Source organism: Bradyrhizobium sp. USDA 4516 (assembly GCF_054055915.1).
The window spans coordinates 8122614-8178758 of the sequence record NZ_JBSRXT010000001.1 but is presented as its reverse complement, the minus strand read 5'-3'; the positions used below and the strand labels follow the sequence as shown (position 1 = coordinate 8178758).

Annotated in this window: 51 protein-coding genes, 1 tRNA gene, 1 pseudogene and 1 riboswitch (2 of these 54 running past the window's edge); of the genes and pseudogenes, 32 read left to right on the top strand and 21 right to left on the bottom strand. The window is 65.0% G+C overall.

Annotation, left to right across the window (positions count from 1 at the left end; translation table 11 throughout):
• The 11 genes and pseudogenes from ACVI1L_RS37825 to ACVI1L_RS37775 all read left to right on the top strand — a co-directional run.
• A protein-coding gene (locus tag ACVI1L_RS37825; protein WP_253639649.1) for an indolepyruvate ferredoxin oxidoreductase family protein crosses the window boundary here: on the top strand, window positions 1-3056 show its 3' portion. It extends 436 nt beyond the left edge of the window; only the last 3056 of its 3492 coding nucleotides appear in the window; the start codon falls outside the window, past its left edge; its stop codon occupies window positions 3054-3056.
• A gap of 269 nt (window positions 3057-3325) precedes the next feature.
• A complete protein-coding gene (locus ACVI1L_RS37820) occupies window positions 3326-4483 on the top strand; it encodes a thiolase domain-containing protein (protein WP_076831315.1) in 1158 nt (385 codons plus the stop codon).
• Window positions 4483-4872: a Zn-ribbon domain-containing OB-fold protein gene (locus ACVI1L_RS37815; protein ID WP_076831312.1), complete on the top strand. Its 390-nt coding sequence runs from the start codon at window positions 4483-4485 to the stop codon at window positions 4870-4872. The genes ACVI1L_RS37820 and ACVI1L_RS37815 overlap by 1 nt, the downstream gene beginning before the upstream one ends.
• Before the next feature lie 209 nt (window positions 4873-5081).
• Window positions 5082-5942 (top strand): MaoC family dehydratase, encoded by an 861-nt coding sequence (locus tag ACVI1L_RS37810; protein ID WP_076831310.1) that lies wholly within the window; start codon window positions 5082-5084, stop codon window positions 5940-5942.
• Between the two features lie 186 nt (window positions 5943-6128).
• A complete protein-coding gene (locus tag ACVI1L_RS37805) occupies window positions 6129-7010 on the top strand; it encodes an SDR family oxidoreductase (protein ID WP_456785160.1) in 882 nt (293 codons plus the stop codon).
• Between the two features lie 94 nt (window positions 7011-7104).
• On the top strand, window positions 7105-8061 hold the full coding sequence (locus tag ACVI1L_RS37800; RefSeq protein ID WP_456785159.1) for a dihydrodipicolinate synthase family protein: 957 nt from the start codon (window positions 7105-7107) through the stop codon (window positions 8059-8061).
• 2 nt (window positions 8062-8063) lie between these two features.
• Window positions 8064-8864: an NUDIX hydrolase gene (locus tag ACVI1L_RS37795; protein WP_456785158.1), complete on the top strand. Its 801-nt coding sequence runs from the start codon at window positions 8064-8066 to the stop codon at window positions 8862-8864.
• A 199-nt stretch (window positions 8865-9063) separates the two neighbouring features.
• Window positions 9064-9972 (top strand): annotated as a pseudogene (locus ACVI1L_RS37790) (IS30 family transposase); the annotation flags it as partial.
• 201 nt (window positions 9973-10173) lie between these two features.
• Window positions 10174-11082: a DMT family transporter gene (locus tag ACVI1L_RS37785; protein ID WP_229158986.1), complete on the top strand. Its 909-nt coding sequence runs from the start codon at window positions 10174-10176 to the stop codon at window positions 11080-11082.
• 137 nt (window positions 11083-11219) lie between these two features.
• A complete protein-coding gene (locus ACVI1L_RS37780) occupies window positions 11220-12191 on the top strand; it encodes a Bug family tripartite tricarboxylate transporter substrate binding protein (RefSeq protein ID WP_456785157.1) in 972 nt (323 codons plus the stop codon).
• Window positions 12192-12339: 148 nt separating this feature from the next.
• Window positions 12340-15021, top strand: coding sequence for a PAS domain S-box protein (locus ACVI1L_RS37775; RefSeq protein WP_076831293.1), 2682 nt, complete (start codon window positions 12340-12342; stop codon window positions 15019-15021).
• 192 nt (window positions 15022-15213) lie between these two features.
• Here ACVI1L_RS37775 and ACVI1L_RS37770 read toward each other — a convergent pair whose 3' ends face one another.
• A complete protein-coding gene (locus ACVI1L_RS37770) occupies window positions 15214-15564 on the bottom strand; it encodes a GrlR family regulatory protein (protein WP_456785156.1) in 351 nt (116 codons plus the stop codon).
• Between the two features lie 316 nt (window positions 15565-15880).
• Between ACVI1L_RS37770 and ACVI1L_RS37765 the strand changes: the two genes are divergently transcribed.
• Entirely contained in the window at window positions 15881-16231 is a 351-nt protein-coding gene (locus ACVI1L_RS37765; RefSeq protein WP_141340965.1) for a hypothetical protein, read from the top strand.
• Window positions 16232-16246: 15 nt separating this feature from the next.
• Here the strand turns inward: ACVI1L_RS37765 and ACVI1L_RS37760 are convergent, their stop codons facing one another.
• Entirely contained in the window at window positions 16247-16630 is a 384-nt protein-coding gene (locus tag ACVI1L_RS37760; protein ID WP_456785155.1) for a VOC family protein, read from the bottom strand.
• A 261-nt stretch (window positions 16631-16891) separates the two neighbouring features.
• Between ACVI1L_RS37760 and ACVI1L_RS37755 the strand changes: the two genes are divergently transcribed.
• Both ACVI1L_RS37755 and ACVI1L_RS37750 read left to right on the top strand, forming a co-directional pair.
• On the top strand, window positions 16892-17527 hold the full coding sequence (locus ACVI1L_RS37755; protein ID WP_233475693.1) for a hypothetical protein: 636 nt from the start codon (window positions 16892-16894) through the stop codon (window positions 17525-17527).
• Between the two features lie 215 nt (window positions 17528-17742).
• Entirely contained in the window at window positions 17743-18273 is a 531-nt protein-coding gene (locus ACVI1L_RS37750) for a hypothetical protein (RefSeq protein ID WP_253639654.1), read from the top strand.
• Between the two features lie 120 nt (window positions 18274-18393).
• Here ACVI1L_RS37750 and ACVI1L_RS37745 read toward each other — a convergent pair whose 3' ends face one another.
• Window positions 18394-18804 (bottom strand): hypothetical protein, encoded by a 411-nt coding sequence (locus tag ACVI1L_RS37745; protein WP_028339251.1) that lies wholly within the window; start codon window positions 18802-18804, stop codon window positions 18394-18396.
• Between the two features lie 217 nt (window positions 18805-19021).
• Window positions 19022-19101, top strand: a riboswitch (ZMP/ZTP riboswitch).
• 15 nt (window positions 19102-19116) lie between these two features.
• Here ACVI1L_RS37745 and ACVI1L_RS37740 point away from each other — a divergent pair.
• The 6 genes from ACVI1L_RS37740 to ACVI1L_RS37715 all read left to right on the top strand — a co-directional run bounded on the left by ACVI1L_RS37740 (window position 19117) and on the right by ACVI1L_RS37715 (window position 23329).
• Window positions 19117-19980 (top strand): bifunctional 5,10-methylenetetrahydrofolate dehydrogenase/5,10-methenyltetrahydrofolate cyclohydrolase, encoded by an 864-nt coding sequence (locus ACVI1L_RS37740; protein ID WP_057015829.1) that lies wholly within the window; start codon window positions 19117-19119, stop codon window positions 19978-19980.
• 129 nt (window positions 19981-20109) lie between these two features.
• Window positions 20110-20562 carry a MaoC/PaaZ C-terminal domain-containing protein gene (locus ACVI1L_RS37735; RefSeq protein ID WP_076831284.1) on the top strand — a complete coding sequence of 151 codons (453 nt, stop codon included), beginning with the start codon at window positions 20110-20112 and terminating at the stop codon, window positions 20560-20562.
• Between the two features lie 58 nt (window positions 20563-20620).
• On the top strand, window positions 20621-21208 hold the full coding sequence (locus ACVI1L_RS37730) for a zinc-ribbon domain containing protein (protein ID WP_200844627.1): 588 nt from the start codon (window positions 20621-20623) through the stop codon (window positions 21206-21208).
• A gap of 224 nt (window positions 21209-21432) precedes the next feature.
• A complete protein-coding gene (locus ACVI1L_RS37725) occupies window positions 21433-21726 on the top strand; it encodes a hypothetical protein (protein WP_016846480.1) in 294 nt (97 codons plus the stop codon).
• Between the two features lie 243 nt (window positions 21727-21969).
• On the top strand, window positions 21970-22341 hold the full coding sequence (locus ACVI1L_RS37720) for an SANT/Myb-like DNA-binding domain-containing protein (RefSeq protein WP_016846479.1): 372 nt from the start codon (window positions 21970-21972) through the stop codon (window positions 22339-22341).
• Between the two features lie 190 nt (window positions 22342-22531).
• Entirely contained in the window at window positions 22532-23329 is a 798-nt protein-coding gene (locus ACVI1L_RS37715) for a hypothetical protein (RefSeq protein ID WP_456785154.1), read from the top strand.
• Window positions 23330-23356: 27 nt separating this feature from the next.
• Here the strand turns inward: ACVI1L_RS37715 and ACVI1L_RS37710 are convergent, their stop codons facing one another.
• The gene (locus ACVI1L_RS37710) at window positions 23357-24502 is read right to left on the bottom strand and encodes an alkane 1-monooxygenase (RefSeq protein WP_456785153.1); all 1146 of its coding nucleotides are present in this window, start codon (window positions 24500-24502) and stop codon (window positions 23357-23359) included.
• A gap of 161 nt (window positions 24503-24663) precedes the next feature.
• On the opposite strand from ACVI1L_RS37710, the gene ACVI1L_RS37705 reads away from it, so the two are divergent.
• Complete coding sequence (locus tag ACVI1L_RS37705) at window positions 24664-25674, top strand: helix-turn-helix domain-containing protein (RefSeq protein ID WP_456785152.1); 1011 nt, start codon at window positions 24664-24666, stop codon at window positions 25672-25674.
• An 898-nt stretch (window positions 25675-26572) separates the two neighbouring features.
• Here ACVI1L_RS37705 and ACVI1L_RS37700 read toward each other — a convergent pair.
• Both ACVI1L_RS37700 and ACVI1L_RS37695 read right to left on the bottom strand, forming a co-directional pair.
• A tRNA-Arg gene (locus tag ACVI1L_RS37700) sits at window positions 26573-26649 on the bottom strand.
• 102 nt (window positions 26650-26751) lie between these two features.
• Window positions 26752-27024, bottom strand: coding sequence for a hypothetical protein (locus ACVI1L_RS37695; RefSeq protein ID WP_076831273.1), 273 nt, complete (start codon window positions 27022-27024; stop codon window positions 26752-26754).
• Window positions 27025-27236: 212 nt separating this feature from the next.
• Between ACVI1L_RS37695 and ACVI1L_RS37690 the strand changes: the two genes are divergently transcribed.
• Entirely contained in the window at window positions 27237-27683 is a 447-nt protein-coding gene (locus ACVI1L_RS37690) for a hypothetical protein (RefSeq protein ID WP_018272072.1), read from the top strand.
• A gap of 64 nt (window positions 27684-27747) precedes the next feature.
• Here the strand turns inward: ACVI1L_RS37690 and ACVI1L_RS37685 are convergent, their stop codons facing one another.
• The 5 genes from ACVI1L_RS37685 to ACVI1L_RS37665 form a co-directional block, all read right to left on the bottom strand.
• Window positions 27748-29382, bottom strand: a complete 1635-nt coding sequence (locus tag ACVI1L_RS37685) for a universal stress protein (RefSeq protein WP_456785659.1) — start codon at window positions 29380-29382, stop codon at window positions 27748-27750.
• 784 nt (window positions 29383-30166) lie between these two features.
• Entirely contained in the window at window positions 30167-30469 is a 303-nt protein-coding gene (locus tag ACVI1L_RS37680; RefSeq protein WP_050385697.1) for a hypothetical protein, read from the bottom strand.
• Window positions 30470-30482: 13 nt separating this feature from the next.
• On the bottom strand, window positions 30483-30701 hold the full coding sequence (locus tag ACVI1L_RS37675; RefSeq protein ID WP_253589996.1) for a hypothetical protein: 219 nt from the start codon (window positions 30699-30701) through the stop codon (window positions 30483-30485).
• 85 nt (window positions 30702-30786) lie between these two features.
• Complete coding sequence (locus tag ACVI1L_RS37670; RefSeq protein WP_076831268.1) at window positions 30787-31014, bottom strand: hypothetical protein; 228 nt, start codon at window positions 31012-31014, stop codon at window positions 30787-30789.
• A gap of 88 nt (window positions 31015-31102) precedes the next feature.
• Window positions 31103-31921: an AraC family transcriptional regulator gene (locus ACVI1L_RS37665; RefSeq protein ID WP_456785151.1), complete on the bottom strand. Its 819-nt coding sequence runs from the start codon at window positions 31919-31921 to the stop codon at window positions 31103-31105.
• Window positions 31922-32036: 115 nt separating this feature from the next.
• On the opposite strand from ACVI1L_RS37665, the gene ACVI1L_RS37660 reads away from it, so the two are divergent.
• Together ACVI1L_RS37660 and ACVI1L_RS37655 are read left to right on the top strand one after the other, a co-directional pair.
• Window positions 32037-33221, top strand: coding sequence for an MFS transporter (locus ACVI1L_RS37660; RefSeq protein ID WP_456785150.1), 1185 nt, complete (start codon window positions 32037-32039; stop codon window positions 33219-33221).
• Window positions 33152-33736, top strand: a complete 585-nt coding sequence (locus tag ACVI1L_RS37655) for a hypothetical protein (protein ID WP_456785691.1) — start codon at window positions 33152-33154, stop codon at window positions 33734-33736. The genes ACVI1L_RS37660 and ACVI1L_RS37655 overlap by 70 nt, the downstream gene beginning before the upstream one ends.
• A 30-nt stretch (window positions 33737-33766) precedes the next feature.
• Here ACVI1L_RS37655 and ACVI1L_RS37650 read toward each other — a convergent pair whose 3' ends face one another.
• On the bottom strand, window positions 33767-34594 hold the full coding sequence (locus tag ACVI1L_RS37650; protein ID WP_456785149.1) for a YkgJ family cysteine cluster protein: 828 nt from the start codon (window positions 34592-34594) through the stop codon (window positions 33767-33769).
• Window positions 34595-35286: 692 nt separating this feature from the next.
• On the opposite strand from ACVI1L_RS37650, the gene ACVI1L_RS37645 reads away from it, so the two are divergent.
• On the top strand, window positions 35287-36159 hold the full coding sequence (locus tag ACVI1L_RS37645) for a DMT family transporter (protein ID WP_050385698.1): 873 nt from the start codon (window positions 35287-35289) through the stop codon (window positions 36157-36159).
• On the opposite strand, the gene ACVI1L_RS37640 is transcribed toward ACVI1L_RS37645, so the two are convergent.
• Together ACVI1L_RS37640 and ACVI1L_RS37635 are read right to left on the bottom strand one after the other, a co-directional pair.
• Entirely contained in the window at window positions 36156-37619 is a 1464-nt protein-coding gene (locus tag ACVI1L_RS37640) for a cryptochrome/photolyase family protein (protein ID WP_229191873.1), read from the bottom strand. The genes ACVI1L_RS37645 and ACVI1L_RS37640 overlap by 4 nt on opposite strands.
• A 21-nt stretch (window positions 37620-37640) precedes the next feature.
• Entirely contained in the window at window positions 37641-38300 is a 660-nt protein-coding gene (locus tag ACVI1L_RS37635; protein ID WP_028337644.1) for a peroxiredoxin, read from the bottom strand.
• Window positions 38301-38688: 388 nt separating this feature from the next.
• Between ACVI1L_RS37635 and ACVI1L_RS37630 the strand changes: the two genes are divergently transcribed.
• A complete protein-coding gene (locus tag ACVI1L_RS37630; RefSeq protein WP_057017042.1) occupies window positions 38689-39270 on the top strand; it encodes a hypothetical protein in 582 nt (193 codons plus the stop codon).
• A 43-nt stretch (window positions 39271-39313) separates the two neighbouring features.
• On the opposite strand, the gene ACVI1L_RS37625 is transcribed toward ACVI1L_RS37630, so the two are convergent.
• The 5 genes from ACVI1L_RS37625 to ACVI1L_RS37605 form a co-directional block, all read right to left on the bottom strand.
• Window positions 39314-41155 (bottom strand): alkaline phosphatase family protein, encoded by a 1842-nt coding sequence (locus ACVI1L_RS37625; RefSeq protein ID WP_456785148.1) that lies wholly within the window; start codon window positions 41153-41155, stop codon window positions 39314-39316.
• Window positions 41156-41294: 139 nt separating this feature from the next.
• On the bottom strand, window positions 41295-44519 hold the full coding sequence (locus ACVI1L_RS37620) for an efflux RND transporter permease subunit (RefSeq protein WP_456785147.1): 3225 nt from the start codon (window positions 44517-44519) through the stop codon (window positions 41295-41297).
• Entirely contained in the window at window positions 44512-45732 is a 1221-nt protein-coding gene (locus ACVI1L_RS37615) for an efflux RND transporter periplasmic adaptor subunit (protein WP_456785146.1), read from the bottom strand. Before ACVI1L_RS37615 ends, ACVI1L_RS37620 begins: the two co-directional genes overlap by 8 nt.
• Window positions 45733-45845: 113 nt before the next feature.
• A complete protein-coding gene (locus ACVI1L_RS37610; protein ID WP_456785145.1) occupies window positions 45846-46196 on the bottom strand; it encodes a hypothetical protein in 351 nt (116 codons plus the stop codon).
• A 92-nt stretch (window positions 46197-46288) separates the two neighbouring features.
• On the bottom strand, window positions 46289-46516 hold the full coding sequence (locus tag ACVI1L_RS37605; RefSeq protein ID WP_456785144.1) for a hypothetical protein: 228 nt from the start codon (window positions 46514-46516) through the stop codon (window positions 46289-46291).
• A gap of 99 nt (window positions 46517-46615) precedes the next feature.
• Here ACVI1L_RS37605 and ACVI1L_RS37600 point away from each other — a divergent pair, with 99 nt between their 5' ends.
• The 4 genes from ACVI1L_RS37600 to ACVI1L_RS37585 all read left to right on the top strand — a co-directional run bounded on the left by ACVI1L_RS37600 (window position 46616) and on the right by ACVI1L_RS37585 (window position 50871).
• Entirely contained in the window at window positions 46616-47110 is a 495-nt protein-coding gene (locus tag ACVI1L_RS37600; protein ID WP_057017045.1) for an ArsI/CadI family heavy metal resistance metalloenzyme, read from the top strand.
• A 124-nt stretch (window positions 47111-47234) separates the two neighbouring features.
• Complete coding sequence (locus ACVI1L_RS37595; RefSeq protein ID WP_456785143.1) at window positions 47235-49937, top strand: bifunctional diguanylate cyclase/phosphodiesterase; 2703 nt, start codon at window positions 47235-47237, stop codon at window positions 49935-49937.
• Between the two features lie 81 nt (window positions 49938-50018).
• Window positions 50019-50468 (top strand): PPC domain-containing DNA-binding protein, encoded by a 450-nt coding sequence (locus tag ACVI1L_RS37590; protein ID WP_456785142.1) that lies wholly within the window; start codon window positions 50019-50021, stop codon window positions 50466-50468.
• Window positions 50469-50574: 106 nt separating this feature from the next.
• Window positions 50575-50871, top strand: a complete 297-nt coding sequence (locus tag ACVI1L_RS37585) for a septal ring lytic transglycosylase RlpA family protein (RefSeq protein WP_016840471.1) — start codon at window positions 50575-50577, stop codon at window positions 50869-50871.
• Window positions 50872-50890: 19 nt separating this feature from the next.
• Here the strand turns inward: ACVI1L_RS37585 and ACVI1L_RS37580 are convergent, their stop codons facing one another.
• Window positions 50891-53359 carry a PAS domain-containing hybrid sensor histidine kinase/response regulator gene (locus ACVI1L_RS37580; RefSeq protein ID WP_076831241.1) on the bottom strand — a complete coding sequence of 823 codons (2469 nt, stop codon included), beginning with the start codon at window positions 53357-53359 and terminating at the stop codon, window positions 50891-50893.
• A gap of 174 nt (window positions 53360-53533) precedes the next feature.
• Complete coding sequence (locus ACVI1L_RS37575; RefSeq protein ID WP_076831238.1) at window positions 53534-54313, bottom strand: thermonuclease family protein; 780 nt, start codon at window positions 54311-54313, stop codon at window positions 53534-53536.
• A gap of 341 nt (window positions 54314-54654) precedes the next feature.
• Between ACVI1L_RS37575 and ACVI1L_RS37570 the strand changes: the two genes are divergently transcribed.
• Both ACVI1L_RS37570 and ACVI1L_RS37565 read left to right on the top strand, forming a co-directional pair.
• Window positions 54655-54861: a hypothetical protein gene (locus ACVI1L_RS37570; protein ID WP_016840474.1), complete on the top strand. Its 207-nt coding sequence runs from the start codon at window positions 54655-54657 to the stop codon at window positions 54859-54861.
• Window positions 54862-55058: 197 nt separating this feature from the next.
• Window positions 55059-56145: the 5' portion of an acetyl-CoA carboxylase biotin carboxylase subunit gene (locus ACVI1L_RS37565; protein ID WP_456785141.1), read on the top strand. The gene runs 929 nt beyond the window's last position; 1087 of the gene's 2016 nt are visible here — the first part of the coding sequence; the start codon lies at window positions 55059-55061; the stop codon falls past the right edge of the window.

Sequence of the window (56145 nt, the reverse complement as noted above, 5' to 3'; positions counted from 1 at the left end):
CCGGCGACGACCATGGCGCGAAATCCTCCACCGTCCCGCATCAGTCCGACCACGCCTTCATCTCCGCGCTGATGCCCTACCTCTACCCCTCCAGCATCCACGAAATGATCGAGATGGGCCTCCTGGGTATCGCGATGTCGCGCTACTCTGGCTGCTGGGTCGGCATGAAGGTGATCACCGAGACGGTCGAGACGACCGCCGAGATCGACCTCACCGACGAGATGACGCCGTTCGTGATCCCGACCGATTTCGAATTGCCGCCGGGCGGCCTCAACATCCGCTGGCCCGACGACCGCTTCGAGCAGGACCGCCGGTTGCAGGACTACAAGGGCTTTGCCGCGATCGCCTTCGCCCGCGCCAACAAGGTCAACCGCATCACGATGGATTCGCCGAACGCGCGCTACGGCATCATGGCCTCGGGCAAGAGCTACGAGGACATCCGCCAGGCGTTGCGCGAGCTCGGCATCACGCCCGAGATCGCCGCCAAGATCGGCATCCGCCTCTACAAGATCGGCATGCCCTGGCCGCTGGAGCCGGAAGGCGTGCGCAACTTCGCCGTCGGCCTCGAGGAGATCTTCATTGTCGAGGAGCGCCGCGAGATCGTCGAGAACCAGGTCAAGCAGGAGCTGTTCAACTGGCGCGACGACGTGCGCCCGCGCATCGTCGGCAAGATGGACGATCACGACAAGCGCTTCCTGACCTTCGCCGCCGAGCTCAGCGTGGCCTCGCTTGCGAGCTCGCTCACCGAACGGCTGCTTCGACTTAATCTCAATCCTGAAATCGCCGAGATGCTGCGCGCCAAGGCCGACTGGTTCAACGGCCGTCAGTCGACGCAGATGCAGGCGACCGCGCCTGTCAGCCGCACGCCGTATTTCTGCTCGGGCTGCCCGCACAACACCTCGACCAAGGTGCCGGAAGGCAGCCGCGCGCTGGCAGGCATCGGCTGCCACTTCATGGCACTGTGGATGAACCGGTCAACCGAGACCTTCACCCATATGGGCGGCGAGGGCGTGCCGTGGGTCGGCATCGCGCCGTTCACCAACGAGAACCACATCTTCGCCAATCTCGGCGACGGCACCTATTTCCACTCCGGCATTCTCGCGATCCGCCAGTCGATCGCTTCCAAGGCCAACATCACCTACAAGATCCTCTACAACGACGCGGTCGCCATGACCGGCGGCCAGCGCCACGACGGCGATCTCTCGCCGCAGCAGATCACCTTCCAGCTCCATGCCGAAGGCATCCGCGAGATCTATCTGGTCTCGGAGAATCCGGACGCCTATCCGGCCGACACCATCGCGCCCGGCGTCAAGCTGTATCACCGCGACGAGCTCGAGAACGTCCAGAAGATGTGCCGCGACACCAAGGGCACGTCGGCGATCGTGTTCGTGCAGACCTGCGCCGCCGAAAAGCGCCGTCGCCGCAAGCGCGGCCTGATGGAGGATCCGCAGCGCCGCGTGCTGATCAATCCCGCGGTCTGCGAAGGCTGCGGCGACTGCTCGGTGCAGTCGAACTGCATCTCGGTCGAGCCGCTGGAGACGGAGCTCGGGCGCAAGCGCACCATCAACCAGTCGACCTGCAACAAGGATTATTCCTGCGTGAAGGGCTTTTGCCCGTCCTTCGTCACGGTCGACGGCGGCAAGCTCAGGCGGCGCGCGCCGCCCGAGCTCGGCAGCATCGATAATCTGCCGGAGCCGGCCTCCAAGCCCGCGCTCGACCGGCCCTACAACATCGCGGTCGGCGGCGTCGGCGGCACCGGCGTGCTGACGATCGGCGCGCTGCTCGGCATGGCCGCCCATATCGAGGGCAAGGCCTCGATGATCCTCGACATGTCAGGTCTCGCGCAAAAGGGCGGCGCGGTGCTGAGCCACGTCCGGCTCTCCGAGCACACCGCCGACGTGACCTGCTCGCGCATCGTGACCGGAACGGCCGATCTGGTGCTTGCGGCCGACGAGGTCGTGGCGGCGTCGAAGGACACCATCACGCTGTGCGATGCGAGCCGCACCGTCGGCATCATCAACAGCCACGTGATCCCGACCGCGGACTTCATCCTGAACCGCGACTTCAACTTCCAGAGCCGCAAGGTCAACAGCGTGCTGGAGACCGAGCTGCGCAAGGACTCCGCGTTCTTCGACTTCACCAAGCCGGCCGAAGCGCTGCTCGGTGACTCCATCGCCACCAACATCATGATGATGGGCTTTGCCTATCAGCGCGGGTTGCTGCCGCTGTCGGCGGAGGCGATTCTGCAGGCGATCGAAGTCAACGGCGTCTCGATCAAGATGAACACCCAGGCGTTCCAGCTCGGGCGCCTGGCCGCCGCCGATCCGGCACGGCTGAGCGGCATGATGAAGGGCGACGACGAAATCGCGCCACCGAAATCGCTGGATGCGATGTCGCTGGACGAGATCATCACCCATCGCATGGCGTTCCTGACCGACTACCAGAATGCACGTCTGGCAAAGCGCTATCGCAAGCTGGTCGACCAGGTGCGCGACGCCGCCACCAAGGGCGGCTATGGCGAGGCGCTGCCGCGCGCGGTCGCGATCAACTACGCAAAGCTGCTCGCCTACAAGGACGAGTATGAGGTGGCGCGGCTGTTCACCGACGGCCGTTTCGAGAAGCAGCTGCGCGATCAGTTTGAGGGCGAGTTCAAGTTCAACTTCAATCTGGCGCCGCCGATCCTCGGCGGCGGGCTCGACGCGCAGGGCCGGCCGAAAAAGCGCGCCTTCGGTTCGTGGATGATGTCGGCCTTCAGGGTGCTTGCGAGATTCCGCTTTCTGCGCGGCACGCCGCTCGACATCTTCGGCTACAACGCCGACCGCAAGCTGGAGCGCGATCTGATCGCGGGCTACGAGAAGGATGTCGCGACCGTGCTCGGCCTGCTGTCGCCGCTCAATCACGACATCGCGGTCGAATTGCTGGCGCTGCCCGATCGCATCCGCGGCTACGGTCCGGTGAAGGACAAGGCGATCAAGGAGGCGAAGGTTCGCTACGCGCAACTCGCCGCCGACCTCGCCAACCCGCCGTCCGCGCCGCGGCAGATGGCGGCGGAGTAGTGTAGCCACACACGCGGTGTCGTCCCGGCGAAAGCCGGGACCCATAACCACCGCACTTTGTCGTAGCGCGACGCTGGGGCCACGGCTCACTCTCACCACACAATCCTGTGGTTATGGGTCCCGGCTTTCGCCGGGACGACACCTGGTGTTTTGGCAGCGCGTACCGTGCCTACCCGCAGTCTCGCCTGACGGAATATTTCCGCGCTTGCCAAGGTCGCGTCGTCGGTTCAGAAAAACGCTCGAGCGAAGAAACGCCAGCGGAGAGCGATTTGACCATCAAGGGCAAGGCCTACATTGCCGGGATCTACGAACATCCCACCCGGCACGCACCCGATAAATCAACAGCACAGCTGCACGCCGAGGTCGCCAAGGGCGCGATCGAGGACGCCGGGCTCACGAAGGACGACATCGACGGCTATTTCTGCGCCGGCGACGCGCCGGGCGGGCTGTGGCCGATGGTCGATTATCTCGGCCTCAACACCAAGAAGCTGCGTCATGTCGACTCCACCGAGACCGGTGGCTGTTCCTATCTGATCCATCTCGGCCACGCCGCCGAGGCGATCGCCGCGGGCAAATGCTCGGTCGGGCTGGTCACGCTGGCGGGCAAACCGCGCACCGGCCCGATGCCGCCGCGCGCCTCGGGCGCCGAGGCCGATTTCGAATCCGCCTACGGGGCTACCACGCACAATGCCTATGGCATGTGTGCCATGCGTCATATGCACGACTACGGCACCACCTCCGAGCAGCTCGCCTGGATCAAGGTCGCGGCCTCGCATCATGCGCAATACAATCCGCATGCGATGCTGAAAGAGGTCGTCACCGTCGAGGACGTGCTGAACTCGCCGATGATCTCCGATCCGCTGCATCGGATGGATTGCTGCGTCGTCACCGACGGCGGCGGCGCGATGATCGTCACGACGCCCGAGATCGCCAAGAGCCTGAAGAAGCCGCTGGTGCGCCTGATCGGCCATGGCGAGGCGATGAAGGGCCCGCGCGGCGGCAAGGATCTCGATCTGACCTACTCCGCCGGCGTGTGGTCCGGTCCGCGTGCCTTCGAGGAAGCGGGCGTGACGCCGAAGGACATCAAATACGCCTCGATCTATGACAGCTTCACCATCACGGTGCTGATGCAGCTAGAGGACCTCGGCTTCTGCAAGAAGGGCGAGGGCGGCAAGTTCGTCGCCGACGGCAATCTGATCTCGGGCGTCGGCAAGCTGCCGTTCAACACCGACGGCGGCGGTCTGTGCAGTAACCATCCCGTCAATCGCGGCGGTATGACGAAAATCCTCGAGGCTGTGCGCCAGTTGCGCGGCGAGGCGCATCCGAAGGTGCAGGTGAAGAACTGCGACCTCGCGATCGCCCACGGCACCGGCGGTCTGCTCGGCGTTCGCCACGCCGCCTCAACCTGCATTCTGGAGCGTGCGTGATGTCTGAAGCGAAGAAGTACAATGCCCCGGTGACCAACCCGGAGACCGCGCCGTTCTGGGAGGCGGCGAAGGCGGGCAAGTTCATGATCAAGCGCTGTAACACCTGCGGCGAGGCGCACTACTTCCCGCGCGCGATCTGCCCGTTCTGCTTCTCGGACAAGACGGTGTGGGAAGAGTCGAGCGGCGAGGCCACGGTCTACACCTACAGCCTGATGCGGAAGTCGCCGACCGGTCCCTATGCGATCGCCTATGTGACGCTGAAGGAAGGTCCGTCGCTGCAGACCAACATCGTCGATTGCGATCTGGAGAAGGTGAAGATCGGCCAGAAGGTGAAGGTGGTGTGGAAGCCGACCGACGGCGCCCCGCTGCCGTTCTTCACGCCGGCCTGATTTTACCCTCTCCCCTTGTGGGAGAGGGTGCCTTCGCTGAAAGCGAAGGCGGGTGAGGGGTCTCTCTCCGCGTAGAGAATCTCTCTGTGGCGCGAACCCCTCACCGAAACGAGTTTGAGACGACTGCCGGTGCTGCCCTCTCCCACAAGGGGAGAGGGCGCAGTAATGGGCACCGTGCCGTTAAGAATACATTCGGGGAGAAAACAACGATGCCGATCGTGTACGAACAGCTGATGGCCCTGAAGAATCTCGGCCAGAAATACAGCTACGCCGACCGCGACGTGATGCTCTATGCCTATGGCATCGGCCTGGGTGCCGATCCGATGGACGAGAAGGAGCTCGCTTTCGTCAATGAGGGCGTGCTGACGCCGCGCCCGCTCAAGGTGGTGCCGACGTTTGCCTCGGTCGCGGCCTGGGGCGCCGGTCCCGGCGAGATGAATCTTAACCGCGTCATGGTGGTCGACGGCGAGCGCGACATCACCTTCCACAAGCCGTTCGCGACCGCCGCGCACATCACGGCCGACTCGACCGTGCTCGACGTGTTCGACAAGGGCAAGGACAAGGGCGCGGTGATCCGCCACCAGACCGTGCTGAAGGACGAGAAGGGCGACAAGCTCGCCACGCTGGTCGCCTCGCGCTTCGCCCGCGGCGATGGCGGCTTCGGCGGCCCGTCCGACGGCCAGCCCGAGCCGCACAAGGTGCCGGAGCGCGCGCCGGACAAGGTGGTCGACATCACGACGCGGCCCGACCAGGCGCTGGTCTATCGGCTGTGCGGCGACCGCAACCCGCTGCACTCCGATCCGGAGTTCGCCAGGAAGGCCGGCTTCCCGCGGCCGATCCTGCACGGCATGTGCACCTACGGCATCACCTGCCGCGGCGTGCTGCAGACCTATGCCGACTACGATCCGTCCGCCTTCAAGCAGCACGTGGCGCGGTTCTCCTCGCCGGTGTTCCCCGGTGAGACCGTGACCATGGAGCTGTGGAAGGACGGCAATGTGGTGTCGTTCGAGGCCAAGGTGAAGTCGCGCGGCGTCACCGTGATCAAGAGCGGCAAGACGGTGCTGGCGTAGCAACGCTCGACGGCCGTCGACTCCCTCGCCCCGCTCTTGCGGGGAGAGGGTGGGGTGAGGGGCTTTCTCCGCAACGGTGGTCTTGCGGACAGACCTGTACCCCTCACCCGGATCGCAAGGGCGATCCGACCTCTCCCCGCAGGCGGGGAGAGGTGAAGAAGAAAGAACAACACGGAGAAAACAACCATGGGATTACTCGACGGCAAGGTGGCGCTGATCACGGGCGCCGGCGGCGGGCTTGGTGAAGCCTATGCGAAGCTGTTTGCGCGCGAGGGCGCGGCCGTGGTGGTCAACGATCTCGGCGGCCCGCGCGACGGCTCGGGCTCCGACAAGTCGATGGCCGACAAGGTGGTCGACGCGATCAAGGCCGAGGGCGGCCGCGCGGTCGCAAATGGCGCCGACATCTCGACCTTGGCCGGCGGCCAGTCGGTGTTCGACGACGCCATCAAGCATTTCGGCCGCGCCGACATCCTGGTCAACAATGCCGGCATCCTGCTCGACGAGACCTTCCACAAGGCCAAGGAAGCGAACTGGGACAAGGTGATGAAGGTGCACCTCAAGGGCACCTTCTGCTGCAGCCAGCCGGTGTTCAAATGGATGCGCGACAATGGCGGCGGCGTCATCGTCAACACGTCCTCGACCTCGGGCCTGATCGGCAATTTCGGCCAGACCAATTACGGCGCCGCCAAGGGCGGCATCTGGGGCCTCTCCAATGTGCTGGCGATCGAGGGCCGCAAGTACAACATCCGGATCTGGACCCTGGCGCCGGGCGCGCTGACCCGCATGACCGCGGACCTGCCGCGCTACAAGGAGAACCCGGGTGCGGCGCTCGGGCCCGATGGCATCGCGCCGGCCGTGCTCTACATGGTCAGCGATCTGTCGGGCGACCAGACCGGCAAGGTGCTTGGCGTCTCCGGCCCGCGCGGCGTCCGCGAAATGCGGATGATGGAAATGGAGGGCTGGACGCCGCCATTCACGGGATGGAAGGCGGAGGACATCGTCACCCACGCCAAGGAGATCTTCTTCTCCGAGGAAGAGATCAAGAAGTCGGCGCGGCGGTTCAAGTAAGGATTGGCACCCGCGACTGCGGGGACGGCTTCCCGATGCGCAATGGCGCATCGGGAAATGACGCTGTATAGAGGGCGAAACAGACGAGGTACCCATGACCAAACTCACCGCCCAGGCCGCAGGAACCTTTGCGATCGCGCCGACCCCGTTCCACGACGACGGCCGCATCGACGAGGCATCGATCGACCGGCTGACCGATTTCTATGCCGATGTCGGCTGCGACGGCGTCACCGTGCTCGGCATCCTGGGCGAGGCGCCGAAGCTCGACGCCGCGGAGGCCGAGCAGGTCGCGCTGCGCTTCGTCAAGCGCGCCAAGAGGCTCCAGGTCATCGTCGGTGTCTCGGCGCCGGGCTTTGCCACGATGCGCTCGCTGGCGAAGAAGTCGATGGATGCGGGCGCCGCCGGCGTCATGATCGCGCCGCCGCCGCATCTGCGTACCGACGACCAGATCATCGGCTATTTCAAGCAGGCGCAGGAAGCGATCGGCGACGATATTCCCTGGGTGCTGCAGGACTATCCGCTGACGCTGACCGTCGTGTTCACGCCGGCCGTGATCCGCAAGATCGTGATGGATTCGCCGTCCTGCGTGATGCTCAAGCACGAGGACTGGCCGGGCCTGGAGAAGATTTCGACCTTGCGCAACTTCCAGAAGGACGGCTCGCTGCGGCCGCTGTCGATCCTGGTCGGCAATGGCGGCCTTTTCCTCGATTTCGAGATGGAGCGCGGCGCCGATGGTGCAATGACCGGCTATGCCTTCCCCGAGCTGCTGATCGATGTCGTCAACCTGTCCAAGGCCGGCAAGCGTGATGCCGCGCATGATCTGTTCGACGCGCATCTGCCGCTGATCCGCTACGAGCAGCAGCCCGGCGTCGGTCTCACCGTGCGCAAATACGTGCTGCAGAAGCGCGGCATCATCTCCTCCAGCGCGCAGCGCAAGCCCGGAGCCGTCATCACGCCGCAGGCAAGGGCGGAGGTCGACTATCTCTTGTCCCGTGTGGCGCGCGTCGACCGTCGCGCCAATCTGCAACCGCAATCCAGTGCAGCAGGCTAATCATGACCGAGATCGTTGCCCCGCGCCTTGCGTCGACCGTGCTGCTGCTGCGTGACGGCAGCTCATCGGGCGAAATCGAAGTCTTCATGATGGTCCGCCATCACCAGATCGAGTTCAACTCGGGTGCGCTGGTGTTTCCGGGCGGCAGCGTCGACAAGAACGACAAGGAGATCGCCGCCGATCCCGCGCTCTATTCCGGCGGCGAAGGGCTCGACGGCGACGCGCTCGGCTTCCGCATCGCGGCGATCCGCGAGACCTTCGAGGAGAGCGGCATCCTGCTGGCGCGGCCGGTAGGCTCGAAAGACCTGGTCGATGCGAAGCGCGCGAACGAGATCGCGACCGCGCATCGCACGGCGCTGAACGAAGGCAAGATCAGCTTCCTCAAGGTGCTGACCGACAACGGCATGGTGCTCGCGCTCGATGAGCTCGTGCCGTATGCGCACTGGATCACGCCGGAGGGCATGCCGAAGCGCTTCGACACCTGGTTCTTCCTGGCCGCCGCACCGCCCGAGCAGCTCGGCGCCCATGACGGCAAGGAATCGACCGACTCGATCTGGGTGTCGACGCGCGAGGCGCTGGAGGGCGGCGAGACCGGCCGCTTCAAGCTGCCGTTCCCGACCACGCGCAATTTGATCAGGCTCGGCAAGCAGCCGAACGTCGGCGCCGCGCTCGCCGACAGCGAGGGCAAGCCGATCGTCGCCGTGATGCCCGTGATGACCAAGACCGCCAGCGGCCGCCAGCTCCGCATCCCCAAGGAAGCGGGGTACGATGGCGAGGTGTTCGACGTCGGGGCGCTGGGGTAGGTCCGTCGTCCTGAGAGACGTCGAGTGCGTGACTCACAGGCAGCGCTATGTCGTCCCGGCGAAGGCCGGGACCCATAACCACCGAACTGCATTGCTGCGCGACGCCGAGGCTGCAGCTTTTTCCAACAACACAACCCTGTGGTAATGGGTCCCCTGAGTTCACAAACGAAGTGCAACACTTCCTTGAGGAGGTGTTGCCATGGGGCGGACTTACAAGCAGCTCTCTCTGGACGACCGATGCGAGATTGCCTGCCTATCGGCCAATGGCAGCTCGGTCCGGCAAATCGCGGCAGCTCTGGATCGCTCGCCATCAACGATCTCTCGGGAACTGAGGCGCAATCGGGGGAGCCAGGTCGGCTACAAGCCGAGCTATGCCCAGCACCAGATGCGAGCGCGGCGCTGGACGGGCGGACGCCTCGAACGGGAGCCCGGCCTGCGCCGCGCGGTGTTGCAACGCCTTCGCCGCGGCTGGTCGCCCGAGCAGGTCGCTGGCCGGCTGGCCCGCGAGTACGGGCGCAAGGTGATCTCCCACGAGACCATCTACCGCTTCATCTATCGCCAACTCAGGCGCACCACGGACTTCAACTGGCGGCGCTATCTGCCGCGCGCCAAGAGCAAGCGCGGCTGCCGCGGCAAGCGGGGCGGCAGCCCCGCAAGCTTCATCGAAGGCCGTGTTTCCCTGGCAAATCGGCCGCTCGAAGCGGCCGACCGCAGCGTGCCCGGGCACTGGGAGGCCGACCTGATGATGTTCTCGAAATACGGTCAGGCCGTGCTGACCGTGCACGAGCGCACCTCGCGGCTGCTGCTCGGCATCCGCCTTGCCAGCAAGGTCGCGCGCGGTGTCGCCCGCCATCTCGTGGGCTTCTTCGCGCCCCTTCCACAAGAGCTGCGCCAGAGCGTTACCTTCGACAACGGCACCGAGTTCGCCGGTCACCTGGCGCTGCACCGCCTCTCGATCGCGACCTTCTTCTGCGATCCCCATGCCCCCTGGCAGAAGGGTGGCATCGAGAACGCCATCGGTAGGATGCGCCGCTTTATTCCCCGCAAGACGGATCTCGTAACCCTCTCGACCGCCAGATTCCGCCAGTTCATCGCCGCCTACAACAACACCCCGCGCAAATGCCTTGACTACCGCACGCCTGCCGAGTCCTTTGCTCAAGTGTTGCACTTCGAATGTGAATCCACCTCCCGGCCTTCGCCGGGACGACGGGGAAGGAGAGTCGCTTCTCCACATTTCGGCTTATATCGAAATATCATCACCTCGCAGCGATGTAGCTTCCGTCTCAACCATCGAGACGGGATCCCGCCAATGACCACCGCCCCACGACAGCCGAGCATGGCCTTCGAGCTCGCCTTGCTGCTCGCGCTCGCCACCCTGTGGGGCGGCTCCTATACCTTCATCAAGCTTGGTGTCGCGACCATCCCGCCGATCACGCTGATCGCGGCGCGCACCACGATCGCGGGGCTGCTGCTGCTCGTCATCATGCGGATGCGCGGCGTATCGATGCCGGCCGATCGCGCGACCTGGCGCCGCTTCATCTTTCAGGCCTGCCTCAACAGCGTGATCCCGTGGACGCTGATCGCCTGGGGCGAGCGCTTCGTCGATGCCGGGCTCGCCACCATCCTCAATTCGGCCTCGCCGATCTTCACCTTCCTGTTCACCGCCGCGATCACCCGCCATGAGGGGGCGAGCCCGCGCAAGCTGTTCGGGGTGATATCAGGCATGGCCGGCATCTGCCTGATCGTCGGCGTCGATGCGTTCCGCGATCTCGGGCAGGGGATCGTGGCCGAGGTCGCGATCGTCGCCGCCACCATCTGCTACGCCTGTGCCGCGATCTTCAGCCGCGGCTTCAAGGAGCTCGATCCGATGGCGCCGGCGGCGGGTTCGCTGCTCGCGGGCGCCGCGATCCTCGTTCCGCTCAGCCTTGTCGTCGAGCGGCCCTGGACGCTTTCGCCGTCGACGACATCGCTCACCGCATTGCTGGCGCTTGCCGTGTTCTCGACCGCGATCGCGTTCGTGATCTACTTCCGCCTGATCCAGACCCTCGGCTCGGTCGGCACCACCGCGCAAGCTTACTTGCGGGTGCCGATCGGGGTGGCGCTCAGCGTCATGGTGCTGGGCGAACGGCTGAGCCCGACGGCGTGGATCGGCCTCGCCTGCGTCGTGATCGGCGTCGCCGCGATGACGATTCCTGCACGAAGGATCGCCACGGCCTGACGTCATCGCCGCGATGACGATTCCTGGGCGCAAGATCGCCCCGCCTGAAGTTTCGCCCGCTGAAACCGGCGCCTTGCTGCCGCCGGCCAATGCCTGCATGCTGCCCGCAACGAGACCACAGGGCGGGAAACGGGACGATGTTGCGGCGGATCAGCCTCATTGCCGGTGCGTGCATGGCGTTGCTGGCGATGGCCGGCACGGTGCGCGCGCAGGACTTCCCGAGCCGGCCGATCCGCATCGTCATTCCCTACGCGCCGGGCAGCGTCGCCGACGTGTTCGCGCGCATCATGGCGCAGGACATGCAGGAGCAATGGAAGGGGACGATCGTCGTCGAGGCCAAATCCGGCGCCAATGGCTCGATCGCGGCCGAGGAGGTCGCCCGCGCCGCTCCCGATGGTTACACATGGCTGTTGGTGACGACCTTCTTTACCGCAAGCCCGGGGCTGAACACGCAGCTGCGCTGGGATCCCGTGAAGGATTTCGTGCCGGTCGGGCAGATCTGTCTCGCCCCGAACTTCTTCATCGTGCCGACCTCGCTGCCAGTGAAGACCGTCGCCGACTATGTCGCGCTGGCCAAGGCCAAGCCGGGGACGCTGAACTACAGCCATCCCGGCAAGGGCTCGACCGGCCATCTCGGCTTCGAGCTGTTCAAGCGGCTCGCCGGCATCGACGTCACCGCGATCGGCTATCGCGGCTATCCGCAGATGGTGCCCGATATCGCGAGCGGCCTGATCACCTCGAGCTTCCTGTCGGCCAACCAGGCGCTGGCCCAGGTGCAGTCCGGCAGCATCCGGATCATCGGGGCGATCAGCGACGGCCGCTCGAAGTATTTCCCCGACGTGCCGACCATGGCCGAGCAGGGCTTTGCCGAGGCGCAGGTGACGCCGTGGTTCGGCTTCGTGGTGCCGGCCGGCACGCCGCAGCCGGTGGTCGAACGCATCAGCGGGGCGCTCGAAACCGCGCTGGCTTCCACCGAGGTGCGCAAGAAGCTGGATGTCGCCGGTTGCGACGCCCGTAGCGCGCCGCTGAGGCAGTTCGCCGATATCATCAAGGCGGACGTTGCGCTCTGGGCCAGGGTGGTCAAGGAGGCCGGCATCCCGCCGGACTGAGCCCCGCCGCCCTGTGCCGGAATCGGCCACCGGCACCCGCCCGGGGTGACGCCGGTCACACCGCCCGCGGGTTGGGCCGTGCAGCATGTTTCCCCAAAGCCCGTAATTTCCCGTATATTAGGGCGCATTGGACCCCGGCCTTGATGACATGACCGCTGAATTGCCGCCGAATTCGCAAGCGCCGCGTGCGTTCTCCCTCTCCATTGGCCAGCTCACGTTCGGCAGCTTCCTGCTGGTCCTGGCTGTGATCATCATCACATCCACCGCCAGCGTGATCGCGATCCGCCACATCGATACCACCTTCGCCGAGTTGCAGCGGCTGCAGAGTGTCGGCGACATCGCCGAGGATATCGACCGCCGCATGAACGAGCTGCGGCTCGCGGCGCGCGATTTCGTCACCGAGCCGGGCAGCCAGTCGGTCCAGGTCGCGGAGGCGGCCCAGTCGCTGAGCGAGATCCTGAAAAAGACCCGCATCAAGCTGGCGCCCGAGCAGCAGGACATGATCGACGGCGTCACCCAACGGCTGGCGACCTATCGCAACGGCATCGAGCGCATCTCGGCGCTGCTCAGCCGCCGGGCCGAGCTGGTCGCCGGGCTGCCGCCGCTGCGCGACGCCTTCGACAAGGCGGTCGCCGCGAGCAACGATGCGGCGCTGGCCAATGCGCTGTCGCAATCCCAGAGCCGGATTGCCACCGCATTGCTGGCGCACAACACGTCCGCTGCCGAGCAGGCCGCGCAGAGCATGCGGGCGATGACCATCTCCGATCCCGCGCTGCGCGGCGCCGTCGATAATTATGCCGAGGCGATCATCGCGGTCTCGGTGCGCGAGGGCCAGATCGCCGACATCGACAAGGAGGTGCTCGGCGCCGAAGGCCGGTTGATCCAGAAGGTCACCGAGCTGCTCCGCGAGCTCAGCTCTCGCCGCGGCCACGTGCTGTCGCGCGATTTTGCCCGGACGCTGGCCGAAGCAAAATGGCAGAGCATCGTGCTCGGCACGGCGGGTGTGCTGATCGGCCTGTTCGCGTCGGTGTTGGTGGTTCGCCGCACCGTCCGCCCGCTCGCCAGGATCGCGGGCTCGATCCGCAAGGTCGCCGGCGGCGAGAAGAGCGCGTTCATTCCCGGCGCCGACCTCGACAACGAGATCGGCGACATCGCACGCGCCGCCGAAGTGTTCCGCCAGACCCTGGTCGACGCCGACAGCGCGCGCGAGGCTGCGCTGCGCGCGCTCGCCGAGCAGCGGCTCGCCGAGGAGAGCTACCACAAGCTGTTCGAAGCGTCGGTCGAGGGCATCTACGTCACGACGCCGGGCGGCGCGCTGCTCAACGCCAATCCGGCGCTGGCGCGGATGATGGGCTATGCCACGCCGCAGGACCTGATCAAGGGCATCGACGACATCGCCACTACCGTCTATGTGGATCCGGCGGCGCGCGAGCAGTACCAGCAGCTGATGCAGCGCGACGGCACGGTGCGCGACTACGAGTACCAGGTGCGCGCGAGCGACGGCACCGTGCTGTGGCTGTCCGATTCGGCGACCGTCGTCCGCAACGACGAGGGCGAAGTGATCCGCTACGAGGGCACGGTGCGCGACATCACCGACCAGAAGCGCGCCGAAGACGCGATCGCCGAAGGCCGTCGGCTGTTGCAGATGGTCATCGACACCGTGCCCGCCGTCATCAACGTCAAGGACCGCGACCTGCGCTACGTGCTGATGAACCGCTACATGGCGGGAATCTTCGGCATCGAGCCGCAGGACGCGATCGGCCAGACCACCGGCGAGCTGATGTCGCGCTATGGCGCGGCGAAGACCGATGAGAACGACAAGCGCGTCCTGTCGGCGCGCCGCGAGCTCGGCTTCTATGAAGAGGAGTACAAGGACGTCGCCGGCAACATGCGGCAATGGCTGGTCAACAAGCTGCCGATCCTCGATGCGCAAGGCGAGATCGAGAACATCGTCACGGTCGCGCTCGACATCGGCGAGCGCAAGCGCTCCGAGCAGGAGATGCGCAAGGCGAGGGATTCCGCGGAGGCCGCGTTGCGCAATCTGCGGGAAACCCAGAATTCGCTGATCGAGGCCGAAAAGCTCGCCGCGCTCGGCCGCCTAGTGGCCGGCGTCGCCCATGAGGTCAACAATCCCGTCGGGATCAGCCTGACGGTGGCGTCCGCGCTGGAGCGCAAGACCGCGAATTTCGCCACCCAGGTCGAGCGCGGCGACCTGCGCCGCTCCAGCCTCAACGATTTCCTGAACACGGCGCGCGATGCCTCCTCGCAACTCGTCGCCAATCTCAACCGCGCCGCGGAGCTGATCCAGTCGTTCAAGCAGGTCGCCGCCGACCGCAACTATTCGGACCAGCGCACCTTCGACCTCGGCGATCTCACCGAGCAGGTGGTGATGAGTCTGAGGCCCGGCCTGCGCAAGCACAATCTGACGCTCAATGTCGATTGCGAGCCGAACCTGATCATGAATTCCTATCCGGGACCGTATGGCCAGGTGCTGACCAATCTGTTTCTCAACGCGGTCGCGCATGCGTTCCCGGACGGCAAGGCCGGCGAGGTCGAGATCCAGGTCCATGCCGCCGGCGGCGACAATGTCGAGGTGATCTTCGCCGACAATGGCTGCGGCATGAGCCTCGACGTGCGCCGCCGTGCCTTCGATCCGTTCTTCACGACGCGGCGCGATCAGGGCGGCACCGGGCTCGGCCTGCACATCGTCTACAGCATCGTCACCACGCGGCTCGGCGGCCGGCTCTCGCTGGATTCCGCACCGGGCAACGGCACACGCATCCAGATGATCCTCCCGCGCGTCGCGCCGCTGGAGCAGGCCGCGGAATAGCGCGAAGCGTAGTGGCCAACCACGCGTTTGCTTTCGATCCGTCATCCTGAGGAGCGGCGAAGCCGCGTCTCGAAGGATGCACGGCCCGGCTCGTGGCCGTCGATCCTTCGAGGCTCGCTGTGCTCGCGCCTCCAGCGACAAAGGCGAAGCCTTTGCGCGGGGGTGACGGATCTAGCAGCGAGTCTCAAACTGCTAATTGATATCCGCGAGCTTGTGCAGCGTGGCGCCAAAGATCAGGCTCGCCTTGCCGACCAGTGCGGTCCCGCTCATGGTGCCGCGGGTGTCGGTGAAGGTGCCGGAGACGCCGATGCCGACGGGCGCGGGCCCGCCGAACAGCGGGTTGTCGGTGTCGCGCGGCGTCGTGTGGCGTTGCACAAGGATTTCGCCCTTGAAGGCATCGCCCTTCACCGTGTAGCTGCCGGTGTAGTAAAGATAGGCGTCGCCGCCCAGTATCTGGCCGTTGCGGAAGAGAATGACGCCGCTGCCCTTGCCGACGCGACCGTCCAGCAGGGTGACGTGAATTGAGTAAAGTCCGTTCTTCATGACGTCCCGATTGCTGGCCGCCGCGCCCACGGCAAGCCAGTTGGTTTTTTATGCCAAAGCGAGCAACCTCGTGCAATGCGGCAGGTTGATTCCCGGGTGTCCCGCGTTCGGGTGACCCTCGGTTCCTGCCAGGCAGTGTGACGGCGCAATGACAGCGGACCGTACGCGCGAATCAAAGTGGCCCGCGAAATGCATAGCTCTGGTTGCACTGGCCGGTGAGTGCTGGAGCAAACACATGTCTGACTGGATTGAATCCGGCGGCCATTGGGCACGCCCTCGCAGGCTCAATGGAACTTCGGCCCGTTATGCGGGCAGCATGATCGCATCCCTCGTGCTGATAACGCTGGTGTTGGTCGCGGCCATGCGAATCGCGCAGGCGCGCGATCCCGACGGCCGCTACGCCAATTCGCCGCTGAAGGAGTGGTTCGACGGCCTGCGCAGCGGCAAAGGGCCGTGCTGTTCGGATGCCGACGGCACAGCGGTCAGCGATGTCGACTGGGAATCCAAGGACGGGCACTATCGTGTGCGCCTCGACGGGGCGTGGATCGATGTCCCCGACGAGGCCGTGGTCACCGAGCCCAACCGGGTCGGTCGCGCCATGGTCTGGCCGATTCCCAGCTACATGGGCGTGACGATCCGCTGCTTCATGCCCGGCAGCATGACTTAGCGCCGCACGCGTGGCTCAGACGTATTTCTGATCGCGCTCGAGCAGTTCGATCGAGATGCCCTGCGGGCCACGGATGAAGCAGATCCGCACGCCGGGACGGATCGTGGTCGGCTCCTTGGTGAATTCGACGCCCTTGGCCTTGATCTCGGCCGCGACCGCGTCGATGTCCTTCACCGTGAGCCCGAAATGGTCGAGCCCCTGATAGGGCGTCACCGGCGCGGCGTTGACGCCGTCGCCCTGGGTCACCTCCGCAATGAACACCCTGGCGCCGCCGAGGTGGACGTCGATGCGGCCGGGGCCGCGGATGATCTCGCCGCCGAGAATGTCGCGCAGCCAGGTCGCGGTGGCCTCGGGATCGGGACTGCGCAGGTGGACGTGGTCCCAGGTGACGACAGGCATTGCGATCTCCTTGTTGTTGTCGTGCCGCTGTTCGGTGCGCGGCACTCGCTCTCGGGCGGCGCAAATCTAGCGAGCGGTTCGCTGGGATACCATCCCTCGTTATGCCTGCCCAAGATTGTCGTCCCGGAATGAAACCATTGCGGCCGTCAGCGATTGTTTTTGCGTGGCCGCTCGACCTGCGGCCGTCCCGGAAGCCGCGCGGTGCGGCTTCCTCTCTGTGTGGGGGCGGCCCGATCAGGCTGCCAGGGTGAGGGCACGACGATGCGGATCGGCTTGGCGTCGTTTCGGAGGTTGGCCGCCGGACGTCTCGGTGAAGGGGGCTTCTACGCCAGCCTGCTGCTGCCGCTGATTGCGCTCGCCGGGATCGCCGCATGGTTCATGCTTCCCGAGCCGAGCGACGCCGGGGACCAGGATGTCTGGCCGGTGTCCTCCATGATCCGCACCGCGCAGAATGCCCCGACCGGCGAGCAACCAGCCCAAATCACAAATCAGACCGCGAGGGATGCGCTTGCCGCACCGGCGGACGAGCCGACCACCGTCGGTGTGGCCATTGCTCCACAGGGGGCAGAGGAGGCCAAGCCGTCCGGGCCCGGCGCTGAAAGGTCGCCGCTGGATAAGCTGCGGATCGCCTCGCAATCGTGGCGGCGCGGCGGGCTGGGTTCGAAGGCGCTGGTCACCCTGACGCTGCGCAATGCCAATGATTTCGCCGTCAAGGATATCGAGATCGCCTGCGCCTTCATCCGCCGGGACGGTCGGCCGCTGACCGAGCGCAAGCGGCTGATCTCCGACACCATCGCCATGAAGAGCCGCAAGACTTACTCGCAAATGTTGGTCGGGTTCGTCAACGTGAACGCAAACAAGGCGAAATGTTCGGTCGTGACGGCGAGCCGCCTCTAATTCCCGGCATCTCGAAAAAGTGACCGCGAATTGACTTGTCGGGTGAACCGTAACGGCCGGACAGGAACTAACTAATAAACCAGCCGTTAGCGAACGACCCGGGAGCGCGGACAGCGTCCGGGTGATCATGCGCAGACGATGAAATCGCCCGCGCGATGACTGATGTCGTCGCGCCGAGATGAACCGCGCCCTGCTGCGCGGGGGGAGCTACCAAAATGCCTGTGGCGCGTTATTTCCTGTTCGTTGGTGGAGTGCTGCTCGCGCTGCTCTTCGTCGTCAATGCCATCGTGCCGCAGGAGGCCGTGGTCGCCGGCCAGAACCAGGGACTGTCGTCGCCGGGCGTCGACAAGACCATGGTGCGCATCAAGTCGACCCAGAAATTGCCCGAGCGGGTGGTGTACGACACCAATTTGCCGACCATTGTTCCGGCGCAGGTCAACGCGGTCGCCGCGGCTATCCCGTCGGCTACGGGCGATGCGTCGGCGCAAGCCCGCGTCCGCAATACGTTCGCCCAGTTCATTCCGCCGGAGAAGGCTGATGCGCAGAAGGTCGCGGCTGAGGCAAAATCGGCTGAACAACCGGCGCAGGCCCAGCCTCAGGCGCCGAAGAAGCGCAAGGTCGCGCGCTACCATGCCCATCCCCAGCAGCCGATGCGGCTGGCACAGCCCGGCATGTATCAGCCCTACCGCGTCGCGCAGCAGCAGCAGCAGCGCATGGGCTTCTTCGGCGGCTTCGGCACCTGGTAAGAAAGGGCTGCCGCAGCCGGCAATCAATCCGCCGCCGCAAACACTTGCGGCGGCTTTTTCATGTCCGCGATCAGGCGGGTGGCCTGATCCGGGACGGCGTCCGAGCGGCGCTCGCTACCTTTAGCGCGGCAGGCGCGGAATCTTGTCCGCGAAGCCGTTGTAGCAGGTCAGCCGCTCGTCCTCTTCCTTCACGAAGCGGCAATCGTTGACGCCCTTGGCCGGGGCAGCCTTCGGCTTCGGCTGCGGCTTGAAAATCTCGTCGTAGCAGATCAGCCGCTCCTTGGTGGCGTCGTCGATGTCCTGACAGGCCTGAAGCTTCTGAGCGACCGATTGAGGCTTGCCGGGCGCGGCAGGCTTCTCGCCCTTCTTGGCGGCCGACTTCTTGCCGACCTGGACCAGCGGCTTGTCGCCGACCATCGGCTGCGAGGTCGCCGCCGCCGGCTTGTCTGCGTCGGCGGGGGCCGGCGTGGTGCCTTGGGCAAGCGCGGCAGCCGGGCAGAAGAGCGCCAGCGCGAGGATGATATGTCTCATGTCGAAAATGTCCGAAATGGCGTGATGACCGGAAGGATGGCGCCGGCGATCGGAAAAGCCCGGCAAGCGCCGAGACTTAACGCAAGTCTTGCCCGAATCCTACCCCCAGAGGTGACCCGCCCGGCACCGATCCACCGGCAAAAGTGAGGGCAATTCGTCGCCGTTCGACCCGCGGGAGAGCGTGAATTGCCTTTGCCCGGCGGGGCGGCTATGACCACGCCATCTGCGCGACTGGCGCTTGGATGGACCACCATCGGGGAGCGCAGAGACTGAACGCCGCGCGCCTGGGCACCGCTTCGAAACGGAGGTGCCATGACGGCGAACATTCTCGATGGGCATGCACATGCCCAAATTGTCATCGACAAGATTGCTGGCGAACTCGACCGGCTGCCCCGCGCGCCGGGGCTTGCGGTCGTGCTGGTCGGCTGCGACCCGGCGAGCCAGATCTATGTGCAGAGCAAGGTCAGGATGGCCGAGCGGCTCGGCCTGCGCGGCGAGGTCGCACGCCTGCCGGATGATGCCAGCGAGTCCGATCTGCTTGCCGGAGTAGAGGCGCTCAATGCGCGCGACGATATCGACGGCATCCTGGTGCAGCTGCCGTTGCCGGCGCATATCGACGCCTTGCGCGTGATGGCGGCGGTCGATCCCGCCAAGGATGTCGACGGCCTGCACGCCCTGAACGCCGGCCGGCTGTTTCACGGCGATGACGCGCTGGTGCCGTGCACGCCGCTCGGCTGTCTCCGGCTGATCAAGTCGGTCCGATCAGACCTCACCGGCGCCCATGCCGTGGTGATCGGCAGCTCCAACATCGTCGGCAAGCCGATGGCCGCGTTGCTGCTGCAGGAGCACGCGACCGTGACGCAGACCCATATCCACACCCGCGGCATCAGCAGGATCTGCCGCGAGGCCGACATCCTGGTGAGTGCGGTGGGCAAGGCCGGCCTCGTGCGCGGCGACTGGATCAAGCCCCAGGCCATCGTCATCGACGTCGGCACCACGCGCGTCGAGAGGCCGGACGGCGGCTATGCGGTGTGCGGCGACGTCTCGTTCGACGAGGCGGTGCAGGTCGCCGGCGCGATCACGCCGGTGCCGCGCGGCGTCGGCCCGATGACGATCGCCTGCCTGATGGAGAACACGCTGAAGGCCGCAAAGGCGAGGGCGGCCCGGCTGCAATAGCGCGGGATGCCCGTGGCGATATGCGAGCGGCGGGTGTCGCTCGCGTATCGCGCGCGAAGTTCATGACGTCCGGGGTAATGGAAAGCCCGCACCATTCGTCTATCGTCGCGCGACAGATGGAGGCGCGCGATGCTGTATGCGGAAGATCTCACCGAGGGCCAGACGTTCAAGCTTGGCAGCTACACGATCGGCGAGGCCGAGATCCTGGAGTTCGCCGGCAAATATGATCCGGTGCCAATCCATGCCGATCCCGTCGCGGCCGCGGCAGGCCCGTTCGGCGGACTGATCGCAAGCGGTTTCAACACCATTGCGATCTATCAGCGGCTCGTCGTGGAGGCGATCTGGACCAAGGTGGCGGGGATCGTCGGGCGGAGCTTCGAGATCCGCCTGCCGAGCCCGGTTCGGCCCGGCGCCACGCTCACCGGCCAATCCCAGATCCAGAAGATCACCATCAGGCCGGAGCGGCGCGACGCTGTCGTGATCTTCAAGACGGAGCTGGTCAACGACGAGCAGCGCCCGGTTCTTGTCCTCGTGCTCGACGCGCTGATCCGCATGCGGCCGGCGGAGCAGGGGCCGGCATAGGCGCGGCCTGAGGGGCATCCCGAAGTCATCCGCCTCGGACGGCCGTCAGCGCCTCTACGTGTTCCCCACACGCGACCTTGTCGTCGCGCAATGTTGCGGCAATTATGACAAGCCGGCGGCAGAACGGCAGCGCATCAATGACGTCATCATCGACGAGGTCGTGCTGCCCGGTATTTGCTTCGTCGATGCGCCGAACGCATTCGACCCAGACGGATGTGCCGCCGTGAAACGCAGCAAGCAGACGAACGGAGAGATCGAAGCCAGGCGGCGCAAGGCCGAGGAATGGCTCCGCATGCAGACCCGACGCGCCGCTGAACGGCAACGGCTTCGCGACTACAAGATTGCGCTGGCGCGCGACGAGGTTGCCGTCGATACGACGCGGCTTGCGCCCTCGAACAGCTATTCGACCCCCGACTTCGTGCTGCGCGGAACCTATCGACCGGAGCCCTTCATCTGCAAGGACTGCGGCGTTGCCGAGGTCTGGACGCCGTTGCAGCAGAAATGGTGGTACGAGACCGCCAAGGGCGATGTATTTACCGCGGCGGTGCGCTGCCGGGCCTGCCGCACCAGGGAACGCGCGCGCAAATCCGCCGCACGCTGCGTGCATCTGGAGGGACTCGCAAGGAAGAAGCCTCCCGTCTCGTAGCGATGGGCGTGACTTCAGGGTCGCACTTAACATCTGATACGCGGGGAACCGCTGCGCAGGCGGTCAATGCGTCGCGCGTGCGGAACGTTTCGGTGCCTGATCGGTTCGAGACCTTGAAGCCCCCGATGTGGGGTGCGGGCGGGGAGGAACCAGCCAAGGAAAACTTGTCAAGGAAACCTGTCAAGGAAGCCATCGCGGCCGGAACCAACGAGAAGGAGCAGCGGATGAAACTCAATTCCACGCAAGTCAAGCAGACCATGACGCAACTGAATGCCCAGGTGCTTCCGGACGATCACCCGGCCGTGGCGCAACTGAACAGCGTGTTCGGTGAGCACACGTTCTTCGTCGACACCAGCGGGCTCAAGGTGCTTGAACCGGCCCAGACCTCCGACATGCCGGGGCAGACCGGCGAAGTCGTCAGTCTCGCCGAGTGGAGCGATCCGGAGCTGACCTCGCTTCGGCCGCACGAGCCCGAGCCGACCGGCGTGCTCATCGCGCTTGAACCCAGCAAGCACTGAAGCGTTCCAGCGCGAAGTGAATACCGGTTCGCGTAACCAAAACGCCACCAAGCAAGGGGATTGAGAGCATGATCCGATTCAATCGGATCATGCTTTTTGTGCTGCATCGTGCGACACCGCGATCGGCCGTCCTGATGGCGACAGCCCCGACGTCGCATCAAGAGGTGCCGAAAGTCACATGGCAAATCAGCGCCACCTGCGTATGCATCGGTTTGAGATGGGTATCCAGGCGGTGAGGGGCAGATGGGGATCGTGCGGCGCTGGAGCCCTGACGAGGACGAGAAGCTCAGAGAACTCGCCAGGGCCGGCAAGAACGCTCTCGAGATCAGCAACGAACTGACCCGCAGCGCTTCGGCCGTGCGCCGGCGCGCCGAGGTCCTGTCGGTCCTGATCATGGCAAAGGCGTTTCGCGCGCGCCCCTCGCATGTCGCCACCCATCTCGAGCGGGTCGCGATCGACGCGATCCGCAACCGCCGTCCGTTTCCCGCGGGCGTCGGCCCAAGCACCATTGCCGGAATGATCGAGAAGGGCTGGATCGTCCCGGAGATGGGGCGCCGATACAACGTGACCGATGCCGGCGTGGAGGCGGTGCGGCGGAAGATTCCGAGCGGCTGAAGGGAATGCCGGCTGCACGCCGGGCGCGCCATGCCGAAGCGGCTTACGCATGCGGTGGGGAAGGCGGACCATTCGCGACCGAATGCAAGATTTCGCGCCCGAGACGGACGTCCCATCCGTTCAATCATCGGGGGCGCGACGACCTGCGGCCTCTTTGTGTCCTCGTCAGCCCACCGATCTGATTGCGCCGATGCTCAACGCCCAGCTAGCCCAAGCCGACCGATATCAAGCCGACCGATACCAGCGTTTCGCCGATCTCGCCGTCACCGTCGGTGACGCGATCAATGCGATCGCCGGGTTGAATCCGGCTCAGCGTACCGACGTGGACTTCCTCGAACGCGAATTCATCCCTGCGCTGGGGCTCAATGACGAACTGCTTCATGAGCAGCCGCCGGAGCTGGCGCCGAACTTCGGCAAGGGCCTCCACCTCTGGCAATATCCGAACCAGCTTGCGGCATATCTCGCCTGGCTTGCGCGCAATGCGTCCGGCATCTCCTCATACATGGAGATCGGCTGCCGCTGGGGCGGCATGTTCATCCTGGTGACGGAGTGGCTCAGGAACAGCGGCGCCGACCTCAAGACCGTGATTGCACTCGATCCGATCGCGCCGACGCCCTTTATCTCGACCTATTTCGATCTGCTGCAGCAGCAGGTCGCTATCGAACCGATCTACATCCAGGATTTTTCGACCTCGCCGCTGGTCGGTGCGCATGTCGACCGGCTGAAGCCCGACTTCGTCTTTATCGACGGCGATCACAGCCTGCGCGGTGCGCTAGAGGATCATCTGCTGGTGCGTTCCCACGCCCGCATCATCGTGCATCATGACATCCATTCCCAAGCCTGTCCGGATACCACGCTGCTCTGGAAGGCGCTGAAGCAGTTCGAAACGCCAAGCTTCGATACGTTCGAATTCACCAGCCAGTATCCGTCGGTGAATGGCTCATTCCTCGGCATCGGCGCCATGAAGCGGCGCTCGGCCCAGATGTAGGACCGGGAGCCGGGCGGATCGCCGCGATCACGAGCTCGCGGGCCGATCGCGGAGGTTCAGCTTGCTCTTGTCGCCGCCGGCCCAGGCCAGGGTCTTCGGGTTCATCACGCGGAACCAGAGCGGCGGGATTGCCGCCAGCCCGAACATGCCGGTGTAGCCGTTCGGCAGCCGCGGGATGTCGTCGAAATCGCGCAGCGACTGGTAGGGGCGCATCGGGTTGGCGTGGTGGTCGGAGTGACGTTGCAGGTGGAACGTCATCAGGTTCGAGACGATGTGGTTGGTGTTCCATGAGTGGCGCGGCTCGACCGCCTGGTAGCGGCCGCTCGGCAGCTTCTCGCGCAGCAGCCCGTAATGCTCGACATAGTTGGCCTGGGTCAGCGCGTACCAGCCGAGGAAATGGTGCGCGACGATGAACGGCGCGACCTTCCAGCCGAACAGCGCGATCAGGACGGCCGCGACCACGAGCGTCAGCGCAAAGCCCTGCAGGATCTCGTTGTTGACCGACCAGACCGGCTCGCCGCGCCGGGTCAGCCGTTCGGCCTCGTTGCGCCAGCCGCGCTTGAACGCACCCGGCAGCTCGCGCGTTGCGAACGCATAGATCGATTCACCGAAGCGCGCGCTGGCGGGGTCTTCGGGCGTTGCGACCCAGGTGTGATGGCCGCGATTGTGCTCGACGCGGAAATGCGCGTAGCCGACCGCGCAGTTGGCGAGCATGCCGAACAGGATGTTGAGCCTGTCAGGCTTGTGGCCGAGCTCGTGCCCGATCAGGAGCGCGCCGCCATTGATGGTGCCGACGCCGAGCAGCAAGGCGACATAGGACCACCACGGCAGATCCTGGGTGCCGAAGAAGGCGATCAGCGCGACGTAGTTGATCCAGGGAAATATCACGGTGATGCGCGCGAGCCGCAGGTAATAGGGATCGGCCTCCATCGCGGCGACCACTTCCGCCGGCGGATTGTGGGTGTCTTCGCCGAACACGACGTCGAGCAACGGGATCAGGATGAAGATGAAGACGAAGGGGATCAGCGTCACCAGCGGATTGTGTGTCCGCAGGAACAGCCAGTAGGACAACAGCGGGATCAGCGGCGGAATGAACGAGAGCATCCAGAGATAGCGTTTGCCGTCCCGGTAGGTGATCGTTTCGCCAGCAGCATTGGTGCCCGTGAAGATCATCGCATTCCCTCCAGCATCTCTTGCGAGGCAGCGTTCGCCATTGTTGGGCCAAGCATGCCGCCAAGCGGGCCTGCGCCGCCAGTTCACAACAGGCCAATTTTGTGGCATTTTGCGCCAAGCTTGTTCGGCCGGACGTTCGCGAGGGGGAGGTCGCCGACGCCATGCACGGATCGGAATCCGATGCCCTTCGCACGCCGGTCTCCGCGGTCTATGCGCGGGCCCTGGTGCGGGCATTTGGCCAGACGCGAGGCGATCGCGACGAGCTGCTGAAGGGCACCGGAATTCGGCTCGAGGCGCTCGACCAGCCCGGCGCTCACATGCCGGTATCCTCGCTGGTGGTGCTGGCGGCCAACATCACCCGCCGGCATGGCGAGCTGTGGCCGTTGTCGGCCGCGGCGGTGTGGTCGACATCGCTGCAAGGCGCGCTCGATGTCGCGACCAGGACGGCGCCGACCATCGCGGATGCGTTGGCGACCGGCGCGCGCTTCGGGTCGACCCGCGCGCCCTTCGTCCGCAACCGGCTGCGCAAGACAGCGCGCGCGATCCAGATCGAAATCTCTCCCGCCGTCGCGATGGACGAAGGGCTGTGGCACGCCGTGGCGCTGGCGGTCAGCCTCAACGTGCACGCCGTGTACGTGCAGCTGCTCGAGGATGCGATCGGTGAGGCGACACTGCAATTTCCCTGGTCGCCGCCTGCGGGCGCGGAGCGGCTGCTCGAGCATTATTCCTGCGCGGTGAAGTTCAACGCCGCCGCCTTCATCTTCGAGGTGCCGAAAGCGCTCGGCGCACGGCCGTCGCCGTTTGCCGATCCGCAATTGCACGCCAAGGCCATTGAAGCGCTCGAGGCGATCGAAAATCCGCAGCCCGACACCGCGGCGCTGGCGGGGATCGTCGAGCGCCTGATCGCGGCGCGCCTGCCGCAGCGCCTCGCCGAGGAGGAGGCCGCGCGCCTCGTCGGCACTTCGCGGCGAACGCTGGTGCGGCGGCTCGCCGAGACCGGCTGCGCCTTCCGCCCGCTGCTCGACGGCGTGCTACGCGAGCGCGCGAGGATCATGCTCGCGGCAGGCACCCAATCGCGCGACCAAATGGCGGCCGCGCTCGGCTATACCGACGCGACGAGCTTCAGCCGGGCGTGCCGGCGGTGGTTCGGAGAGAAGGGCGGGCGGGATTAGGGCGCGGTCGATGGCTCGCGCAAGCCCACAGACCCTGGTGGACGATACGCAGACTTAAGCGATGCCGATCCCGTCAATGCGTATGCAGGGCGTCGTAGGCGTGCGCAAAAAACACAGCGGCGCTGAGGAGCAGCAGCGCGACAATGGTCGCTTCCATCATGACACTTCCCCATTATTGTTTGGGAGAAGTGGTACCGGTCAAATGTTTCCGCCCGGTTTCGTCCGCTGATGAAAATGGTTTCGTGGCAGGATCGCTGCAACAATCGGCTGCCGGATCGAGCTCGCGCGGTGCTCGGATCGCTCGGCATCGATACTGTGACGCCGACCTAAAAGCTACGCCGCCGGGCCCGAAATGGTTTGTCCCGGCGGCGCCCTGTCATTCCCAGCGCTGGGGCCCTGAAATTCCCAGTGTCATTTCCTTAGCAGATCCGCGGAGAGACGGCTGTTGCCGAACTCACACAAGCTTCTAAGAGAGGAGCCGACGCCAGGGCCTACACGTCAGCTCCTCCGAAACGTGACCGTGCTGCGTCCCCAACGGTCCCGTCCCTCTGAGAAGCCTGCGCCGATCTAGTTGCCGATTTGCTAACCGTCCCTCTCGTCGGCAGGGCGGCCGATACTATCACTCCAATTCTGATATCGTTTTTCGGCGAGCCTGGCCGGGAGGTAATCCCTATTGGTGCTATTGGCGGCAGGAACGAGCGGTGGTTTTGGAAGTAGTGTCTTCCGGCTCCCGGCTCTCATACCCCCAACCCGGCTGGGAGCCACAGGGGCGGCCTCGGCGCGCGGCGTCGGGGTCGTTCTCATCTTGCAGCATCGCTTCAGAACAGACGCAACGCGAAAACGCTCACTCAGAACGAAATGAGCGCGGCTTAAAATATTGATCTATCGGTAAAATCGCTGGCGCGCTCGGAGAGATTCGAACTCCCGACCCTCGGAATCGAAATCCGATGCTCTATCCAGCTGAGCTACGAGCGCGTAGCGGGTCGATTATCAGACTTGGGCGGGGAGGGCCAGCAGGCAGGCACGGAGCGCGGCACCCAGCGGTGCCGGCACGTCCCGCCGTCTCCCTTATAGCCGTCAGAAGCAGGGATGCCGTCGGTGGTCCTGGCCGATATAGGCGGCCGCGCTCTGGTAGCACTTGTTGCGCGGGGAGCCGTCGTAATAGGCGAAGCTGCCGGCAGTCGGGCCGGGGCCGTAATTGTGCAGATAGCTGATGTGGTAGGGCAGGCCCCAATGGGCGTGGTGGTGATGCCGGTGGTGGCGCGGATGGGCCGTGAGGTCGGCCGCAGCCGCCGGGGTCAGGGCCATCACGGCCAGAGCGAGGGCGGCGAAAAGCTTGGTCTTGGTCATGGGCGGCCTCCGGTCATTTACGGGAATCGGCATTGTGGGCCGCCCCGGGGTCCATTTAACCCGGAATCGGGGCCAAAAGCTGCGGGAAATCAGCCACAGCGCGCCAAATTTTGCCTTTTTGCGGATGCTTAACGGATTGCCAACACAGTCCGGCCAGAGTCTTGCGGTCAGGTCCGCTCGGGCCCGGCCTTTCCCGCGGTTTCGAACGATCCATGCGCATCACGCCCCTTGTCGCCTTGCTGCTCTCGGTTCTGGCTGCGACGCCCGCGCGGGCGGTGCTGCACATCACGCGCGACCATGGCGGCTATGTCGAGGAGTACAAGGCTAAGTACAAGCAGATCCGCGAGCGCCGCGAGCGCGTCGTGATCGACGGCATCTGCAACTCGGCCTGCACGCTGGTGTTCGGCATCGTGCCGCTGAACAAGATCTGCGTTACGCCGCGGGCCAGCATCGGCTTCCACCAGGCCTATTACGACAAGGCCTTCACGTTCGGCATCAAGGTCACCAGCCTCGAGGGCACCTCCGACTTGATGTCCTACTACCCCGATACGGTGAAGGACTGGATCCGCCGCAATGGCGGGCTCACCACCGAGATGAAGAAGATCAAGAACGGGGTCGATCTCTGGAAGATCGTCGATCCCTGTCCGGAAGAGTGGTAGGCGCGGACGCGCTCCTTGTTCCAGGTTTTGGGCCTTCAAGTCCTGGGGTTCAGGTCTTGGGAATTCAAGTCTTGGGCCTGACGTCGCCATCCGACACCAGCAGCACGGACGCCTTCGACTTGCCGAGCACGGCCGCGGCGATGCTGCCGAAATTCAGCCTGTCGCCCTGGATGCGGTCGACGCCGATCACGACAAGGTCGGCGCGGCTTGACGCGATCTCCTGCAGGATCGCGATCTCAGGTGCGGTATTAGCGCGCAGCCGCGTCGTCACGTTGATGTCATAGCGCGCCGCGGTCGCCGCGATGTCCTTCAGGATCGCCTCCTCATGCGCGAGCGACATGCTGGGGCTGGTGCGGCGGGCGCCCTTGTCGCGCGTGGTCGAGACGTAGACCACCTGCAGCGGCTCGCTTGAGAGGCGCGCCAGCGCGATCGCGACCTCGGCTCCGCGCCGCGAGACGTTGCTGCCCGAGACCGGCACCAGGATCTTCCGCGCATTCGCCGTCGGCTCCTTCTGCACGCCCTTGGCGGCCGCGATCGCCAGCGGGCCGTCGAAGCCGGAGGTCAGGTCGTCGAGCCGCCGGTCGAAGCCGCCGTCGGGACCGGCGACCGCGTCCATGCCGACCACCAGCAGGTCGAAACCTTTTTTGGCTTCCTCGGCGATCGCCTCCGCCGCCGTCTCCTCGCGGGCGCGGCTGATGACGTCGACATTGCCGCCGCCGTCGGCATCGGCTTCGGCGCTCGCCTTGGCCGCGTTGATGACCGCCGCCTCGGGGCTCTCCTCATCGGCACGGTTCTTCTCCTGCAGCTTGGCATTGGCGCCGACATGCAGCACAGTGATCGGCAGGCCGCGCCCACCGGCAAGCTGGCCGGCGAGATGCGCGGCGAATGTCGCGTTGCTGCTCTCGTCGACCGCGAGCAGCAGCCGCTCGAGATTGGCGACGAAGCCGCGCTGCTCATATTCCTCGCGCTCCAGCCGCTCCTTCTCGTCCTGGCCGAGCGGCAGCCGCGCCAGCGCGCTGCGCAGCATCGGCGGCATCGCCATCGTGGTCAGGATCGCCATGGTCACGATCATCGAGAACATGGTCTGGCTCAGCACCCCCATCGACAGGCCGATGGTGGCGATGATCACCTCGGTCGAGCCGCGCGCATTCATGCCGCTCGCCAGTGCGTAGGATTCCTGCCGCGTCAGCCCGCCCAGCGCGCCGCCGACGAAGGCCCCGCCGAACTTGCCGATGCTCGCAATCAGCACCAGCGCCGCGGTCAGCCCCAGCACCGATGGATCCTTCAGCACCGTGAGGTCGGCGCTGAGGCCGGCAAGCCCGAAGAACACCGGCATGAACAGGCTCGAGATCAGCCCGCGCAGCCGCTCGTCGATCTGCCGGGTCAGGATCGGGGATTCCCCGACCAGCACGCCGGCGATGAAGGCGCCGAGCACGGTGTGCACGCCGATCAGATGCGTGATCATCGCCATCCCGCTCATCAACAGCAGGATCACGGTGATCACCGCCGCAGAAGAGACCAGATTGTCGTTGGCCCAGCGGATCAGCCGGAACACCAGCCGCCGGCCGATCGTGAAGCTGACCGCGAGGAAGGCGAGGGTGCCGAACTGCGCCTGCGCGACCGAGAGGATGTCGAGGCTGCCGCGCGAGGCAAGGCTGAAGATGACAGCGATGATGATCCAGCCGAGGGTGTCCCCCAGCGGATCACCATGGCATCTCCGATTTCCAATTCCGGCGCGGCTCGGCCGGCTTGCCGCATGCGGTCAACGCCCGGGTTCCGAAAGCGATCCCCTGGGTCAGATTTTGGAACAGAGGCGCCGGCGGTTCGTTTTGCTCAGGATGCGTTCATCCTGGTGATGCGAATGTCTCCATGAGCGAGCCTGACCGCCGGAGCGGCTGTGGCTCAGCTCGCGCGAACGGGAGGCTGCAATGGCAACCAGATCCAATCTTTCGAAGGCTGAACTCGCGCGTAGCGTTGCCGGCGCTACGTCGGCATTGGTGCTTAGTGCGCTCGTCCTGTTCGTCGCCGCGCATCACTTGAGTGGCGGGTAGGAAGGCGGCGCGTGCCGCGCTGATCCATCAAAGCAGGAAGGTCCCGATCAGGAGGCCGGCCGCAAATGCCCAAAGCCCGAGGGTGCAGGCCGATATGACCCGGACGAGATTGCGCAGATCCACGTCCTGCCAGCTGCTATGGGACCGATACGTCAATTGCAGGCACCCCCTGCGGTGGCCGCCTTTGCTTCGCTTTTGCTTCCTGGGCCGACAGCCTGTTCCCGATAGGTGCCGAAATGAAGGCAACCGGTGGTGGCACCCGATCACGCATTTGCGAGCCGTCGCCTAACGCGCGATGAGATCGGGTGCCGTCGTCATCGCGTTCTAGCTCATTGTTTGAGCATGATTTTTTCGAAAAATCGCTGCGCACTTCCCGGATCATGCTCGGGCGTGCGGTATTGTCTTGCTGTCTGTGGGGGCGCCCGCGGCCGGTCAGGCGGCCCGGCGCTTGCGGGTACGTGCCGCCTTTTTCGCCGAGCGCGACCGCTCCGCCGCGGGGCGGCTCGCGGCCGCCTTGCCGCCGAGCTTGCCGCCCTTGCGCGACGGGGAATGATCCTCGCGCGTGCCGCGGCCGGAACCGCTCTTCTTGCCGCCGTGGGTCTCCTTGTTGACGGTCGCCCATGCGCGCCGCTCGGCCTCGCGATCCGGAACACCACGCGTCTCGTAGCCTTCCTCGATGTGCTCGGCCTGCCGTTTCTGCTTGTCGGTATAGCTCGACTTGTCGCCTCTGGGCATCGCGCTCTCCTGTCTATTTTGATCGAGACGTCCGCCGGACTTCGGCCGTGTCGTCGTTCGGCTCGACGACCTCGAATCTGGACCGGCTGAAGCGGCCCAATCCGCTGAGCTCGTAATAGCCGTCACGTTCGATATCCCTTGTCACCTCGTAGACGCGTCCGAGCGAGAGCGTGTCCCGCTGCAACGTGTTGTCGACGCAGCGAACGTGAAAAATCTTGCCGGTTTCGGCCATGCGCTCATCCTGAATTGTTGGTCTGGTTCGGCGTTACTTATCGCGCAACGTCACGATCGCAACCGGCAACCCTGCCGCGGGCCGATCACGAAATTTCGTTCGGTAACTTCCATTCGGGCGCCGGTTCGAACACTTCGCTGTCGCCGGGAATTCGCTTCATGTGATAGCCGGCCGGCAGCACCTGGCCCGGCGCTTCATCCGCCACCGGAACGTCGAAGATCAGTCCGCAGATCAGTGCATGTTCCCACGCTTGCTTCTCCGTCGGAAAAGCCTTGTCGATCTGTCTGTCGCGATCGAACAGCGCGTAGGGCATCTGGCATCCTCGCTGCATTGGCTTGGCGTAGGCGGCTCGCTTGTCGTTCGCCCGATATGTCGAAAACGTCCGTTGCCGACCGGTGTTCCTAAATTCGCCCGCCAGCCGCGAACGCCGAGCCGCTCCCTTGCATGATATCGCTGAGATATTTCGCCGGTGGCTTGCCGAGCGCCTTCTTGAACATGGTGATGAAGGCTGTGACGGATTCATAACCGAGCTCGGACGAGACCTGCTGAACGCTCGCGCCGGCGGAGAGTTCGCGCAACGCGACGATCAAATGCAGTTGCTGACGCCAGCGTCCGAATGTCAGGCCGGTTTCCCTCAGGATGAGACGCGCGAGACTGCTCTCGCTCAGCGCCACGCGTTCGGCCCATTCGGCGATCGTGCGGCGATCGGCCGGATCGTCGGCGAGCGCTGCCGCGATCCGTCGCAAGCGTGGCTCGGGCGAGATCGGCAGATGCAGCTGCAGCGGCATACGCGGCAATTCGCTCAGCAGCAATTGCGCAACGAGGGTTTCAGTGCCGTGGTCCTGCTGCATACGGTCGGAAAGCGCGATGATCAGCTCTCGCAGCAAGGGTGAGATCGACAATGCGCAGCAGCGGTCGGGCAGGTCGGCGGCACCGGGCTCGATGAAGACGAAGAAGATTCGTGCATTGGCGGTTGCGATATTGGTGTGGCGCGTGCCGCCGGGAAGCCAGACGCCGCAATGCGGCGGCACCATCCACAACCCGTTCGGAACGCGGCACATCACGCCGCCGCCGAGCGCGAAGACGAGCTGTCCCTTCCGGTGCGCATGCTCGGCCGCCTCGACCTTGTTTTCGGTGACGTCGAGGCGCACGGCGATGGCCGCCGCCGCGACGTCATCCGGATCAAGGTCCGGCCAGGGATAGCGAAGTTGAAAGCCCATAACGGAGCTGGAAACCCGTTGAGTGACCGAATTTAGCGATCGATAGAATAGATATGTAAATTCTTCCGACAGCCAAGTCGATAGCTTGGCGCATTCAGATGGGCAGGAGCATGCGATGACGATGATAGCACCGATGCGCACGCTGGGCGGGCAGGGGCTGTTGTTGACGGGGATCCTGCTGATCGCCTCGACGCTCCGCGCGCCCATTACCGGCGTCGCGCCGATGCTCGGCATGATCAGTGAGACCAGCGGGATCAGCGCGGCGGAGGCCGGAATCCTGACGACGCTGCCCTTGCTGGCGTTCGCCGCGATCTCACCGGTCGCAGCTGTGCTCGGGCGCGAATGGGGCATCGAGCGGTCGCTGTTCGGTGCGCTGCTTGTCATCGCGGCCGGGATCGCGCTGCGCTCGTCCGGTCCGGTCTGGGCGCTGTTCGCGGGCACCGCCACCATTGGTGCCGGAATCGCCGTTGGAAATGTGCTGCTGCCGAGCCTGCTCAAGCGGGACTTTCCGACTCGCATCGCCAGCCTGACCGGCGCTTACGCGATCACGTCCGCATTGGCCCAGGCGCTCGCATCGGTCGTGGCAATCCCGCTCGCCCAAATCCCGGGATCGAACTGGCATCTCTCGCTTGCGAGCACGCTGATCTTTCCGTTGGTGGCGCTGATAGCCTGGGCACCCCAGCTGGGGGCGCACTTGGCCCCGACGGTCGAGCTGGCCTCGTCGCCGCATCGCGGGCGCATCTGGCACTCGCTGCTCGCCTGGCAGGTGACGGGCTTCCTCGGCCTGACCTCGCTGGTGTTCTACATCATCGTCGGATGGTTGCCCGCCATCCTCGTGCAGGCAAGCTACCCGGCGGCGACGGCGGGTACGCTGCACGGTGTGTTGCAATTGGCGACCGCGCTTCCCGGCCTGATCCTCGGGCCGATGGTCCGGCGCATGAAGGACCAGCGCGGGATTGCGATTGCCGTGTCGCTTGCAACCTGCGTCTCGCTGCTGGGATTGTGGCAGTGTCCGTCGCTCGCAATGCTGTGGGTCGCGCTGTTCGGCTTCGGGGCGGGTGCAGCCTTCATCCTCGGCTTGACATTCGTCAGCCTGCGAACCTCGCATAGCCACCAGGCGGCCGCGCTGTCCGGCATGGCGCAGTGCCTCGGCTACTCGCTCGCCGCTGCGGGTCCGCCGCTCGCCGGACTTGCCCATGATGCGACCGGAGGCTGGGAGGTTGCGCTCGCGTGCTGCGCCGTCGCGACGGTGCTGATGGCAGTCCTGGGCCGATCAGCCGGCCGCGCGGCGACAATCTGATTGTCGTTCGATGCGGAAATATCGCGAGCCAGATCCGGCTCGCAACAAGGCGTGGCGGCGGGCGGTCGGTTGTCTGCGCCGCAGGCGCGCGCTACAGAAGGCGGGAAGCCTCGCAAGCAAGAGCCAAGGGAAAAGTATCGTTGAGGACATCTGCCAGCACGCGCATCGCGATCGGATCGACGCTCTTTGCCTTGGCGTCGAGCGCATTCCTTTTTCTGGTTCCTCCGAGTCCGATCGACAGGAACCTGTTGCGTGGCGCCTTCCGTCTTTACAAGGGATATGCGTATCTCATCCCCGTCAAATACGTGGACGGCACGCTCGAGACTGCCCGATTGTACGAAGACGACCGGCTTCTCGGGCCCGCGAACACCGCCCAGCAAGAGATCATCGACAAGGGTGCCGGCCGCTTCGCATTTTACCGGGACACCTGGAATTACTTCGGCCCGGCCTTGATGTTCTCGACCAGCGACAACACAGACCCGAATACCAACGGCAGGAAGTATCACCTGAGATGACGAGCTGACCTGCGCTGTGTCCGGCTGTCGTCACGTCGTGCGTATCACGCCCAGTTCCTTCGACCGTTGGAGAAGAGCCGGCCGGTAAGGCGGGGAGGGATCGTCGTCGTCAGGGATGGCGCAATGGCCGAACTCCTGCTGGATGCGCTGGATCTCCATGACCCGATCGTTCAACCGCTGCAGATGCTCAAGCGATGTTGCCTTCCAGTAGCGGAAGGTGTCGAGCGTAATCGGCACGAAGGCGGTGCCGAACAGCGTTGGATCGGGCACGATGGTCCGCCCGAGCAGCAGGTAGCGGTCCTGACCGACGATGACGAGGGTGGCATACGGCCGCCCTTCACTTACCCTGAGGCCCTTCAACGAAAGTTCGCACAGCTTGCTGAAATAGGGTTCCTCGCGCCAGCGGTCGGGATCATCGAGGTCGACCTGCACATTCAGCGCGTCGAGCCCGAAATGCGGCACCATGCCCGTGGTCTCGGGAAACCAATCATCATCGAGGTGGCCTTGCAGCCAGGCACAGCTGAATGAGCGGCACTGCCGGGGACGCTCGTGGTAGATCTCGCATCCGCCGCCCGCCAGGATGTGGCTGCAGACCGTATTCACCGGCTTGCTGAGATGGGTCACCTCAAGCACCTTGCAGCAGAGGGTGCATGATCCACATTGCCTGACCGTCGGAGCCACGGGAAAGCCGAGGGCCCACGAGCCCTGCCGTTCGCGGAGGAGCAGCTTCTGCTTCTCCAGCGTGCTCAGTGCACGCTCGACCTTGAGACGCGACAATCTGGTCACGCCGATAATATCTTTCGTCGTCGTCGCGCCGCTCTCGACCGCCCGAACGACGACCAACGCCACTTGATCCATTGTTTTTCTTCTTGTCCGGCTCGTGGCCGGCTCTTCTTGTGCAATGTTTTTGGCCGCCGGTATTCGGCGACGGTATATTCCAGTGCAATCCGGAACGTGCCGCGACCGACGGCTGCGAGATTCTGCCGAAGCGTATCGGTGAGGGCGGCATGTCGCATCCGATAAACGCGCATGGCATCCCTGAGGACAAATCGTCGTGATTGGCAGCGCGTGCGGCCGGCGCTTCGCGTGAGAGGACTGGCGAGGTCGGCGAGCTCGCGAGCCTCTGTCACCGCGGCAAGTCGACCCGACGGGCAACTCAGTGAAAACCTGTCAAACCACTGACCGCGCAACACAGCCAGTGTCGTCCCTGCCTAGTGCGCAATTGCGCACGGGAGCAGGGACCCATAACCACAAATGCTGATTGTTGCGCGATGCTGATACGACGAGTCCCGTTCACAACAACCGCCGCGGAGTATGGGTCCCTGCTTTCGCAGGGACGACGCCAGGAAAGAGCCGTGAGCTCTCATTCTCCTTCCTTCCGGCGTCATGCGCGGGTGATGACACCGCGTGTTGGTCATCTTGAATTGCGACTCATCCCCACTGTCGTGCCTGCTTGCGCCTGGAAGAAAGTGTGCTTGCGGAAACGGGCGCGGCACCCCACAAAATTCGCGATTGCTGGTTGCTTCATCTTCAGGCAATGACGGTCTGCAATGAACAAGAGCTTCGAGGAAACTGCCGCTCGTCTGGCGCCGGCGATCTTTGTCGTGCTGTGGAGCACCGGATTCATCGGCACCAAATACGTCATCAACAATGCGGAGCCGCTGACCTATCTGGCGATCCGGATGGCGTTCGTGGTGGTGGTGATGGCGGTCATCGCCGCGATCGCGCGGCCGAACTGGCCGGACCGGACTGGTATTTTCCACAGCGCGGTCGCCGGCATCCTGGTGCACGGCTTCTACCTCGGCGGCACCGCGATTGCGATCGCGCATTCGGTTCCGGCGGGGCTCTCGGCCTTGATCCCGGGCCTGCAGCCGATCCTGACCTCGACCATTGCCAACCGCTGGCTGGGCGAGCGCGTCACGCCGCTGCAATGGGGCGGGCTGGTGCTCGGCCTCGCCGGCGTCGTCTTGATCCTGCACAACCGGCCGATGACGGGCGAGGCGGGGTGGGGCTGGCTCGCCTCCGGCGTCTCGCTGATCAGCATCACCTTGGGCACGCTCTATCAACGGCGCTATTGCAACCGGATCGACTGGCGCGCCGGCAATCTGGTGCAGTACATCGCGGTGACGATCTTCTTCGGTATCGGCGCCTTTGTGTTCGAGACCAATGTGGTGCATTGGACCGGCGAGTTCGTGCTGGCGCTGGCCTGGCTCGTGTTCGCGCTGTCGATCGGTTCGATCGGGCTGTTGTACTGGCTGATCCGTCACCATGCCGCGACCTCGGTCGCGAGCCTGTTCTATCTGGTGCCGGCGGTGACCGCGCTGATGGCCTACGTCCTGTTCGACGAGCGGCTGGATCATGTCGCCATTGCCGGCATGGCCGCCTGCGCCGCGGCGGTGCTGCTGGTCAATCGCCGCGCTTAGTCTTTGCGACGGATCTTCGCGTAAGCTGCAAGCGCGCGTTCGCGCCCCTGCTTGTGATCAACGATCGGCGGCGGGTACGTCTTGCCGAGTTCGATGCCGGCGCTCGCCAGCTCGATCGGTGTCGCTGTCCAGGGCTGATGGATCAGCTCGTTGGAGAGCTGCGCGAGCTCCGGCACCCAGCGCCTGACATAGCCGCCGTCGGGGTCGAATTTCTCGCCCTGCAGGACCGGATTGAAGACGCGGAAATAGGGCGCGGCGTCAGCGCCGCAGCCCGCGACCCATTGCCAGTTGGCGGGATTGGAGCCGGCATCGGCATCGACCAGCGTATCCCAGAACCATTGTTCGCCTGTGCGCCAGTCGATCAAGAGGTGCTTGACCAGGAACGAGGCCGCCACCATTCGCACCCGGTTGTGCATCACGCCGCTGTGCCAGAGCTCGCGCATGCCGGCATCGACGATCGGATAGCCGGTGAGTCCGCGTTGCCACGCCTCCAGGGCGAGAGCGTTGCGCCTCCACCGAAAGGCATCGAACAGCTCCTGCAAGTTCCGATCCGCCATATCGGGGACGTCGAACAGCAGATGGCGGCAGAATTCGCGCCAGCCGAGCTCGCTGAGGAACTTGTCGATGTCGCCGGCAAGGCGCGAGTCTTCCGCGGCGGCGAAGCGGGCCGCGTGAAAGACCTGCCGCGGGCTGATCTCGCCGAAGCGCAGATGCGGCGACAGGCGCGAGGTGCCGTCGCGGTCGGGCCGATCGCGGTCGTCGGCGTAACCGCTGATCCCCTCATCGAGGAATCGCTTCAGCCGCGCCTGCGCCGCGGCTTCACCCGGTGTCCAGGTCTCGCGCAGGCCGCCGGCCCAATCCGGCCGTGTCGGTTCGAGACCCCAGTCATCGAGGGCGTCGCTCGCGATGCCGCCGATGGATGTGAGTCTTTTCGGCGCCGGCAATGGCCTTGGCGGATCGCCGAGGCCTTGGACGCGCCGCCAGAACGGCGTGAACACGCGCAAGGCCCGGTTGTCCTTGTTGCGGAGCGCCTTCGGTTCGACGAGCAGATCGCCGCGGAAAATTTGCGAGTCGATGCTGTCACTTGCGAGCGCGGCTTCGACTTCTCTGGCAACGGCCTGATGCGGAGCCTGCGCGATGTCGTTCCAGAATACGGCGCGTGCGCCGATTTCGCGCGCCAACGTGGCGATCACCGACGCGGCCGGTCCGGTGCGCAGCACCAGCGATCCGCCTGCCATGGTGAGGCTCTTGCCAAGTGCGCGCAACGACTGCGCCAGCCACCAGCGCGTCGCACCCCCGAGCCGACGTACGGCCGGCGGCATCAATGCACGGCTCTCTTCGTCGCGCACATAGAGGCCGACGACCGGCGCGCCGCTTGCCGCCGCCTCATGCAACGCCGGGTGATCCGACAGCCGCAGATCGTCACGAAACCAGACGATGATCGGCTGTGCGCGGGTCACCCGGACGCAGTGAGCCTGCCGCTACTTCGGCTGCGGCACGATGCGGATATAAGGCTTCGGCGCCTTCCAGCCCTGCGGGTAGATCGTCTTGGCTTCGTCGTCGCTGACCGAGCCCGCGATGATCACGTCCTCGCCCTGCTTCCAGTCGGCAGGGGTGGCGACGCGGTGCTTGGCGGTCATCTGCAGCGAGTCGATCGAGCGCAGGATCTCCTGGAAATTCCGGCCGGTGGTCATCGGATAGACCATCACCAGCTTGATCTTCTTGTCCGGTCCGATCACGAACACGTTGCGGACGGTCTGGTTGTCGGCGGCGGTGCGGGTGAGGGGATCGCCCGAGGTCGAGGCCGGCAGCATGTCGTAGAGCTTTGACACGTTGAAATCGGTGTCGCCGATCATCGGATAGTTCGGCGCCGCGCCTTGGGTTTCCTTGATGTCGTCGGACCATTTGGCGTGGCGGTCCACCGGGTCGACCGACAAGCCCATCAGCTTGACGCCGCGCTTGTCGAACTCGGGCTTCAGGCGGGCGAGCGCACCGAGCTCGGTGGTGCAGACCGGGGTGAAGTCCTTGGGATGGGAGAACAAAAGCGCCCAGCTGTTGCCGATCCAGTCATGGAACTTGATCTTTCCTTCGGTGGTCTCGGCTTCGAAGTCGGGGGCGACGGCGCCAATCTGAAGTGCCATGATTTTACCTCATCTCTTTGAAGTTGTGACTGAATTTGTATTTGAGGCTGTCTGTTCCAGTATAGGACGGGATAAGGCTTAAGTGAACGGGTTCTGAAAAAAGGTGAAACATTTCTCCTTGAGGACGGAATTCCAAGCAACTTGTTTTGATCCGGATCCCTGCGGCGAAACATCAGCTGCGGCACAAAGGCTTGGAAATGCCCAGATAATGCCGCTTATCGCAGTCATCACGCCGGCCCTGGCTGCTATAGGACTGAACCGTGACGACGTTTAAAGCGACCAAATAGCAACCATCTAAAAATCTCGGAACGCAAGTTCCGAATCATTAACCACTCGTTTACGCCCGCATGGAAAAGCTGGCCTGAGATAGGAATTGAAAGCTCCCACAATGTCTACCCCAAGTACCAAGACCGCTGAGCCTCTCAGCGGTGCGTTGCATCCGTCCTGCCGCAAGACTGCCGCCCATGCGCTCACCATTGTGCGCGACGGCGTGATCACCGGCGAAGGCCCGACCACCAAGGGCCGCATCCATTTCTCCCGGTCTCTCGATGCCGATGACGCTGCCTGGTGCGCGCGCATCCTGACGGCGGCCGCGGTCGAGCATCAGCCGATCAGCCGGGCCGAGATCGAGGCGCTGTTCGCGATCAACGAGGCCGCCGCCGAGCGCAGCGATGGCGGCCGGTTCGACGATCTGCTCGCCAAGGCGATCGCCCACCATGCCGCCTCCGAGTCCGGCCTGCCGGTGCCGCCGCGCACGGTGGCGCTGTCGCCCGACACCGAGATCGATCGCTGGGCGCCGAGGCAGGGCGCCAAGATGGACACCAAGGTCCTGGAGTGGATCGCGGGCCAGATGCGCGGTCAGCGCCGCACCGGCCGCGCGCTGGCGGCGATGGTGGCGACGCTGGTCGGCGCGACCGCGCTGCCGCTCGCGGCGCAGCTCCCCAACGTGTTCGACATCGGGATGATGTAAGCCATCATCCCGCGTAACTGGAATTCGACGAAAACGGCGGGGATTACTTCCCCGCCGTTTTCTGTTTGCCGCCGGTTTCCTCGAGTCCGAGCGTCCGCCCCGGAAACCCGGCGACGTCGAAATAGCGGGTCGAGAGCACTCGCTGGAATTTCAACACGGTGCGCAGGCCGTTGGCCGACGGCTTCTTCGACATGATGGTGCCCTCGACCATCTTCGGCACGATGCCGTTCGGCAGCGCCTCCGACATCACTCGGCCGATCAGCCCGCCATTGTTCGGCGCGCGCAGGCCGAGCAGCTGGGCGGCGGTCATGCCGACATCGGCGTTGCTGACCGGTAGCGGATCGACATAGCCCGCCTTGAAGTCGGGGCCGATCGCCGCAGTGAAGTTGAAGGTGTCGCCGCGGCTGAAGCTGCCATGCATGCCCTGGCCCTGGCGCAGCACGGTGTCGGCGACCTGCACCGAGCAGTTGGTCGGGATCTCGCAACCGCTCGACCAGGAGCGGAAATTGACCACGATCGACGGGTTCGGTGTCACCGCCTTGCCCTTCAGATTGAGGTTCGACATCGGCAGCGTGCCGGGGAAGGTGCCGAGCTTGTCGTCGACAAACAGGCCGCTGACATAGTCCTGCTCGAGCAGCGCCTTGATGACGCGGTCGGCGAGCTTCTTGTCGCGGTTCGGCAGATAGATCAGGTCCGAGCCGCCATTGGTCGCGATCACGACATCGGGCTTGGCCGGGTCCTGGCCGAGCACGCCGTTGCCGGCCTTCGTGTGGGCGTTGTCGGCGACCTTGGCGTTCTTGTCGTTGGGGTCGAACAGCGGCAGGTCCAGCGCCTTGGCGAGGTCGATCGCCACAAAGCCCATCGGCAGGAAATCCTGCGGCGTGTCGCTATAGGCGATCTTGGCCGAGGGGCTGGTCTTGCTCTCCTTCGAGATCGTCGAGAAGCCGTGGTCGGAGGAGACCATGATGTTGGTGTCGGCGGAAAGCCCGAGCTCGTCGAGCGCCTTGCGCAGCTGGGCGAGGTTGTTGTCGGCATTCCTGATGCCGGCCATCGAGGTCGGGCCGTTGATGCCGGGGGTGATGCTGTTGAGGCTGTCGCCGGTGTTGTGCTGGCTGCCGTCCGGATCGCGCGACCAGAACACCAGCACGAACGGCTTGTTGCGCGCCTTGAACATCGGCAGCACGACCTTGGTCGCGACGTCGGCCATGTAGGCCTGCTGCGCGACGTTGGCGACCGTCGTGCCGGGTGTCTTGGCGTCGCCCGCCTTGGCATTGTCGCCGCGGCTCGGCGTGGCGAGCGGCAGGCCCGCTTTGGTCAGCGCGTCCTTCATCTCGTCGGAGAGCGGCACGCCGGTCTTGCCGCCGGTGGAATCGTCGACCACGATCGTGTTCTTGCCGCGATCGGTGTGGTCGAACAGCAGGGTCGGGCCGACCTTGCCGATGGCGGCGGTGCTGAAACCCTGGCCGCGGGCCATCTTTAGCAGCGTCTCCTCGTTGAGGTAGTCGCCGTTGAAGTGATCGTCGACATCGGCGAGCACCGCGTCGTTCTCGATGAAGGGGACCACGGTGTCGCCCGCCGGCGCCGAGGTGTAGCCGGTATAGATCGTGTTGGAGAAGGTGCCGGTGTCGCCGAGATAATGGCCGGTCGACAGCGCCGAGCTGTTCGCCATCGTGAAGGTCGGGAACAGCGAGTGCGAATTCTTGAAGTTGACGCCCTTGTCGCGGATTTCCGCCATCGCAGGCGCCGTCTGCGGCGTCACGATGCCGCCACGCAGGCCGTCCGGGACGAACAGGATGAGGTTGCGGGGCTTGGCGTTCTGCGCCGAGGCGGCGCCCGCCGAAAGCGCGATCATGCTCGCGGACAGTAAGGTAATGGCACGACGCATATTGCTGTTCCCCCTGATGAAGCCCCGCGGCAGCCCGCCGCAGCCTTCGTTTAGTTTTGCCATATGACAGAAATGTTACAGCGCTTGCTCGGCGCTGTAACGGCCGGATTTTTCCCGCAGGACGCCGGTCAACACACCGTCATTCCGCAGGCTGAATCGCGGTTCTCTCATTGCGCGCAGCGCTGCCGGCATACCCGTACCGGGCATAGAGCGCCGGCAGCACGGCGAGCGTCAGCAGGGTCGCGCTGATCAGGCCGCCGATCACGACGGTGGCGAGCGGCTTCTGCACCTCAGCACCGGTGCCGGTGGCGAACGCCATCGGCACGAAGCCGAGCGAGGCCACCAAGGCGGTCATCACCACGGGGCGGAAGCGGGTGAGGGCGCCTTGCTCGATGGCTTCCCGCATCGGCACGCCGCGCTCGCGCAACTGCCGGATGAAGCTCAGCATCACGAGCCCGTTCAGCACCGCAACGCCCGACAGCGCGATGAAGCCGACCGCCGCTGAGATCGAGAACGGCATGCCGCGCAGCCAAAGTGCGGCGATGCCGCCGGTGAGCGCCAGCGGCACCGCGCTGAACACCAGCAGGGCATCGCGGGCCGAGCCCATCGCCGCCAGCAGCAACAGGAAGATCATCGCAAAACACGCCGGCACCACGACGGCCAGGCGCTGGCGCGCCGCGGCGAGGTTCTCGGATTGGCCGCCCCAGGTCATCCAATAGCCCGGCGGCAGCTGCACCGATTGCGTGACTCTTGCCTGGGCTTCCTCGACCACCGAGCCGAGATCGCGGCCGCGAACATTGGCTGTCACCACGATGCGGCGCTTGCCGTTCTCGCGGCTGATCTGGTTCGGCCCCTCGGTGAAGGAGAACTGGGCGACGCGGTTGAGCGGCAGGCTCTGCACCGGCGAGCTCGGCGTTGCCTTCGGCAATGCGACCGGCAAATTGCTCAGCGCCTCGAGATCGGAGCGCACGCTCTCCGGCAATCGCACCACGATGTCGAAGCTGCGATCGCCTTCGTACACAACACCGGCATCCTGACCGCCGACCGCGGCACCGATCACGTCCTGCACGGCCGAAACGCTGAGGCCGCGCCGGGCGATCGCCGCCTTGTCGACCTTGATCTCGAGCACGGGCAGGCCGCCGGCCTGTTCGACCTTGACGTCGGTCGCGCCGCGCACGCTGCGCAGCGCCGAGGCAATCTGGTTGGCAGCTTTCTGCATCGGCCCGAACTCGTCACCGAACACCTTGACCGCGATGTCGCCGCGAACACCGGCGAGCAGTTCGTTGAAGCGCATCTGGATCGGCTGGGTGAATTCATAGACGTTGCCGGGCAGCCGGCCGACCGCCTTCGAGATGTCCTCGATCAGTTGTTCTTTAGTCAGCGATGGGTCCGGCCACTGCTCGCGCGGTTTCAGGATGATGAAGGTGTCGGACGCGTTCGGCGGCATCGGATCGCTCGCCACCTCCGCGGTGCCGGTCTTGGAGAAGACGAACGACACCTGCGGAAAGCGGCTGACGGCCTTCTCGACCGACAGCTGCATCGCCTGCGACTGCGACAGTGCCGTGCTCGGAATCCTGAGCGCGTGCATGGCGATGTTCTTCTCGTCGAGCGAGGGGATGAACTCCTGGCCGAGGCGGAAGAACCCGAACAGGGCGGTCGCGAACAGCACGACCGCCACCGCGATGACCGGGATAGGCGTTGCAACCGCGCGCCGGAGCAGCGGGCTGTAGCAGCGCTTCAGGGCGGCAACGAGCCGGTTTTCCTGCTCCTGCACGCGGCCGGTGATGCCGATCGCGATCAGCGCCGGAACCAATGTCAGCGACAGCACGAAGGCGGCCGCGAGCGCAAGGATCACGGTCAGCGCCATCGGCTCGAACATCTTGCCTTCGACGCCGGTGAAGGTCAGCAGTGGCACATAGACCAAGAGGATGATGGCCTGGCCGTAGAGGCTCGGCCGCACCATTTCCACCGCGGAGGCCCGCACCGTCGCCAGCCGTTCATCGCGCGTCAGCACGCGGCCGAGCGCATGCTGCTTCTCGGCGAGGTGACGCAGGCTGTTTTCGGTGATGATCACGGCGCCGTCGACGATCAGGCCGAAATCCAGCGCGCCAAGGCTCATCAGATTGGCGCTGATCCGGCCTTGCCACATGCCGATCGCGGTCATCAGCATCGCGACCGGGATCACCATCGCCGTGATCAATGCCGCGCGGAAATTGCCGAGCAGCACGAACAGCACGGCGATCACGAGCAATGCGCCTTCGCTGAGGTTGCGCGCCACGGTGCCGATCGTTGCATCGACCAGCTGGGTGCGATCCAGCACCGTCTTGACCTCGATGGCGGCCGGCAAGGACGGCATGATTGTCCGCAGTTTGGCGTCGACCGCGGCCGACACGGTGCGGCTGTTGGCGCCGATCAGCATCAGCGCGGTGCCGACCACGACCTCGCGGCCGTTCTCGCTGGCGCTGCCGGTGCGCGTCTCGCCGCCGATCGAAAGCGTGGCGAGGTCGCGGATCCGTACCGGGACGCCGCCGCGGGTGGTGACGACGACGGCGCCGAGCTCGTCGATGTTCTCGAGCCGGCCGCCGGAGCGCACGACGAAGCCTTCGCCGTTGCGCTCGATATAGCGCGCACCGCGGCTGACATTGTTGGTCTCGATCGCCTTGGCAACGTCGGCGAAGGTGAGACCGAGCGCAATCAGCTTCGCCGCATCGGGATGGACCTGATACTGCTTGAGGTATCCGCCGATCGTATCGACGCCGGCGACACCAGGCACCATCTTGATCTGCGGCTTGATGATCCAGTCCTGCACCGTGCGCAGATACGCGTCCTTCTCGACCTCGCTCTGCAGCATCTGACCGTCCGCCGTCAGGAAGCGGCCGTCGCTTTGCAGGCCCGGCGCGCCGTCGGTCTGCACCTTTTGGCCGGAGTAATGGACGGTCCACATGTAGATTTCGCCAAGGCCGGTCGAGGTCGGGCCGATCCGCGGCTCAATGCCTTGCGGCAGGCGCGCGCGGACTTCGGTCAGGCGCTCGCCGACCTGCTGGCGGGCGAAATAGATGTCGGTGGCCTCGCTGAACACTGCCGTGATCTGCGAGAAGCCGTTACGGGAGAGCGAGCGCGTGCTCTCGAGGCCGGGCGCGCCGGCCAGTGCCGTCTCGATCGGGAAGGTGATCTGCTTCTCGATTTCGGCCGGCGACAGCGCCGGGGCCACGGTGTTGATCTGGACCTGCTTGTTGGTGATGTCGGGCACCGCGTCGATCGGCAGCTTCGTCAATGCAAGGCCGCCGAGGACCATCAGGATCGCCGTCAATGTGACGACCACCCAGCGCTGCCGGATCGCAAGACCAATGATGCGCTCAATCATGGTCGTGCTCCGCCTCGTCCTTCTCGAACTCCGCCTTCAGCGTGAAGGTGTTCTGCACCGCGACGGTCTCACCGGCTGTGAGGCCGGCAACGATCTCGATATCGTCGTCGTCCTCGCGGCCGGTCCGCACCGATCTCGCCTCGAAGCCGTCGGCATCGCGCACGAACACGGTCGGCGTTCCCTTGATGGTTTGAAGCGCCTTCTTCGAGACGATCACGGTCGACGGCGCGCCTGACAGCGGGACCTCGGCGGTGACAAAGGTGCCCGGCTTCCAGCGGTGGTCCTTGTTGGGCATGGTCGCGATCACGCGCGCGTTGCGGGTCTCGCGGTCGAGCAGGGGGCTGACGAAGATCACACCGGCATTGGCTTCATCCTCGGTGCCGATGGCGCGGATTTTCACTGAAACACCTTCGCGGACCGCGCCGATGTCTTCGGGGGAGACCGCGAGGTCGACCCAGATGTCGTCGAGATTGACGATGACATAGAGCTCGCTCTCCTGGCCCTCGCGCCCGATCAATCCGCCGAGGTCGACACGCCGCTCGGATACGCGGCCGCTGATCGGCGCGCGCAAGAATTGCGTCCGCAGGCTCTCCGGCGGCTGGTTCGGCAGGTCGGCGATCTCGGCCTCCGAGAGACCAAGCGCGAACAGCTTCTGCCGGGCGCCGTCGAGCTTGATCTGGGCATCGTTCGCGGTCAGCCGCGTGCGCAGGAACTCGTTTTCCGACACGATGCGGGTCTCGACCAGCGTCTTCTGCCGCGCGTAGAGGGTCTGCTGCAAATCGTTGGTGAGCCGTGCGGCGAGGTATTCGCTCTTGGCGTCGGCCACCTCGCGGCTTTCGATCGCGGCGACGATCTCACCCTTCTCGACGACGTCGCCGAGACGCTTGCGCAGTTCTGTGACCGTCGCAAGCACGCGCACCGAGACCCGGCCGATATGATCCGCATCGGGGATCAGCGATCCCGGCGCGAGGAAATGCCGCTTCAGCATGCCGCCGCTGGCTTGCGCGAACGTGATGCCGGCCTCGCGAACCTGGTCTTCGCTCAGCTCGATATGCCCGGGGGCCTCGTGCCGGGCCTCGGTCTTTGCGTCTGTCGTCGCAGTCTCCTGCGTCGCGGCCGGGAACCTGACCGGCCAGCCGATCCATCCGGCCGCCACAACGACCAGTGCAATGCCGGCGGCCATGCCGGCGAAAAATAGAACAACCCGTTTCATATGCGCCTCTCCGCAGCGCAGGCCGATGGCCCTGCGCTGTCGCGACATCGATCTGTGCGGAAGGGTGCGCGCTGCCGAATGGCAGCAGCGCACGGCCGGTCACGTCGACCGGATCAGGCGCGGGGTGGCTTGAAGGGAGAGAGGCGTTCGGCCGAAGCCGGCAGCCCGATGCTGGTGTCGCCGTAGCTGTGCGGCGCATAGGCGATCGGGAACGCGGCCTCCTGCGGAGCCACGGAGGCGACGTGCGTCAGGCAATGGTCGCTGTGAGGCGAGGCGGGATGCGCCGGAGCCTTGCCGCCAGCGTCGTTGATCGACTGCGCGATCGAGAAGCCGGGAGCCGCGTCGGCATCGCCGTCGGAGGTCCAGCCGTGGAAGAACGACAGCGCCAGCGCAAGCGAAATCAGTCCCGCAAGCAGGCTGCGCCAGCGGCGCGATCCCGTTGCGTGAGGAGAAGACTGAATCATGGTGCGCGAAGCGTCCATGGGGCCTACTTAGCGCCGTGCCCGCGCGCATTCAAGTTCCGGTCCGCGACAGATTGGCCGCGGATACTATAACGTTACGCGCGGTCTGCGGTTCGGCGCAGCAGCCATCGGCGCGCCGCGACGACCGCCCAGATCGCTTCGACGAGGCCGAACGGCCAGGCGCCCTGCAGGAAACCGTAGGCCGAGCCGAGCGCGCAGGAGACAGCGAAGGCCAGGATGAACCAGGGGCTGCGATCTTCGGCCGCATAGCAGACGAGCATTATGGTCACGGCGAATAATCCGAACAGCGTCAGCGCATCCATTCCGCAGCAGAACTCCTGTTGTAACGCTGTTGATATCTGATCATGCTTGGGATGGAATATCCATCCAGCGCCGCCGCCCTAACCTAAAGGGACTGCACCATGAAGCGCATGCATGTTCACGTCGCCGTCAAGGACATCCCGCAATCGGTCGGCTTCTACTCGGCGCTGTTCGGGGCCGAGCCGACGGTCGTGAAATCAGACTATGCCAAATGGATGCTCGACGATCCCCGCGTCAACTTCGCGATCTCGAGCCGACGCCGCGAACCGGGCCTCGACCATCTCGGCATTCAGGTCGAGAGCGCTGAAGAGCTCGGCGAGGTGTACGGACGGCTGCGCAAGGCCGGCGGCGAGGTCATCGAGCAGGGCCAGACGGTGTGCTGTTATGCCAAGTCCGAGAAGTCGTGGATCGACGATCCCGCGGGGATCGCCTGGGAGACGTTCCACACGACCGGTGAGAGCATCGTCTATGGCGACGGCACCGGCGAGCGGACCGCGCGTGTCGCGCACGAGAAGCAGGAAGACAAACAGAGCGCGTGTTGCGCCCCACAGCCCAAGGCCGCGCCGCCCGAGGCTTCGGCTTGCGGCAGCTCGTGAGTATGGAGCGGCCGAGTGGCCGGCTCTGCGCGAGTCCACGTTGGCCTTAACCGTCCGATAACTGATTTTCCTAACCACCCCTTGGGTTGTGTTCCCGTACAAGGGCATCCACAGGGGCAGGAAAATGTCGGTTGTCTCAACGAGCAGCGTGCCGGAATACCGGCGGCTGTCGATCAAGGGTGTGTTGCGCGCCAGCAGGATGGGCGCGATCCAGTGGCTCGTCTTGAGCGCCGCGCTGCTGGTGCTCGCCATCACGCTTGGCACCGGCTATCTCGCGCTGCAGTTTCGCGAGCGCGCGCTGGAGATGTCCGAGCGCGAGCTCAACAACACTGCGCTGCTGCTGTCGCGGCATTTCGATCAGCAGCTTACAGATCTCCAGCATGTCCACGACGACATCGTGAATTACCTGCGGGCCGAGCAGGTCGAGACCGCCGATCAGTTCGAAAAGAACATGTCACTCCTGAGCGCGCACGAGATGCTGCGCACGCGGCTGGCGGCGCTGCCGCATGTCGGCGGGCTCAATCTGTTCAACGCCAAGGGATGGCTGATCAACTCATCCGAGATGTGGCCGGTGCCCGACATCAGCGTTGCGGACCGGCGCTATTTCCAGGAGTTCACTTCGGGACGGCCAACGTCTCCTGTCATCGTCGAGCCCGCAATGAGCAAGGTGACCGGCAACTGGACCACGATCTTTGCGCGCAAGATCACCGGGCGCAACGGCGAGATCATCGGCTTCGCGAGCCGCGGCGTCGAGCCAAGCCATTTCGAGGATTTCGTCGCCTCGCTGGCGCTGAGCGGCGACACCGTGATTTCGATGATCCACCGCGACGGCACCATCATCGCACGCTATCCGCAGGATGCCGGCGTGATCGGTCGCAACATCATCAATCTGCCGGTGTTTCAGAAGGTCATCAGCTTTGGCGGCAACACCTCGGGACGGTTCGTTGGCGCTTCAGGCGAGGAGAACGTCGGTGCGGTCAGATCGCTGTCGCATTTTCCAATCCTGATCCTCGCTACCACGAAAACATCGAGCGCGCTGGAGGACTGGCGCATTCAGACCAAACTGCAATTTTGCGCAGCCGTGTTGGCGGTACTGATCATCAGCTTCGCGGTCTTCCTGATCGTCCGCCAGCTGCAGCGGCAGCACGATGCGGCAAGCCGCAGGCTGTCCGAGAAGAGCCAGCACCTCGACACCGCCATCAACACCATGACGCAGGGGCTGCTGCTGTTCGACGCCTCGGCGCGGCTGGTGATCTGCAACCAGCAATATATCGACATGTTCGGCCTCTCGCCTGATGTCGCGAGGCCGGGCTGCCATCTGCGCGACCTGATCCTGCATCGCCAGGCGATCGGCTCGTTTGTCGGCGACGTCGACGAGTACTGTGCCCGCTTCACCAATCCGAGAGGCGATGAGGTTCGGGACTCCGTGATCATGACGCCTGACGGTCGCAGCATCCGCCTGATCTATAAGCGTGCGCCCGACGGCGGCTGGGCCACCACGCTCGAGGACGTCACCGACGGGCGGCGTGCGCAGGCGCGGATCGAGTATCTCGCGCATTACGACGCGCTGACCAATCTGCCAAACCGGACGCTGTTCCAGCGCCACGCGGAAGGGCTGCTGCTCGAGGCCGCCACGCGCGAGTTCGCCATCCATTACATCGATATCGACGAGTTCAAGCGGATCAACGACACGCTAGGCCATCTGATCGGCGATGAGTTTCTCCGGCGCGTCGCCGAGAAGTTGCGCCAGTCGGTCGGGTCGAACGACTTCATCGCGCGGCTCGGCGGCGACGAGTTCGCGATCGTCCAGCACGACATCACCTCGGACGACGACGTCGGCGACCTGGTCGCACGCATCTATCAGTCGCTGCGCACGCCGTTCGACTGCCTCGGCCACCATTTGTCGAGCGACGCCAGCATCGGCATTGCGATCGCCCCGCGCCACGGCTCCGATCTGTTCCGCCTGCTCAAATGTGCCGACCTTGCGATGTACGCCGCCAAGGCGGCGGGCCGCAGGACCCATCGCTTCTTCGATCCGGCGATGGAGGCGCAGGCCAATCTGCGCCGCGCGCTGGAGGCCGATTTGCGTATCGCGCTGGCCGAGGGCGGCTTCGAGCTGCACTACCAGCCGCTGGTCGACCTGCGCAGCGACGAGGTGACCGGCTGCGAGGCGTTGCTGCGCTGGCGGCATCCCGTGCGCGGCATGATCTCGCCGGCGGAGTTCATACCGGTTGCCGAGGAGACCGGGCTGATCGAGGAGATCGGGCAGTGGGTGCTGCGCACCGCCTGCACCGAGGCGGCAGCCTGGCCGGCGCATGTGCGCGTCGCGGTCAACGTCTCGCCGATCCAGTTCAAGTCGGAGACGCTGGCGCTGAAGGTTGCGAATGCGCTTGCCGACAGCGGGCTCGACCCGCGCCGGCTCGAGCTCGAGATCACCGAGGCGGTGCTGATCGCCGACGACGATGCGGCGCTGGTCACGCTCGGCCAGCTCCGCGCGCTCGGTGTCCACATCGCGCTCGACGATTTCGGCACCGGATACTCGTCGCTGCAATATCTGCAACGCTTCCCGTTCGACAAGATCAAGATCGACCGCAGCTTCGTCAAGGAAGTGACCCGCAACAGCGGCTCGGCCTCGATCATCCGCGCCGTGGTCTCGATCGCAGCCGACCGCAACATGATCACCACCGCCGAGGGCGTCGAGACCGATCAGCAGCGCGACACCGTGCAGATGCTCGGCTGCACGCAGATGCAGGGCTACCTGTTCAGCAGGCCGGTTCCTGCGCGGGACCTGCGGACGCTGCTCGCGGCCGATTGCGTCGCCGCCTGAGCGCCTGCCGATCCGGTCCCTCAGGAACAATCGTCGCCGTCTCCGATTGAGAGTGGAAGCTCTTGAGAGGCGAGGCGGTCCATGAAAAGCAAGCTCGTGTCCGATGCGCCCAGCGCGCAGGTTCGCGTGGTCGTGCTCGATAGCGGCGAGGAAGCGTTCGGCGCGCTGACGAAGTTCGCCAATGATGCGAAGGTGACGGCGGCATCGCTCACCGCGATCGGCGCGTTCGAGCGGGCAACCGTCGGCTGGTTCGATTTCGCATCCAAGAGCTATCGGAAGATCGAGATCAACGAGCAATGCGAGGTGCTGTGCGCGATCGGCGATATCGCGACCGGCGACGACGGCAAGGCCAGCCTGCATATTCACATCGTGCTCGGACTGTCGGATGGATCGACGCGCGGCGGCCATCTGCTTGCCGGCATCGTTCGGCCGACACTGGAGGTTGTGGTCACCGAAGCCCCCGCCAGGCTTCGCCGGCGGAAGCGGCCCGAGCTCGGCATTGCCCTGATCGATCCAGCCGCGACCCCCTGACGCTTTCCTCCGAAAAGTTCCTAAAAATCGACCTGCCGACGCCGAGGCGCGGAACCGAACCCCGTGGAACCGCGTTCCCTTGCGGGGCTCGACCGGCAGGCGATCAATGAAAACCGCAGCAACGTCCGCGGCCATGCTGCTGTTTGCCTCGTGCATGGCAAACGCAGAGAGTGGCCTTGCGTCCTATTATCGTGGCATCGGCAGGAGTGGCGAGATGACCTGCGCGCATCGCAAGCGGCCATTCGGCAGCATGATCACCGTCTCGTATCTGGGAAAATCGATCCGGTGCCGCGTCAACGACCGGGGCCCGTTCGTTCGTGGACGGATCATCGATGTGTCGACCACGGCGGCCCGCGCGCTCGGCATCCTTCAGCTCGGCGTCGCGCATGTCGTGATCCAGTAGAGCGCGGCCGGCGGCAGGATCAGGGCCTGGAAGCAGTCGCCCGCTGTTCGGCGATCGCCTTGCGGAGCGTCCGTGACAGCGCCTCGACCGAATAGGGTTTCTGGATCAGCTCGAAGCCGCTGTGCGCGTTCTCGGCGAGCACGTTGCTGTAGCCGCTGGTCAGCACCACCGGCAGTCCAGGAAAGCGATCGCGGATGATTCCGGCGAGCTCGACGCCGTTCATGCCCGGCATGATCACGTCGGAGAACACCAAGTCGGCGGCGAACTCGTTCTCCGAGAGGATCGAGAGCGCGGCATTGGCATTGGCCGCGCGCTTGACCGAATAGCCGAGATCCTCGAGCAGCTCGGTGGAGAACTGGCCGACATCGTCGTTGTCCTCCACCACGAGGACGCGATAGCCGCGGCCGATCGAAGCCTGCTCGGTGCCCGCGCTGGCGGCGACCTTGGCGTCCGCCGGGCGCATCGCGTGCGGCAGATAGATGGTGAAGGTCGCACCGTGCCCGGGCGTAGAGGTGACCTCGATGTCTCCATCGGATTGCTTGACGAAGCCGAAGGCCTGGCTCAATCCGAGACCCGTTCCCTTGCCGACCTCCTTGGTCGTGAAGAACGGCTCGAAGATCGCGTCGAGGTTTTCCGGCGAGATGCCGGTGCCGGTGTCCTGGATCGAGACCGTGACGAAATCGCCGCTGCGCGAGGCCTGGGCGCGCAGGGCAGGGATATTCTTGACCTTCCGGACGCCGATCGTCAGCTGGCCTTCGCCGCTCATGGCATCGCGGGCGTTGACCGCGAGATTGAGTAGCGCGGTCTCGAACTGGCCGATGTCGGCGATCGCAAAGCAGTCGGGATCCTCGATCCTGACCTCGATGTGGATCCGCGCGCCGACCAGCGGGCGGATCAGCTGCGTCACGCTGTCGACCTGCGTGCCGACATTGAACACTTCCGGATTGAGCGGTTGCCTGCGCGCAAATGCCAATAGCTGGGCGGTGAGCTTGGAGGCCCGCTCCACGGTCTCGGAGATCGCATCGATATAGCGGCGGCGCCGGTCATCCGGCAGATCGCGGCGGCGCAGGAAGTCGGTCGCGGAGCGGATGATGGTGAGCAGGTTGTTGAAATCGTGCGCGACGCCGCCGGTGAGTTGGCCGACGGCTTCCATCTTCTGCGATTGCCGCAGGGCTTCCTCGCCGCGGCGCCGTTCGGTGATATCGACGGCCTCCGGAACGGCGCCGACGATGGTGCCGTGCTGGTCCTGCAGCGGCCGCATCGCGAAATCGAAATAGCGCTCGCCGATCGGCAGGCGCAGCTGCATCTCGATCTTGACTTCCTCGCCGCGCATCACGGTCGCGAAGGCATTCTGGATCACGCGCGGCATGCCCTCGGTCGCGGCGAACCACGGCGTGTCCCAGAACGGCTTGCCGACGACGTCGGCGGCATCGGTACAGATGCCGGCCAGCGCCGTCTGGTTGGTGTAGAGCAAGCCGCCATCGCGGTTGAGCAGCATCTGGTATTGATGGCTGGTTTCCAGGATCGCGCGCGTCTGCGCTTCACGGGATTCGAGCTGCGCGGTGCGCTCCAGGATGCGCCGCTCAAGCGACTCGTTGAGCTTGCGCAGCTCGATCTCGGCTTCCTTGGCCGCCGTGATGTCGTGGGCGACGCCGATGAAGCCGATGTGCTTGCCGTTCGGGTCCCAGCGCGGCTGCGATTCCGAGCGCAGCCAGCGCCAATCGCCTGCGGCGTTCCGATAGCGGGCCTCGAGCACGAATGGCTTCAGCGAGAGCTCGCCGGTGATCTGCTCCTGCAGGATTTGCGGCAGGTCATCTGGATGCAGCGCCTTGCGCCAGTCGAACACGATCGCTTCCTCGAACGGCAGTCCAAGGAAGTCGAGATAGGCCTGGTTGGCAAAGGAGCGGGTGCGGTCGAGTTTGGTCACCCAGATCGGCACCGGCGCGCTGTCGGCGATCAGGCGGAAGCGCTCTTCGCTCTCGCGCAGGGTCTCCTGTGCCAGCATCTGATCGGTGACGTCGAGATCGGCGCCGACCAGCCGCAGCGCACGGCCGCTGCGGTCGCGCTCGATCTTGGCGACGACGCGGATCCAGCGGCTCTCGCCGTCGTTCGGGCGGATGATGCGGTATTCGGCCGTGTAGTCTTCGCCGCCGGCCTTGAGCACGCCGAACAGGTGCCGGATCGTGCGCTCGCGATCCTCGGGGTGGATGCGCGCGACCCAGTTCTCATAGGTCTCGTTGATCTCTTCGGGCGGCAGCCCATGCACCAGGAGATATTCGGGAGAGCGGCGGTTGCGCACGCCGTCGCGGAAATCGATCTCGAGTCCGCCGACCCGCGCGATGCGCTGGATCCGCGCCAGCTCCGCTTCGCGCTCCTGGAGCTCGCGATGGGCGCGATCGCGTTCGCGCGCGATCTCCTCAAGATGCTGCCGCAGCCGTTCGGCTGCCGCAGCTTCGGGAAGCACATCAGCGGGATCGGATGGGGTCATACGCGCCGGCAACCTCTCGGTGCAGTCTCACACAGGACGCGGCGGCTTTGCCAGCTTGATTTACGGCAATCGTTAGGCTGAGTCATTCCGGGGCGATGCGAAGCGTCGAACCCGGAATCTCGAGATTCCGGGTTCGCTTCGCGCCCCGGAATGACGATGCAATCCACGAGCTCTTCATTTGCTCTTGGGCGGCCGGCAATTATAGGCCCGGCGGAACCCGGCGGCCTGTGCATCTTCCTCGGAGCAGAACCAGCGATCCGGATTGCCGAGGCCCGGGTAACTGCGGCACGCCTGCAGGTGGTAGATGCCGACATTGCCGGTGACGCGGGCGCGCACGGCGTATTTGCCCTTGATGTTGCAGCTGGCCGGCATCGGCAGGTCGTCGGGGAAGAGCACATTGCGAATCTGCGTGTCACGGTCGGCGGGGCAGGCGTTGCCGAGCAGGGCGCCATCCTTCCTGGCCGTACGAAAATCGCGCGGCGCCACGAAGCAGCCCTTCCAGAGCCCGGCGCGATTGTCCTTGGCGGTGGCTTCATCCGGCTTGAATCGGCCAGTGGCCGACCCCTCGACATTGAGAGCATAGCCCTTCTGGACCAGCACCTGGCTGAGGCTGGTCGGGTCACCCTCGATCTTGCAGACGCCGAGGCGGCGCTTCTTGAAGGTCGGATCGACGCCGATATCGTCGCAATGAATTGGCTTGCCGCCGATCAGCCTGGTCAGCTGGTCGCGCGCCTCGATCCCGCAAGTCCAGGCGTCGGCGTGCTCGTCGATGCAGAGCTGATCGACCGCCGGCGCGTCGATGCCGTCGAGCCGATAGGTCGTGTTGCCGAGCTGAACGGTGCCGGCGTCCTTGATGACCGCAGTGGCCGTGGGGCCTGCGGTTGCAGTCGGGCTGGTGGTTGCAGACAGGAAGGCCAGGAGAAGCGTCGTGGCGACCGGATTTCGAAACCGCATTTTCTCAACTTCAGATCTTTGGCGGGCAGCCGAACTTCTAGCACAAGCCGGTACGATCCAACCAAGGACTGTTCGCGAGCGGGGCGTGCGAACCGTCACATCCCGATCGGCATTCCGTGGCGCAGAACGGCCGGACATTGCCATTGAAGGGATGCGCATGGGCGAGTTTCGTTATCAACGTCCTCCGCCGAAATCGTCACCGGCATTTGGAGCCTGCAATGCTTCGCGCACTGGCGGCAGAAGAGAAAGACGGCCCAGGAGGCCGCGCCCGATCAAAGATCCGATTGACTTGATGAGAACAAAATAGGAACATGATGCACCACCTGAATCCCGGATACCCCATGATGTCTGCACGGCCCGAATCTGACGACGATGACGGGCTGGAAGCCGCTGTCGATCAGGCCATTTCCGCCTGCGGCGGGAATTTGCGCGCCACCATCCGGGCGCTGATCGTGGCCAATGAATTCCTGGAGAACGAGGTCAGCGAGCTAATGAAGGCCGTCGCGAAGGCTCATTCGCGTGGCCGCTTCAAGACCTATTCGGGCTGAAATACCGATCGGGCTACCGCCGAGGACTGACCTTGGACTGGCCGGGCAGTGGGCAGGGTCTGCATTAGACCGTTGCCTCAGGGGCAATTTGCTGTACCAACGGAGTGGTTACGCCCAATCGCCCGTGCCAGATTGCGCGGGGAGGAATCCTGCCAAATGGACAATTCGAAGTCCGAAAAAGCCCAAGCAAGAAGAGCATGTTCAAACGAATCCTGATCGCCAACCGCGGCGAGATCGCCTGCCGGGTCATCAAGACTGCGCGCCGTATGGGGATTGAGACGGTCGCCGTCTATTCCGAGGCCGACCGCGACGCGCTGCATGTCGAGATGGCCGATGAGGCCGTGCTGATCGGACCGCCCGCCGCGGCCGAGAGCTATCTTTTGATCGACAAGATCGTCGAGGCCTGCCGCAAGACCGGCGCGCAGGCGGTGCATCCCGGTTACGGCTTCCTGTCCGAGCGCGAGGCGTTTCCGCGCGCGCTGGAAGCCGCCGGCATCGTCTTCATCGGTCCGAACCCCGGCGCCATCGCCGCGATGGGCGACAAGATCGAATCCAAGAAGGCCGCGGCGAAGGCGAAGGTTTCGACCGTGCCGGGTCATCTCGGGGTCATCGAGGACGACAAGCACGCCGTCCAGATCGCCGACGAGATCGGCTACCCCGTGATGATCAAGGCCTCCGCCGGCGGCGGCGGCAAGGGCATGCGCATCGCGCATTCGAAGGCGGAGGTCGCCGAAGGCTTCAACCTCGCCAAGGCCGAGGCGAAGTCGTCGTTCGGCGACGACCGCGTCTTCATCGAGAAATTCATCGTCGATCCCCGGCACATCGAGATCCAGGTGCTCGGCGACAAGCATGGCAATGTGATCTATCTCGGCGAGCGCGAGTGCTCGATCCAGCGCCGCAACCAGAAGGTCATCGAGGAGGCGCCGTCGCCGCTGCTCGACGAGACCACCCGCCGCAAGATGGGCGAGCAGGCCGTCGCGCTGGCGAAGGCCGTGAACTACGATTCGGCCGGCACCGTGGAATTCGTCGCCGGCCAGGACAAGAGCTTCTACTTCCTGGAGATGAACACCCGCCTGCAGGTCGAGCATCCCGTCACCGAATTGATCACCGGCATCGATCTCGTCGAGCAGATGATCCGCGTCGCCGCCGGCGAGAAGCTCGCGATCGCGCAGAAGGACGTGACGCTGACCGGCTGGGCGGTGGAATCCCGCGTCTATGCCGAGGATCCGTTCCGCAACTTCCTGCCGTCGATCGGGCGCCTGGTGAAATACCGTCCGCCGGCCG

What these genes read in the sequence shown, in the direction of transcription:
- ACVI1L_RS37815 (WP_076831312.1), top strand. Translation starts at nt 4,483, where the DNA reads ATGTCTGAAGCGAAGAAGTACAATGCCCCGGTGACCAACCCGGAGACC.
- ACVI1L_RS37810 (WP_076831310.1), top strand. Translation starts at nt 5,082, where the DNA reads ATGCCGATCGTGTACGAACAGCTGATGGCCCTGAAGAATCTCGGCCAG.
- ACVI1L_RS37805 (WP_456785160.1), top strand. Translation starts at nt 6,129, where the DNA reads ATGGGATTACTCGACGGCAAGGTGGCGCTGATCACGGGCGCCGGCGGC.
- ACVI1L_RS37800 (WP_456785159.1), top strand. Translation starts at nt 7,105, where the DNA reads ATGACCAAACTCACCGCCCAGGCCGCAGGAACCTTTGCGATCGCGCCG.
- ACVI1L_RS37795 (WP_456785158.1), top strand. Translation starts at nt 8,064, where the DNA reads ATGACCGAGATCGTTGCCCCGCGCCTTGCGTCGACCGTGCTGCTGCTG.
- ACVI1L_RS37785 (WP_229158986.1), top strand. Translation starts at nt 10,174, where the DNA reads ATGACCACCGCCCCACGACAGCCGAGCATGGCCTTCGAGCTCGCCTTG.
- ACVI1L_RS37780 (WP_456785157.1), top strand. Translation starts at nt 11,220, where the DNA reads ATGTTGCGGCGGATCAGCCTCATTGCCGGTGCGTGCATGGCGTTGCTG.
- ACVI1L_RS37775 (WP_076831293.1), top strand. Translation starts at nt 12,340, where the DNA reads ATGACCGCTGAATTGCCGCCGAATTCGCAAGCGCCGCGTGCGTTCTCC.
- ACVI1L_RS37770 (WP_456785156.1), bottom strand. Translation starts at nt 15,564, where the DNA reads ATGAAGAACGGACTTTACTCAATTCACGTCACCCTGCTGGACGGTCGC.
- ACVI1L_RS37765 (WP_141340965.1), top strand. Translation starts at nt 15,881, where the DNA reads ATGATCGCATCCCTCGTGCTGATAACGCTGGTGTTGGTCGCGGCCATG.
- ACVI1L_RS37760 (WP_456785155.1), bottom strand. Translation starts at nt 16,630, where the DNA reads ATGCCTGTCGTCACCTGGGACCACGTCCACCTGCGCAGTCCCGATCCC.
- ACVI1L_RS37755 (WP_233475693.1), top strand. Translation starts at nt 16,892, where the DNA reads ATGCGGATCGGCTTGGCGTCGTTTCGGAGGTTGGCCGCCGGACGTCTC.
- ACVI1L_RS37750 (WP_253639654.1), top strand. Translation starts at nt 17,743, where the DNA reads ATGCCTGTGGCGCGTTATTTCCTGTTCGTTGGTGGAGTGCTGCTCGCG.
- ACVI1L_RS37745 (WP_028339251.1), bottom strand. Translation starts at nt 18,804, where the DNA reads ATGAGACATATCATCCTCGCGCTGGCGCTCTTCTGCCCGGCTGCCGCG.
- ACVI1L_RS37740 (WP_057015829.1), top strand. Translation starts at nt 19,117, where the DNA reads ATGACGGCGAACATTCTCGATGGGCATGCACATGCCCAAATTGTCATC.
- ACVI1L_RS37735 (WP_076831284.1), top strand. Translation starts at nt 20,110, where the DNA reads ATGCTGTATGCGGAAGATCTCACCGAGGGCCAGACGTTCAAGCTTGGC.
- ACVI1L_RS37725 (WP_016846480.1), top strand. Translation starts at nt 21,433, where the DNA reads ATGAAACTCAATTCCACGCAAGTCAAGCAGACCATGACGCAACTGAAT.
- ACVI1L_RS37720 (WP_016846479.1), top strand. Translation starts at nt 21,970, where the DNA reads ATGGGGATCGTGCGGCGCTGGAGCCCTGACGAGGACGAGAAGCTCAGA.
- ACVI1L_RS37715 (WP_456785154.1), top strand. Translation starts at nt 22,532, where the DNA reads ATGCTCAACGCCCAGCTAGCCCAAGCCGACCGATATCAAGCCGACCGA.
- ACVI1L_RS37710 (WP_456785153.1), bottom strand. Translation starts at nt 24,502, where the DNA reads ATGATCTTCACGGGCACCAATGCTGCTGGCGAAACGATCACCTACCGG.
- ACVI1L_RS37705 (WP_456785152.1), top strand. Translation starts at nt 24,664, where the DNA reads ATGCACGGATCGGAATCCGATGCCCTTCGCACGCCGGTCTCCGCGGTC.
- ACVI1L_RS37695 (WP_076831273.1), bottom strand. Translation starts at nt 27,024, where the DNA reads ATGACCAAGACCAAGCTTTTCGCCGCCCTCGCTCTGGCCGTGATGGCC.
- ACVI1L_RS37690 (WP_018272072.1), top strand. Translation starts at nt 27,237, where the DNA reads ATGCGCATCACGCCCCTTGTCGCCTTGCTGCTCTCGGTTCTGGCTGCG.
- ACVI1L_RS37680 (WP_050385697.1), bottom strand. Translation starts at nt 30,469, where the DNA reads ATGCCCAGAGGCGACAAGTCGAGCTATACCGACAAGCAGAAACGGCAG.
- ACVI1L_RS37675 (WP_253589996.1), bottom strand. Translation starts at nt 30,701, where the DNA reads ATGGCCGAAACCGGCAAGATTTTTCACGTTCGCTGCGTCGACAACACG.
- ACVI1L_RS37670 (WP_076831268.1), bottom strand. Translation starts at nt 31,014, where the DNA reads ATGCCCTACGCGCTGTTCGATCGCGACAGACAGATCGACAAGGCTTTT.
- ACVI1L_RS37665 (WP_456785151.1), bottom strand. Translation starts at nt 31,921, where the DNA reads ATGGGCTTTCAACTTCGCTATCCCTGGCCGGACCTTGATCCGGATGAC.
- ACVI1L_RS37660 (WP_456785150.1), top strand. Translation starts at nt 32,037, where the DNA reads ATGACGATGATAGCACCGATGCGCACGCTGGGCGGGCAGGGGCTGTTG.
- ACVI1L_RS37650 (WP_456785149.1), bottom strand. Translation starts at nt 34,594, where the DNA reads ATGGATCAAGTGGCGTTGGTCGTCGTTCGGGCGGTCGAGAGCGGCGCG.
- ACVI1L_RS37645 (WP_050385698.1), top strand. Translation starts at nt 35,287, where the DNA reads ATGAACAAGAGCTTCGAGGAAACTGCCGCTCGTCTGGCGCCGGCGATC.
- ACVI1L_RS37635 (WP_028337644.1), bottom strand. Translation starts at nt 38,300, where the DNA reads ATGGCACTTCAGATTGGCGCCGTCGCCCCCGACTTCGAAGCCGAGACC.
- ACVI1L_RS37630 (WP_057017042.1), top strand. Translation starts at nt 38,689, where the DNA reads ATGTCTACCCCAAGTACCAAGACCGCTGAGCCTCTCAGCGGTGCGTTG.
- ACVI1L_RS37625 (WP_456785148.1), bottom strand. Translation starts at nt 41,155, where the DNA reads ATGCGTCGTGCCATTACCTTACTGTCCGCGAGCATGATCGCGCTTTCG.
- ACVI1L_RS37620 (WP_456785147.1), bottom strand. Translation starts at nt 44,519, where the DNA reads ATGATTGAGCGCATCATTGGTCTTGCGATCCGGCAGCGCTGGGTGGTC.
- ACVI1L_RS37615 (WP_456785146.1), bottom strand. Translation starts at nt 45,732, where the DNA reads ATGAAACGGGTTGTTCTATTTTTCGCCGGCATGGCCGCCGGCATTGCA.
- ACVI1L_RS37610 (WP_456785145.1), bottom strand. Translation starts at nt 46,196, where the DNA reads ATGATTCAGTCTTCTCCTCACGCAACGGGATCGCGCCGCTGGCGCAGC.
- ACVI1L_RS37605 (WP_456785144.1), bottom strand. Translation starts at nt 46,516, where the DNA reads ATGGATGCGCTGACGCTGTTCGGATTATTCGCCGTGACCATAATGCTC.
- ACVI1L_RS37600 (WP_057017045.1), top strand. Translation starts at nt 46,616, where the DNA reads ATGAAGCGCATGCATGTTCACGTCGCCGTCAAGGACATCCCGCAATCG.
- ACVI1L_RS37595 (WP_456785143.1), top strand. Translation starts at nt 47,235, where the DNA reads ATGTCGGTTGTCTCAACGAGCAGCGTGCCGGAATACCGGCGGCTGTCG.
- ACVI1L_RS37590 (WP_456785142.1), top strand. Translation starts at nt 50,019, where the DNA reads ATGAAAAGCAAGCTCGTGTCCGATGCGCCCAGCGCGCAGGTTCGCGTG.
- ACVI1L_RS37585 (WP_016840471.1), top strand. Translation starts at nt 50,575, where the DNA reads ATGAAAACCGCAGCAACGTCCGCGGCCATGCTGCTGTTTGCCTCGTGC.
- ACVI1L_RS37580 (WP_076831241.1), bottom strand. Translation starts at nt 53,359, where the DNA reads ATGACCCCATCCGATCCCGCTGATGTGCTTCCCGAAGCTGCGGCAGCC.
- ACVI1L_RS37575 (WP_076831238.1), bottom strand. Translation starts at nt 54,313, where the DNA reads ATGCGGTTTCGAAATCCGGTCGCCACGACGCTTCTCCTGGCCTTCCTG.
- ACVI1L_RS37570 (WP_016840474.1), top strand. Translation starts at nt 54,655, where the DNA reads ATGATGTCTGCACGGCCCGAATCTGACGACGATGACGGGCTGGAAGCC.